The 57,671-nt window shown below is 47.0% G+C and carries 53 protein-coding genes and 1 riboswitch (1 of these 54 running past the window's edge); of the genes, 14 read left to right on the forward strand and 39 right to left on the reverse strand.

The features are described from left to right. Positions 1–524: 524 nt before the first annotated feature. The 8 genes from AC1DE7_RS24335 to AC1DE7_RS24370 form a co-directional block, all read right to left on the reverse strand. Positions 525–1,745: a TraB/GumN family protein gene (locus AC1DE7_RS24335; protein WP_477535340.1), complete on the reverse strand. Its 1,221-nt coding sequence runs from the start codon at positions 1,743–1,745 to the stop codon at positions 525–527. Between the two features lie 1,106 nt (positions 1,746–2,851). Then, positions 2,852–3,277 (reverse strand): MarR family winged helix-turn-helix transcriptional regulator, encoded by a 426-nt coding sequence (locus AC1DE7_RS24340; protein ID WP_076254702.1) that lies wholly within the window; start codon positions 3,275–3,277, stop codon positions 2,852–2,854. A 92-nt stretch (positions 3,278–3,369) separates the two neighbouring features. After that, positions 3,370–3,714 (reverse strand): DoxX family protein, encoded by a 345-nt coding sequence (locus tag AC1DE7_RS24345; RefSeq protein ID WP_477535341.1) that lies wholly within the window; start codon positions 3,712–3,714, stop codon positions 3,370–3,372. A 574-nt stretch (positions 3,715–4,288) separates the two neighbouring features. Continuing rightward, a complete protein-coding gene (locus tag AC1DE7_RS24350) occupies positions 4,289–5,584 on the reverse strand; it encodes an ABC transporter permease (RefSeq protein WP_477535342.1) in 1,296 nt (431 codons plus the stop codon). Next, positions 5,577–6,479: an ABC transporter ATP-binding protein gene (locus AC1DE7_RS24355; RefSeq protein WP_036613228.1), complete on the reverse strand. Its 903-nt coding sequence runs from the start codon at positions 6,477–6,479 to the stop codon at positions 5,577–5,579. The genes AC1DE7_RS24350 and AC1DE7_RS24355 overlap by 8 nt, the downstream gene beginning before the upstream one ends. Before the next feature lie 20 nt (positions 6,480–6,499). Then, positions 6,500–7,396, reverse strand: a complete 897-nt coding sequence (locus tag AC1DE7_RS24360; protein WP_211084178.1) for an ATP-binding cassette domain-containing protein — start codon at positions 7,394–7,396, stop codon at positions 6,500–6,502. A gap of 15 nt (positions 7,397–7,411) precedes the next feature. After that, positions 7,412–7,801 carry a GntR family transcriptional regulator gene (locus tag AC1DE7_RS24365; RefSeq protein ID WP_036613231.1) on the reverse strand — a complete coding sequence of 130 codons (390 nt, stop codon included), beginning with the start codon at positions 7,799–7,801 and terminating at the stop codon, positions 7,412–7,414. Between the two features lie 89 nt (positions 7,802–7,890). Then, positions 7,891–8,604, reverse strand: a complete 714-nt coding sequence (locus AC1DE7_RS24370; RefSeq protein WP_477535343.1) for a hypothetical protein — start codon at positions 8,602–8,604, stop codon at positions 7,891–7,893. 200 nt (positions 8,605–8,804) lie between these two features. Here AC1DE7_RS24370 and AC1DE7_RS24375 point away from each other — a divergent pair, with 200 nt between their 5' ends. Next, positions 8,805–9,134: a hypothetical protein gene (locus tag AC1DE7_RS24375; RefSeq protein ID WP_477535344.1), complete on the forward strand. Its 330-nt coding sequence runs from the start codon at positions 8,805–8,807 to the stop codon at positions 9,132–9,134. A gap of 110 nt (positions 9,135–9,244) precedes the next feature. On the opposite strand, the gene AC1DE7_RS24380 is transcribed toward AC1DE7_RS24375, so the two are convergent. From AC1DE7_RS24380 to AC1DE7_RS24420, 9 genes are all read right to left on the reverse strand, one after another. Beyond that, a complete protein-coding gene (locus tag AC1DE7_RS24380) occupies positions 9,245–9,616 on the reverse strand; it encodes a hypothetical protein (RefSeq protein ID WP_036613171.1) in 372 nt (123 codons plus the stop codon). A gap of 141 nt (positions 9,617–9,757) precedes the next feature. Continuing rightward, a complete protein-coding gene (locus AC1DE7_RS24385; RefSeq protein WP_074093349.1) occupies positions 9,758–10,222 on the reverse strand; it encodes a DUF420 domain-containing protein in 465 nt (154 codons plus the stop codon). A gap of 34 nt (positions 10,223–10,256) precedes the next feature. Then, entirely contained in the window at positions 10,257–11,180 is a 924-nt protein-coding gene (gene ctaG, locus AC1DE7_RS24390) for a cytochrome c oxidase assembly factor CtaG (protein WP_477535372.1), read from the reverse strand. Positions 11,181–11,288: 108 nt separating this feature from the next. Further along, the gene (locus AC1DE7_RS24395; RefSeq protein ID WP_036613178.1) at positions 11,289–11,609 is read right to left on the reverse strand and encodes a cytochrome C oxidase subunit IV family protein; all 321 of its coding nucleotides are present in this window, start codon (positions 11,607–11,609) and stop codon (positions 11,289–11,291) included. 3 nt (positions 11,610–11,612) lie between these two features. Further along, positions 11,613–12,239, reverse strand: coding sequence for a cytochrome c oxidase subunit 3 (locus AC1DE7_RS24400; RefSeq protein ID WP_047840264.1), 627 nt, complete (start codon positions 12,237–12,239; stop codon positions 11,613–11,615). Further along, positions 12,236–14,086 (reverse strand): cytochrome c oxidase subunit I, encoded by a 1,851-nt coding sequence (gene ctaD / locus AC1DE7_RS24405; protein ID WP_370511460.1) that lies wholly within the window; start codon positions 14,084–14,086, stop codon positions 12,236–12,238. Before ctaD ends, AC1DE7_RS24400 begins: the two co-directional genes overlap by 4 nt. A 71-nt stretch (positions 14,087–14,157) precedes the next feature. Next, positions 14,158–15,210 (reverse strand): cytochrome c oxidase subunit II, encoded by a 1,053-nt coding sequence (coxB, locus tag AC1DE7_RS24410; RefSeq protein WP_047840266.1) that lies wholly within the window; start codon positions 15,208–15,210, stop codon positions 14,158–14,160. 565 nt (positions 15,211–15,775) lie between these two features. Next, on the reverse strand, positions 15,776–16,537 hold the full coding sequence (gene map, locus AC1DE7_RS24415; protein ID WP_076319471.1) for a type I methionyl aminopeptidase: 762 nt from the start codon (positions 16,535–16,537) through the stop codon (positions 15,776–15,778). A 133-nt stretch (positions 16,538–16,670) separates the two neighbouring features. Continuing rightward, a complete protein-coding gene (locus AC1DE7_RS24420) occupies positions 16,671–16,859 on the reverse strand; it encodes a hypothetical protein (RefSeq protein ID WP_017690840.1) in 189 nt (62 codons plus the stop codon). Positions 16,860–17,258: 399 nt separating this feature from the next. Here AC1DE7_RS24420 and AC1DE7_RS24425 point away from each other — a divergent pair, with 399 nt between their 5' ends. Then, positions 17,259–17,534 carry a transposase gene (locus AC1DE7_RS24425; RefSeq protein WP_405158432.1) on the forward strand — a complete coding sequence of 92 codons (276 nt, stop codon included), beginning with the start codon at positions 17,259–17,261 and terminating at the stop codon, positions 17,532–17,534. A 108-nt stretch (positions 17,535–17,642) separates the two neighbouring features. Here AC1DE7_RS24425 and AC1DE7_RS24430 read toward each other — a convergent pair whose 3' ends face one another. Continuing rightward, a complete protein-coding gene (locus tag AC1DE7_RS24430) occupies positions 17,643–18,944 on the reverse strand; it encodes a M48 family metallopeptidase (protein ID WP_405158431.1) in 1,302 nt (433 codons plus the stop codon). Between the two features lie 242 nt (positions 18,945–19,186). Between AC1DE7_RS24430 and AC1DE7_RS24435 the strand changes: the two genes are divergently transcribed. Next, the gene (locus AC1DE7_RS24435; protein ID WP_047840268.1) at positions 19,187–19,525 is read left to right on the forward strand and encodes a DUF4870 domain-containing protein; all 339 of its coding nucleotides are present in this window, start codon (positions 19,187–19,189) and stop codon (positions 19,523–19,525) included. A 96-nt stretch (positions 19,526–19,621) separates the two neighbouring features. Here AC1DE7_RS24435 and AC1DE7_RS24440 read toward each other — a convergent pair whose 3' ends face one another. The 3 genes from AC1DE7_RS24440 to AC1DE7_RS24450 all read right to left on the reverse strand — a co-directional run bounded on the left by AC1DE7_RS24440 (position 19,622) and on the right by AC1DE7_RS24450 (position 23,123). Then, positions 19,622–20,434 (reverse strand): DUF418 domain-containing protein, encoded by an 813-nt coding sequence (locus AC1DE7_RS24440; protein WP_282319523.1) that lies wholly within the window; start codon positions 20,432–20,434, stop codon positions 19,622–19,624. A 738-nt stretch (positions 20,435–21,172) separates the two neighbouring features. Next, entirely contained in the window at positions 21,173–22,534 is a 1,362-nt protein-coding gene (locus AC1DE7_RS24445; protein WP_405158430.1) for a nucleobase:cation symporter-2 family protein, read from the reverse strand. Between the two features lies 1 nt (position 22,535). Then, a complete protein-coding gene (locus tag AC1DE7_RS24450) occupies positions 22,536–23,123 on the reverse strand; it encodes a xanthine phosphoribosyltransferase (RefSeq protein WP_036613196.1) in 588 nt (195 codons plus the stop codon). A gap of 57 nt (positions 23,124–23,180) precedes the next feature. Here AC1DE7_RS24450 and AC1DE7_RS24455 point away from each other — a divergent pair, with 57 nt between their 5' ends. Further along, positions 23,181–23,327, forward strand: a complete 147-nt coding sequence (locus tag AC1DE7_RS24455; RefSeq protein ID WP_157116037.1) for a hypothetical protein — start codon at positions 23,181–23,183, stop codon at positions 23,325–23,327. A gap of 96 nt (positions 23,328–23,423) precedes the next feature. Beyond that, positions 23,424–23,523: riboswitch (purine riboswitch) on the reverse strand. 271 nt (positions 23,524–23,794) lie between these two features. Next, a complete protein-coding gene (gene mscL, locus AC1DE7_RS24460) occupies positions 23,795–24,289 on the forward strand; it encodes a large conductance mechanosensitive channel protein MscL (RefSeq protein ID WP_036613199.1) in 495 nt (164 codons plus the stop codon). A gap of 239 nt (positions 24,290–24,528) precedes the next feature. On the opposite strand, the gene AC1DE7_RS24465 is transcribed toward mscL, so the two are convergent. After that, positions 24,529–24,831 (reverse strand): hypothetical protein, encoded by a 303-nt coding sequence (locus tag AC1DE7_RS24465; RefSeq protein ID WP_017690846.1) that lies wholly within the window; start codon positions 24,829–24,831, stop codon positions 24,529–24,531. A 79-nt stretch (positions 24,832–24,910) separates the two neighbouring features. Between AC1DE7_RS24465 and AC1DE7_RS24470 the strand changes: the two genes are divergently transcribed. Beyond that, on the forward strand, positions 24,911–25,603 hold the full coding sequence (locus AC1DE7_RS24470) for an NUDIX hydrolase (RefSeq protein WP_282319527.1): 693 nt from the start codon (positions 24,911–24,913) through the stop codon (positions 25,601–25,603). Between the two features lie 269 nt (positions 25,604–25,872). Here AC1DE7_RS24470 and AC1DE7_RS24475 read toward each other — a convergent pair whose 3' ends face one another. Together AC1DE7_RS24475 and AC1DE7_RS24480 are read right to left on the reverse strand one after the other, a co-directional pair. Then, entirely contained in the window at positions 25,873–26,679 is an 807-nt protein-coding gene (locus AC1DE7_RS24475) for a TrmB family transcriptional regulator (RefSeq protein ID WP_340937105.1), read from the reverse strand. 73 nt (positions 26,680–26,752) lie between these two features. Beyond that, on the reverse strand, positions 26,753–27,565 hold the full coding sequence (locus tag AC1DE7_RS24480; RefSeq protein ID WP_405158429.1) for a zinc ribbon domain-containing protein: 813 nt from the start codon (positions 27,563–27,565) through the stop codon (positions 26,753–26,755). Between the two features lie 349 nt (positions 27,566–27,914). Here AC1DE7_RS24480 and AC1DE7_RS24485 point away from each other — a divergent pair, with 349 nt between their 5' ends. The 3 genes from AC1DE7_RS24485 to AC1DE7_RS24495 all read left to right on the forward strand — a co-directional run bounded on the left by AC1DE7_RS24485 (position 27,915) and on the right by AC1DE7_RS24495 (position 31,299). Then, complete coding sequence (locus AC1DE7_RS24485) at positions 27,915–30,497, forward strand: UvrD-helicase domain-containing protein (RefSeq protein WP_405158428.1); 2,583 nt, start codon at positions 27,915–27,917, stop codon at positions 30,495–30,497. A gap of 32 nt (positions 30,498–30,529) precedes the next feature. Next, positions 30,530–30,835 (forward strand): hypothetical protein, encoded by a 306-nt coding sequence (locus AC1DE7_RS24490; RefSeq protein WP_036668596.1) that lies wholly within the window; start codon positions 30,530–30,532, stop codon positions 30,833–30,835. Between the two features lie 95 nt (positions 30,836–30,930). Further along, positions 30,931–31,299 carry a hypothetical protein gene (locus AC1DE7_RS24495; RefSeq protein WP_339189982.1) on the forward strand — a complete coding sequence of 123 codons (369 nt, stop codon included), beginning with the start codon at positions 30,931–30,933 and terminating at the stop codon, positions 31,297–31,299. A 141-nt stretch (positions 31,300–31,440) separates the two neighbouring features. On the opposite strand, the gene AC1DE7_RS24500 is transcribed toward AC1DE7_RS24495, so the two are convergent. The 3 genes from AC1DE7_RS24500 to AC1DE7_RS24510 form a co-directional block, all read right to left on the reverse strand. Continuing rightward, complete coding sequence (locus AC1DE7_RS24500; RefSeq protein WP_405158427.1) at positions 31,441–32,160, reverse strand: hypothetical protein; 720 nt, start codon at positions 32,158–32,160, stop codon at positions 31,441–31,443. A gap of 450 nt (positions 32,161–32,610) precedes the next feature. Continuing rightward, entirely contained in the window at positions 32,611–33,681 is a 1,071-nt protein-coding gene (locus tag AC1DE7_RS24505; RefSeq protein ID WP_405159350.1) for a Gfo/Idh/MocA family protein, read from the reverse strand. Positions 33,682–33,728: 47 nt separating this feature from the next. Continuing rightward, complete coding sequence (locus AC1DE7_RS24510) at positions 33,729–34,205, reverse strand: GNAT family N-acetyltransferase (protein WP_405158426.1); 477 nt, start codon at positions 34,203–34,205, stop codon at positions 33,729–33,731. 261 nt (positions 34,206–34,466) lie between these two features. On the opposite strand from AC1DE7_RS24510, the gene AC1DE7_RS24515 reads away from it, so the two are divergent. Together AC1DE7_RS24515 and AC1DE7_RS24520 are read left to right on the forward strand one after the other, a co-directional pair. Further along, positions 34,467–35,525: a copper amine oxidase N-terminal domain-containing protein gene (locus AC1DE7_RS24515; protein WP_405158425.1), complete on the forward strand. Its 1,059-nt coding sequence runs from the start codon at positions 34,467–34,469 to the stop codon at positions 35,523–35,525. A 235-nt stretch (positions 35,526–35,760) separates the two neighbouring features. Beyond that, entirely contained in the window at positions 35,761–36,036 is a 276-nt protein-coding gene (locus AC1DE7_RS24520) for a hypothetical protein (RefSeq protein WP_477535345.1), read from the forward strand. A gap of 340 nt (positions 36,037–36,376) precedes the next feature. On the opposite strand, the gene AC1DE7_RS24525 is transcribed toward AC1DE7_RS24520, so the two are convergent. The 11 genes from AC1DE7_RS24525 to AC1DE7_RS24575 all read right to left on the reverse strand — a co-directional run bounded on the left by AC1DE7_RS24525 (position 36,377) and on the right by AC1DE7_RS24575 (position 51,827). Beyond that, the gene (locus AC1DE7_RS24525) at positions 36,377–36,778 is read right to left on the reverse strand and encodes a RidA family protein (RefSeq protein WP_074093334.1); all 402 of its coding nucleotides are present in this window, start codon (positions 36,776–36,778) and stop codon (positions 36,377–36,379) included. 258 nt (positions 36,779–37,036) lie between these two features. Then, positions 37,037–38,011 carry a M15 family metallopeptidase gene (locus AC1DE7_RS24530; protein WP_036668590.1) on the reverse strand — a complete coding sequence of 325 codons (975 nt, stop codon included), beginning with the start codon at positions 38,009–38,011 and terminating at the stop codon, positions 37,037–37,039. Positions 38,012–38,418: 407 nt separating this feature from the next. Beyond that, positions 38,419–39,231, reverse strand: coding sequence for a hypothetical protein (locus AC1DE7_RS24535; RefSeq protein ID WP_477535346.1), 813 nt, complete (start codon positions 39,229–39,231; stop codon positions 38,419–38,421). A gap of 46 nt (positions 39,232–39,277) precedes the next feature. Further along, positions 39,278–42,481, reverse strand: coding sequence for a DEAD/DEAH box helicase (locus AC1DE7_RS24540; protein ID WP_477535347.1), 3,204 nt, complete (start codon positions 42,479–42,481; stop codon positions 39,278–39,280). A gap of 227 nt (positions 42,482–42,708) precedes the next feature. Then, positions 42,709–43,128, reverse strand: coding sequence for a chemotaxis protein CheW (locus AC1DE7_RS24545; RefSeq protein ID WP_164783412.1), 420 nt, complete (start codon positions 43,126–43,128; stop codon positions 42,709–42,711). Between the two features lie 625 nt (positions 43,129–43,753). After that, complete coding sequence (locus AC1DE7_RS24550; protein WP_477535348.1) at positions 43,754–44,701, reverse strand: aminopeptidase; 948 nt, start codon at positions 44,699–44,701, stop codon at positions 43,754–43,756. A 93-nt stretch (positions 44,702–44,794) separates the two neighbouring features. Then, complete coding sequence (locus tag AC1DE7_RS24555; protein WP_477535349.1) at positions 44,795–46,786, reverse strand: alpha/beta fold hydrolase; 1,992 nt, start codon at positions 46,784–46,786, stop codon at positions 44,795–44,797. Between the two features lie 60 nt (positions 46,787–46,846). Continuing rightward, positions 46,847–47,413, reverse strand: a complete 567-nt coding sequence (locus AC1DE7_RS24560; RefSeq protein WP_036607516.1) for a TetR/AcrR family transcriptional regulator — start codon at positions 47,411–47,413, stop codon at positions 46,847–46,849. A gap of 472 nt (positions 47,414–47,885) precedes the next feature. Beyond that, complete coding sequence (locus AC1DE7_RS24565) at positions 47,886–49,184, reverse strand: ABC transporter substrate-binding protein (RefSeq protein ID WP_477535350.1); 1,299 nt, start codon at positions 49,182–49,184, stop codon at positions 47,886–47,888. Between the two features lie 925 nt (positions 49,185–50,109). Next, positions 50,110–50,946, reverse strand: a complete 837-nt coding sequence (locus AC1DE7_RS24570; protein WP_340031783.1) for a carbohydrate ABC transporter permease — start codon at positions 50,944–50,946, stop codon at positions 50,110–50,112. Further along, positions 50,946–51,827 (reverse strand): carbohydrate ABC transporter permease, encoded by an 882-nt coding sequence (locus AC1DE7_RS24575; protein WP_036607341.1) that lies wholly within the window; start codon positions 51,825–51,827, stop codon positions 50,946–50,948. The genes AC1DE7_RS24570 and AC1DE7_RS24575 overlap by 1 nt, the downstream gene beginning before the upstream one ends. 143 nt (positions 51,828–51,970) lie before the next feature. Between AC1DE7_RS24575 and AC1DE7_RS24580 the strand changes: the two genes are divergently transcribed. Together AC1DE7_RS24580 and AC1DE7_RS24585 are read left to right on the forward strand one after the other, a co-directional pair. Then, positions 51,971–53,800, forward strand: a complete 1,830-nt coding sequence (locus AC1DE7_RS24580) for a cache domain-containing sensor histidine kinase (RefSeq protein WP_477535351.1) — start codon at positions 51,971–51,973, stop codon at positions 53,798–53,800. Positions 53,801–53,805: 5 nt separating this feature from the next. Continuing rightward, positions 53,806–55,428: a response regulator gene (locus AC1DE7_RS24585; RefSeq protein WP_477535352.1), complete on the forward strand. Its 1,623-nt coding sequence runs from the start codon at positions 53,806–53,808 to the stop codon at positions 55,426–55,428. A 350-nt stretch (positions 55,429–55,778) separates the two neighbouring features. Here AC1DE7_RS24585 and AC1DE7_RS24590 read toward each other — a convergent pair whose 3' ends face one another. Continuing rightward, positions 55,779–56,744, reverse strand: coding sequence for an arsenic resistance protein (locus AC1DE7_RS24590; protein ID WP_477535353.1), 966 nt, complete (start codon positions 56,742–56,744; stop codon positions 55,779–55,781). Between the two features lie 227 nt (positions 56,745–56,971). Here AC1DE7_RS24590 and AC1DE7_RS24595 point away from each other — a divergent pair, with 227 nt between their 5' ends. Further along, positions 56,972–57,671 carry the 5' portion of a tryptophan-rich sensory protein gene (locus AC1DE7_RS24595; protein WP_017690869.1) on the forward strand. The gene runs 59 nt beyond the window's last position, so the window shows 700 of its 759 coding nt (coding positions 1–700); its start codon is at positions 56,972–56,974; its stop codon lies off the right edge, out of view.

Raw genomic sequence — 57,671 nt, forward strand, 5'->3', positions numbered from 1 at the left:
CGATAAGCTCATTTTGAATCTGACGAGATTAAAAATCTCATTTGTGCTCCAGCCGATTCAAGCCAAGGCTTGTCTCAAACTTTTGCGTTCATTCTGCAAGCAGAATGTTTACTCACTCGTTGTTCAGTTTTCAAAGATCAAACTTATTTCGTTACCGAATGTTGTTCTCTTCAGCAACTCTTATATAATATCATGTCCGAACCAACTTTGCAAGCTCTTTTTTTAAGTTTCTTTCGAAGCTTATTTCAATCGCTTGCCGCACCGTGTATCTCGTGTTTTTTTGGCCGGAAATAGAATATACCATGTAGAACACACACTTGTAAAGAGTTAATTTCAAAACTTATCAAATCCACGATCTAACCATATTAAGGACCTTCAATCTACCATGAACTCTCAGGTTCAATTTTATTATCCTGCAGCTTAATCTTCTTTATTTAAATCTGTCTTTCTTCTATATATAAGAAGGCAACCCTCTCAACTCTCATATTCGAGACGAAAGGGTTACCTTCTATAGTAATCTATATTTATTTCCGTTCTACTTTATATCCTTTATCCTCAAGCAGTTTCACGATGCCATGATCGCCCAAGTAGTGTGCCGCACCAACAACAATGAAATACTCCTCACCTTTGCCGTTTTTCAAGTAACCATCGATTTTGTCCGCCATACCAATGTTACGATCAACCAGCATTGCTTTGTTATATTCCTCGTTAGTGGAGAAGCTGTTTGTCAGTTCAAGCAGTTGCTCGTCATTACCCGTTTTCCACATCTCAGCCATTTCTTTCACACTGTTATCCAACACGTCGAAGTTTTCGATTGTCGCTTTCAGTGTTTCCTCCTGTGTTTCTTTGGAAAAGTCGTTAAACATGCCAAGTTGAGATTGATAACTCTCCAACTCAATAACTGGAAGTTTGCGCTCGATCGCTTTCTGGATGAAATACAGATCCACTCCTGCTGACGTTTCGTATCCTGCCGTTGTGGACTTCAAACTTGCAAGTGTGCTCTCTACTACCCAAGGCTTAAATGCATCCAAGGCGTTAGACTCCAGACCATTTTTCTTCAATACATCACCCAGCCTAGTATACGTTTCACTGGAAATGTGGTCTTTCAGTGTTGTTCCATCTTGATACGAACCCAGACTTAGAACCAGCTTTTGCTGCTCTTCATCAGCGGCTTTGCTAATATCAATCTCTACCCCGAGATAGTCAGCTTCCGCAAAGGCTTCTTCAAACTCCGGACGCAGTGGATAGAAGCTCTCATCCGCAATATGCATGGACCCTACCAGATAGATCGTGTTGCCATTGCTTTCAACTTCCCACATGAAGCCACGTCCACCGGTTTGAGCAGTTTCATTTGCTCCATCTTTGGATACCAACAGCACGGTGCGCGTTGCAGCATCCCAGCGAACTTCATAACCCGCTGCATCACCGACGATGCGGATTGGCGCATACGTTACACCGTTGATGCGCGTAAGCTTGCTTTTAAGTGTAATCGTTTTGCCATCTACCACTGCTGTGATCGTATCATCTGTCGCAGTTGTTAGCTTCACATCCATAGCATCCAGCGTAGTCCGCAGTGGAACCAATGTTGTACCTTTCTCCAGGATTGGTGCTCCTGTAGCATATTTCACAGCTTGATCATTAACCTTTACGGAAGTTCCTTGTGGAGCAGCCATAGCTGGCACTGCAGATGCAAGCAAACCTACTGAGATGGTTAGAGATAAGAGCATGCGTTTCCAATTCTTCATATTATGTAATCTCCTTTATTGAATATAGTTGCCAATCCAATTTTTAATAGAATAGACATACTTAGATACTACGGTTAAAGATGGGAATTGGTGCCACTCCAAAACGGAGCGCACTTTCTCCCTTCATTGCTCTCATTAGATAAGAAACAATAAAAACGAAACCAACATACAGGTTCAATGCAACATATTCGCAAAGCCAAAGCTATTCCTTGATAAATAGATACTTATCAGCGCTAGGAAAAAAAAGGCTATAGAAACCTTCGGATTGCCCCACAGCTTCACTCCATATGCGACGAAGAAAATAGCGATAGCTAATTTGGAGATGCTTTGGTAGTTGCCCTGCTCTGAAAAGGCTGAACTGCTAAATACAATTGAAAGTAGTAGTGTAGTCAGGATCGATCAATGCTTTAAACCACAGAGGTTCCCTCAAAAACTTTATATAGAACCCTTTTAACTGTTGCATGATCATCGACCCTCTCCTGAACTCGATTTAATATGACCACCGACACAGCACACCACTTGTCATAATTAGTGAGAGAAAGTCATCAATAAAGCTTATCTATCAGGACATATTTTCATGATAAGTAGGAAAAAGCGCAAAACTCATTTTGCATCTTCATGCATGCTAATATATACGGATTTTTGCGATATTTTATCTTAATTATACATAGCAAAAAGACCACTATCTAGTATTAGATAACAGTCTCATTTTAGAATACTTTATTCATTTAAATTAAAATCATTCCGTCTTCTATTCTTCTACAGAAACATAAATACTTAATCGTATGCGAATTGCCGCTATCTCAAAACCAGTTAGAATCATAATCCAGTGATCTTTCCTTCCCTTCTTTCTCTAGTAATATGTTCAGGAAAACATCAAGCAGCTCCTATCAGCTTGAGTACAACTAAAAATATTGCTGGGATAATCGAATTGATGGAATTAAATATTCAGTGAACGATGATATTCGACCATATATTTCTGATAGCTCCTTCTAAAGTAAGTAGAAGCTGGATCCTTATTCTTGCTGCTTCATTCGGAAAGAATCTCACAATTTTTGTGCTTCGGCATGTAGTTGTCATGATTCATCCTCTGGTATAGAGTCTAACTAATCTTCTTGCACATTTCGGTACAGTTTATCTAATATCATTTTTAACTGATTTAATTCATCGTGTTCCAAACCTCGTGTAACATAGTCATGCGCGTTTTTAACTGTTAACAACAGCTTTCCTTTAACTTCTTGACCTTTAGAGGACAAATATAGATAATGTGAGCGCTTATCTTGATCATGAACAATACGTCGAACCATGCCCTTGCGTTCTAAAGAATGTATCATTCTCACTACCGTTGTTTGATCCCGATCGATGGCCTCCGCCAGCTCTTTTTGAGTCATAGCTTTATCTATATCAAGACAAGAGATAATGCTCCACTGCTCCGGTGTCACCTTGTAGGGCTTTAATTGTTTCGTAAAATAGTTTGTAAGCTTGACATCTGTACGATGGATCAAGAAGCCGGTAATATTATATAAGTCCATTGCAGTACCCTCATTTATCATTTTCTTAAATCAAATATAGTCGATCTCTCAAAGGTTACACATGAAATCCGTCAAAAATTCGTTAATTTCGTTTAGAAAAAATGATATATGGATACAATCAAGCTAAGTATGAACAAAATGAGTGCTGGAATGGCCTTCTGAATCGGATCTTTAGCTAAGACTATTAAAGTAAACGCTCCAGCAAGCATTGTTCCGGCTAGAAGCAAACCAGCTAAAATTGCTGCGACAGGCATCCAGATGCCAACGATCATACCAGCTGCCCCCACAATTTCGAACGAACCAGTCAAAACATTAAAGAACGATGGCAGTCCAAAACGTTTAAACTCATTGGCCATTTTACCGGAAATAATTTTGCTTCCTGTAAAAAGGAAAAAACCACCTAATAGAACCTGTAAAACTGTGATAAAAATGAACATATCTACCCCTCTTTCATAAAGTTATGCATATGAATTTTATATATGCTATAGCATGTATTTTGTTTGAAATTTTATATATTGTCAACCCTAAAATAAAGCTTTATAAATTATAGCCCTCTTATATCCTTTTAATTTTTCTTAGATTATCGTTCCAAAGGAAGGTTTCTTTTTCACATATCGTTAATATTTTCTAGCATGGATAATTCAATTTCTGTTCTTTGTTGAACTGTGGTAAATTTCTCTGTAATCAGCCAATTAAAAGCCTATGCTTCTTACTTTCAATAAATTTAGTAACAAACAAAGGTAATTTACTTAACTTATTGTCAATTCGACTTACGGAATGTAATTTAGCTTGTTTATACAAAAATCAACCATCCCAAATTAAATATAACTTCTAAGTAATTATTCGTTCTTGACTGTTTGTATCGAACACCATTATACAACATGTAGCGCGTTCAACATTAAATTGGCCACCAATGGCTACAAGCTAATTTCAAAAAGAGATATGCATATTTATGGATAAATATGCATATCTCGCTAATTATGACAACACACACACCTTCAAACACTCAACCTAGATCTTATATGCCTTCATGGCTTTAAACAATTCCTTAAAGGTTGGACGTTTACCGTACATCAACACACCTGTGCGATAGATTTTGGCTGCAAGCCATCCGAAGATGATAATGGATACGATGAGAATCGCTAAGGACGTTAGAATCTCCCAAGTTGGCGCAACTCCTGCGCCGATTCGTACCAGAATCGCGGTCGGCGACGTGAATGGAATGAAGCTTGCGATTTTCAACAACAGAATGTTCGGCGTAGAAATACTGAAGATCGCAATATAGAAGGAAACAAGCGACAACATCGTAATCGGCAGAACAGCCTGACCGAGTTCTTCAGTACGGCTTACCATTGAACCAATGGCAGCAAACAACACGGCATACAGGAAGTAACCCAGAATGTAGAATATGAGTCCGTACACAATAACAGCAATATTCACATCACTTACACTCATATTGAGATCACCTAATACTGCACGGTTATGCGGCAACAAGATATTTCCGGCAACCACCGCTCCGAAGATCCCGATTTGCAGCATCCCCACCATGAAAATCCCGATGATTTTACCAAACATCTGACTGAGCGGTGATACACTCGTAATCAGAATCTCCATAATACGTGAGCTCTTCTCAGCTGTGATCTCGGAGGCAATCATGTTACCTGTCATCATCGTTGAGGTAAACAGCAGGATGATCAGCAAGTACACCACAATATAGTTAATCGGGCTCATTTTACCTTCAGACTCAGTACCTGCTCCGCTCTCATCTGTACTCAAACTTTGCTCGGTGAGCTTCACAGGTGTTGTAATCAGTTCCTTCTGCTCCGCTGTGAGTACATCCTTCACAACCACATCCAGCTTCACACTCTGCAACGCTGCTTCAATGGATGCAATGATCTGAGGTGATACGTCTTCTGCTGAATATAGAATGGGCTGCGGGAACTCTTGCCCGGAAACAGCTTCAAACTTCAGATAACCATCGGTAAGCCCTGCTTCCACATCCGCCGCAAGAGCAGCCTCATCTTTGTCACCACTGGCAATGAATCGATAGGCCTGATCTCCTTGAGCCGCAGAGAAGCTCTCCAGTTTCTCGGAAACTTCAGGCTGCCCTGTACTCAGAAGACCGATATTTACAGGATTACTGCTTGAAGCTCCACCAATCGAACCCCCATTAAATAAGGTAATGAAATACGGGACATTGAGTCCGATTGAAATTAAAAGTGCAAGTACAATGGTCGTTACCATGAATGATTTCGTTTTAACTTTGTTTTTGAATGTAAAACCCGTAATCGTTCCCATTTTATTCATTCGACTCACCTACCTCACGAATAAAGATTTGGTTAAGCGTTGGTTCCTTCAGTTCAAAGTGTTCCACTGTCGTCTGAGTCATAGCTGTTCTCAGAATCTCTTGAGCCGCTTCCACCTGACTAATATGTATCAGGTAACCACGCTCATTTCGCTCGACTTTCTTCACACCAGGCAACTGTTCGAGTCCTTCCACACTACCAATCGTGCCCAGGAATACCTGTTCACGCGGATACCGGCTCTTGATCTCCTTGATCTCTCCTTGTACCACCGTGTTGGAACGATGCAGAATGGTGATCTGACGACACAACTCTTCAACGTGCTCCATACGGTGTGTTGAGAACAGAATGGCCGTGCCTTCGTCTCGCAATTCTTTGACGGTGGACTTGAGTAATTCCACATTCACAGGATCCAGTCCACTGAACGCTTCATCCAGAATGAGAATCTGCGGTCTATGCACTACAGCCGCGATAAAGCCCATTTTCTGCTGATTACCCTTGGATAACTCCTCGATCTTCTTATCGTAATACTCAGGTACCTCAAACCGATTCAGCCAGTACTTGAGGCTCTGATCTGCGTCCTTACCATTCATGCCACGAAGTCGTGCCAGGTAATTAATCTGTTCGCTGACTTTCACCTTCGGGTACAATCCGCGCTCTTCCGGAAGATAACCCATAATCTGTTGCAGCTCCGTATTATAGGGCTTGCCGTTGTACAGGATATTCCCTCCGTCCGGGTGAATCAGTCCAAGCACCATACGCATTGTTGTTGTTTTACCTGCACCATTGGCTCCGAGCAGTCCGTAAATCTCCCCCTCTTTTACATTGAGCGTGACTCCATTAACGGCTGTTTTGTCTGCATATTGCTTGACGACTTGCTTCAATTCCAATCGGTTCATTATTTATCGTCTCCCTTCGGTTATTTCCACTGTACGGGTGCATACCCGGCAATCCAGAATGCCAGCACTTCATCCAATTCCAAGTTACGGATTTTCAATACCCGGTTATTGGACAGCTCCAGCCTCTCCTGCGCCTCGCTGACCCGGGTTGTAATTACGCGAACCAGACCTCCCTCTTCTATAGAAGATTCCACAACACCGGGGATACTCTCTGGTCTTAAGTCTCCTTCATACCAGACTTCCTTCCACTGATCGAGCACCATATCTTTCTCGGCCATCCCCAGTGACTGACCACGGTGCATCAATACGATGTAATCCGCAAGCCTTTTGACTTCGTCTGCAATATGTGTGGCAATCAGAATCGTGGTGTCTCCCCCCGCCATGAAGGTACGGAACTGCTCAACCATCACTTTCCAGGCAAAGGGGTCCAATCCTGATGAAGGCTCATCCAAAAGCAATAGTCTTGGGCGAGCTGCAATTGCAGCTGCAATCTCAAATTTTCGCCTTTCTCCCTTGGACATCTTGTTCAGCTTCACATCAACAGGTACTTCCATATCCTGAATCAGTTGGTCGAACAACTTCATATCCCAACGTGGGTACCAGTACGCCCGGAAATGGGCCGCTTCTTGTGCTGTTATCCGGTTCTCTTCTGAACCAGCATTATCTGCCACAAAACCAATCTGTTGTCTCAGTTCAATGGGAAGTGGCCCATCATGTTCCTGACCAAACCATATAATCTGCCCAGCATCTGGCAGCACCACTTGCTGTAACATGTTAAGAAGGGTGCTTTTGCCTGAACCGTTGTGACCGAGAATAGCCACTATATACCCTTCCGGGATGGTCAGATCAATTGGGCCAATAACTCTGCGTTTTCGCATTTTGGATACGCCGTTCAACTGGATTGCTATGGGTTCCACGTATGAATCACTCCCTTACTTCACGTAAATAGCCTTCAGGACTTCCCGGAATAGGCTCTCCATCTCTTCTTCCGTACAGCCTACCGATTTCCCGGACTGCACCGCTGCTTGCATCGCTTCCTGTGCGGCCTTTAATCTATAATTTTCTCTGTCACCGGCTTCTACCTGGGCCACAAATGTACCTGTCCCCTGCTTCGTACGAAGCAAGCCTTCATTCTCCAGATCCTGATAGACCCGTCTAACCGTAATAACACTGCAATTCAGTGCTCCGGCGAACTCACGAATGGACGGCAAATGTGTTCCCTCCCCCAACTGACCCGTAATAATTAACGATCTTAACTGATTTTCAATTTGGTGGTATAAGGGTTCAGCGCTATTTTCATTAATTTGAATGGGTATTTTCACATCTTGCACCTCGCCCTCCGGTACACTCCAGTCTGTTACCTGACCGTGCCGGTTTCATCCTGTATTCGTACATAAGCTCAATTCTCATTTTAATTCAAATCCCGATGAACCAGCTTCTTCAGCGTAAAACGACTAGACAGCCATAATCCCGCTACGCCAGCCACCAGAGAAATCCACATGATCGGGGAAAGCAGCCCCCATGATTTACTTCCATCCATTACAGTCCGCAATCCGTAACTGCCTGATATTCGAATCAGTATGGATATGCCAATGGCGAATGGTATAAAAAGCATACTGAGAAGCAAGTATTTCTTGCCACTGTTCAGAAACTCTCCGTAAATATAGAACCCTGTTACCAAAAGGCCATAACCTGTACAGGTAAGGCTAAAGGCCAGATACTGATCCCATCGGAATCCTTCGGTATGAAGGTTAACCACGTATAACGATCCGTAGAAAAAGATTCCATTGTACGTAAACGCCATCAGAGACTGCTGTAGCCTGGACCACATCACCACTTGTTCAGGAATGGGAATTCTACGATAGTAGGCCAGCATCTGCGTATAAGAATCTTCCTGTATGTAACGGAAGGAGCGCCTGCAGAACATAAACCCTTGAAATGGCAACATGATTAAAAAGAAGGAATCCACTACTGGATTAATAATATCTGTCTGTTGTTGTCCTAAAAACATCACACCGCTCATACCGCCAGTGTATATCATGAATAATGCAGACCATAGCCATTGGAGCCTATCCTTACTCATCTGGCTGCGGGTCAACCACCACGCCTGCTTCCATTCGTTCATATGCATGCCTGCCTTTCACCTGTCATTCACTCATGTTGCTTACTGTGATTACTGTATATATCAATATACACAGTATACAGACCTATTTCTCATCCCGTCAACCCCTAATTTTCCTGAATCAGGAAGACGGGATGGGACACAGTACGAATTTACGTTAAAATAAATTATAGTAACGAATCATAGAAAGGAAGGTTACAGCTATGGATTGGCTGATAGAGATCGGATTTGTCCTCCTTTTCCTTATCGTCGTAATCTGGTTGGTCCTCCGGGATGAGCCTCATCGTCATTCTGCCAAAAAAGGCAGACACCGCATCCGCCGTAACAACGGTTATACCGACTCTGCTTCGGGATATCTGGTCATTATGGGAGATGACTCCTACGATCGACATGCTAGACACACACCGGATCACAAACATCATGATTCAGATTCTTCAGGAGGCACACATTCTCATCACAACAGCGATAGTGGTAGCAGCAATGACAGCAGTGGGGATAGTGGCGGCGGAGACAGTGGGGGTGGCGGGGATTAAACATCATTTCCCAATCACAAAAGAAGGGCTGTACCTGTTATTGTGTAAACACAATTCGGGTACAGCCCTTTGCCGCTCTCTAGCACCTGTTAGAAGAAGAGGCCTTACGATTAAACGAGGTTATAGCCACTAGGCAGACTGCGATCCCTGCGGATTGCGCGAATCTGAGCCAGCGTTAACCGTTGATTGGTGGAGATCAGGGATTCCACGTCATTGCCACGGATCAGATCATCCAAATCTCTCAAGTTGGTGTTGCCTCGGAAGACTCGGAATCCACCTTGGAAGTTAGGACGTGTAAACACAACCAGTGTTGCATTGGAACTTGTTGAGAAAAAGCGCAGGCTCTCCACCCCATCCAAAATATTGTCCAGGTTACGAAGACCCGTGTTGCCACGATAGATGCGGCTTCTCCCTCTGTAGTTCTCTTCTGAATACACGGTAAGACGTGGATACGTTTGACTGACGTTGACTGTTTTTTTCATTTTGTTTCCCCCTCTCGAACTCATTCTATGAATGAATGAGAGAGGAAGCGTGGACGAATGATCTGCTAGATTCGTCCATTTTCATATTTTCAGAAGAGAGTAGTGACGCCGCCCAAGTAACAGGAGGTTATATCTCAACTTTTATACGCCGAGGATAACTTCCCATACCGGACGTGTATGACCACCAGGATATAAGAGATATAGAAGAACATACACGACAACACCTGTTAGCGCTGACCCGAACCAGATCATGGACGTGAACTTACCCCAGCGGCGATGTTTTCCGAACTTCTTTTTGAACCCCAGCACCAGTGTGGAGATGCCAAATATCGCTGCCACGGTAGCCAGGATAATATGAAAGATCAGAAATATCCGATAAAAGATCTCCAGATCCGGGTCCCCGCCCCAAGCCGTATTGCCCACGAACACTGTACGAGACATATAGATCACAAAGAAGATTAGAGCTGCAATCGCACCTGCTACCATGGCGGACTGATGAGCCTCACGTTTCCCCCGAATAATCAGTACCCATCCAATCCCCACCAGTACTGCACTAATCACAATGAAAGAAGTACTGATCGTTGGTAGCCAAAAATACATATCCATCGTGTGTTCCCCCTCTTGTCAGAACATTACTTCATTATTTGGCAGCCCGATTGAGCGGCCCTCCTGCGCCCCCTGCAGGATACGAATCATCATCATCTTCCTGCTTCTCTTTCCGATACCATTGGAAAAAGACATAAGCCAGCATCGAGGCAAAGATTCCTTCCTGAATAAACTTCATGACAATGCCACCGACCTGCTGATCTTCTTTCGCAGAAGACAGGAAGTTGAAGAACGCAGGCCCACCGAAGGAGCGAAGTAACGCCGTAGAATCTCCAGACACACAATACCGCATTGCTTCAGCCCATACGGCCGGGTTGCTGTACGTCTGATACAACGGCTCGGCCGCAAAAATAATCAGTCCACACGCAGGCGTAAGCAGTACCATATTCAGAAAAATAAAACCGATCTTGGATAACCCCGATGCTTGTCTGCCTTCTGGCAACGGATTCAGCAATGTCCACCACATGAGCATCGAGGTGATGAACAGTGCAATATAATACAACCGGTGAACGGTAAAATTCAGCATGACGTAATCATGTACAATCGGTAGGTGATACAGCGAGAACAGCCCGTTAAAGAGCACTGCCGCAACGATCGGATGAGCCAGGAACGATAGCTGGCGTGTAGGCAACCAGCGTACGATTCTGCGCCATACCCAGATCGGCAAACCTTTCATCATCAGCGGCGGAGCTACCAGATATGAGAACGCCATACTTACCATGTGGAAGCTAAACATCACGTGACCAAGCAGATTAAAGGGTCCAGCTTGAGCCAGATATAGGACAAATAGCCCTGTAATAAACATGATTTTCTGTGCAGCAGTCGCAGGTTCTGCATCCTTTATTTGTTCGCTTAACGGTCCCACAAGCACCAGATAAGTCGCAGCAATGATCAGAAATAAAGCCAATATAAGCGGACTCCATAAGTCGTTAAAGCTAAAATATTGCAACCCGAGCATACGGGAAACCTCCCCGTGACCTGATTTGATTGTTGCCTTCATTACTTTGTGAAGATTCATTCGGCAAAAAGGGGAAAAGACGGCGGCAATGCGCCGCCGCCATCTCTTTTACCACCAGACCCAATAGAGTGCCATAATGATGCACGTAAAGGCTACGAAAAAGCCAAAGGCCATGAACAGAATCGGCATCAAGTGCCCTTTGTCCTTCAAGTGCATCCAATAACCCAATTGAACGAATACTTGAAGAATAGCCATGACGAGCAAAATAATAATGATAAAGGTTGTGTTGACCCCTCCGGCAGAAGCAGCCGCAAACGCAATCAGCGTAAGAATAATGGAGAAGATAAACACCACGACGTGTTTCTGTGGCCCTTCCGTCCGGTGACGGTGTTTCACAGGCTGTTGATCTGTCTTATCCTGTGCCGACATGTGCTACCCCACCTTTCCGAGCAGGTACACGACCGTAAAGATGAACACCCATACCACGTCAATAAAGTGCCAGTACATTGCGGAGACGTATACTTTAGGTGCGGTTACGACCGTCAATCCTTTTTTGAACAGCTGACCGATAATGATTCCGATCCACACAATACCAAAAGCAACGTGGGCTCCGTGGAACCCGACCAGTGTATAGAATGCTGAACTGAATGCACTCGTGGTCATGCCAAACTCTTTATGTTTCACATACTCGTAGAACTCGTAAATTTCCAGTGCGAGAAATCCCATACCCAGTACTACCGTGATGCCAAGCCACAACGCTAGTGCATCTCGCTTGCCCTTATGCATGGCCTGAATCGCAAATACACTCGTCAAACTACTGACCAGGAGAATGAACGTTGCAGCGGCCACAAGTGGCAGGTGGAACAGTTCATTCGCCGTAGGTCCATCATTGGTTTGGCCACGAAGAGCCAGGAAGGTAGCAAAGAGTGTACCGAACAGTACCGTTTCGCCGCCAAGGAACAACCAGAAGGCGATAAGCTTGTTACGGCCTTCCAGCGTTGCTTTCTCCGGTTCATGCGGCAATTTGTCGTTCACCGGTTCGGCATGTGAGGTTGTCATGTTCTAGCCCCCTTCTCATCCTGATCCTCCGGTTCAATATGCCAGCCATGATCATCATAAAGTGAACGAAGTGCCATTGCTCCAAATGTGATTACGAGACCAATAATAACTACAATATAATTGTTGAAAATGACATTCATAAATGCATTACCAAATTCATCATTGCTGAACATCAAGCCAAGTCCGGCGATAAAGATACCTACTGACATTACAAACGGCAACGGCGTTGCTGAAGGCATATGAATCGAACCTACAGGTTCTGCCGGTGTCATCTCCGTATGTCCTGCCATTTTTTCCTTCCAATATGCATCAATTCCGCGTACCAGCGGCGTCTGCTTGAAATTATATTCCGGCGGCGGAGATGGAATAGACCATTCCAGTGTACGGCCGTCTTCCCACGGATCGTTTGGCGCGCCAGCCGGTTTTTTCATTGTGATCACGATGTTCACGAGGAACATGATAACCCCAACACCCATTAGAAACGCACCGACGGAGCTGACCAGATTGAGCAGGTCAAAGTCCTGATTCGGCAAGTATGTAACGATCCGGCGCTGCATCCCCATCAGACCGAGGAAATGCTGTACAAAGAACGTTAATTGGAAACCGATCATAAATGTCCAGAACGTCCATTTGCCCAGTGTTTCGCTGAGAATACGTCCGAACATCTTCGGCCACCAGTAATGTAGTCCCGAGAACAATCCAAGTACGAGTCCCCCTACAATAACGTAGTGGAAGTGGGCTACAACAAAGTACGTATCATGGAACTGGAAGTCTGCCGGAGCAGATGCCAGCATAACGCCTGTAACACCACCCATAACGAAGGTTGGGACGAATCCAACAGCAAACAGGTTTGCCGCGGTAAAGCGGATCTGTCCACCCCACATCGTAAAGAGCCAGTTAAAGATTTTGATCCCGGTAGGTACGGCAATCAACATCGTGGAGATGGAGAAAAGCGCGTTGGCTACATTACCCAGACCTGTTGTAAACATGTGATGCGCCCATACCATGAAGCCCAGAAAGGCAATCAGGATGGTAGCAAATACCATGGAGCTGTATCCGAACAACCGTTTACGCGAGAAGGTCGGAATAACCTCCGAGATAATACCAAATGCCGGCAGAATCAGAATGTATACTTCCGGGTGCCCGAAGATCCAGAAGATGTGCTGCCAGAGTACCGGGTTACCGCCACCTGCGACATCGAAGAAATTCGCTCCCAGTATACGGTCAAACGTCAAAAGTACAAGCCCTACCGTGATGGCAGGAAAAGCAAAAAGGATAATGGCAGATGTAATAAATGTCGTCCATGTAAACATCGGCATCCGCATGTAGGACATGCCTGGAGCACGCATTGTAATAATCGTTGCGAGAAAGTTAATGCCCCCGATGAGCGTTCCCAGACCCGCGATCTGAAGGCCGATGGTGTAGAAATCGACACCATGCGTTCCACTGTACTCACTGCCCGAAAGCGGCGTATATGAGGTCCAGCCCGCATCCGGTGCTCCGCCCATAACCCAGCTCAGGTTCAGCAACAATCCACCAAACAGGAATGTCCAGAAACCCAGCGCGTTAAGAAACGGGAAAGCAACGTCCCGTGCCCCGATCTGCAAAGGCACGACAGCATTCATTATGGCAAAAATAAGTGGCATGACACCAAGGAAAATCATCGTTGTTCCATGCATTGTAATCAATTCGTTGAAGACCTGTGCCGATACAAAATCATTCATAGGCTTCATCAGTTGAATCCGAATCAAAATGGCTTCAATGCCGCCGATTCCAAAGAAAAATCCACCCGCAACCAAATAGAGAATGGCAATTTTTTTGTGATCGACGGTGGTGATCCAATCCATCAAGCCCCTGTACCTCTTGACGCTATGCGCATGAGCCAAGGTTGTGTACCCCCTTCTTCGTCCTTGCTGTTCTATTCATAGTCCAATTTGTAGTTGGCCAGATATTCGGCAATTCCGTCGATTTCTTCATCCGTCAACCCAAGATCTTTGGGATTCGGCATGGTATTGCCCGGCTTCACGGATTGTGGATCATGGAGCCATTCTTTCATGTTATCCAGTACCGGACTACCTTCTTCCTGTCCCTCGCGAGAATTCAGCAAAATGCCTGCGACAGATTCCTTGCCGCCGATTCCCGTCAGGTTAGGTGCAACCGGTCCACCTTGATCACCAACAGCGTGGCAAGAAAGGCAGTTTGTTTTGAACTTTTCAGCCAATTGAGTGTCTTCAGGAAGGACTGCGGGTGCTTTCATCTGGTTCACCCATCTGTCAAAGGATTCCTGACTCACTGCTTTTACCTTAAACTCCATGAAAGCATGCGATCTGCCACATAATTCGGCACATTTACCACGGTAAACGCCTTCATTCGGTGCAGAGAAACTGAACTTGTTAAGTGTTCCATCCGGGTTTGTGTCCATTTTGCCCGCAAGTGACGGCACCCAGAAGGAGTGAAGCACGTCAGCGGTTTTTAATTCGAATGCAATTTTTGTTCCGGTCGGGATGATGAGATCTTGAGCGGTGGTTACGTCATATTGAGGATAAGTGAATTCCCACCAGTACTGATGCGAGGTGACTTGGACCTTAAGTGCATTTTTGTCATTGGACAGATCTTCGCCTTGGGCAAAAATCGTTTGGACCGTCGGTACTGCCAGAACAATAACCAGCAATAACGGAATGGCTGTCCAGATTACTTCCAGCTTGAAATTACCTTCAACCTGTTCGGGCATCTCAGTCTGCCCGGCTCGTCTACGAAACCGGATCAGAACATAGGCCGCTATGGCAAATACAATGATGAGCACCACGATCATAATCGCGATGGATAACTTCATCAGATCATATTGGCCTTGCGCTACAGGACCCTGAGGTTTCATTACCGACAAGTCTTCCCGCCCGCATGCGGATAGCAGCAAAGAGAACACCGCCAGCAAGGGGAGAATTCGCTTTGCAACCTGCCACTGTTTCATCATTGATCTACCCCACTTTTTTACGTTTTCGTAGATTACCGTTGTCGTTCGGTAGAAAGGCAACAAAAGGTACGTTTCAGCACGATACGCATAATCCTCTTCATCATACAGAACGCTTAGAAAAATAACGCTTCCAGTACTCCCGTGATTTCCTGCTCAGGGCATGTCTGCTCATTCTTCCAATTCATTCTATATGCTTCAATCACTTATTAAATATAAGTTGAGGGTATGATTTTGTCAATCTTTGGACACATGTTCACAAATTGTTCACTTTATGTAAAAAACCGCTCTACAACTTGATTTGCAAACGATTTCAGTTAAAAGTATTACACTCTACATTTGAAAATTTTTGCCAAATTTCGGTGATAAAACTCGATTTATTGGTGATTTTTCTCACATTGAAAACATGTGCTATTATGCAAAAGAAAGATCAGAATATATGGAAAACCTCTTCCATATCCATTCAGAAGACATGCCTACCGCTCCATACCGCTATCTTTAAGCTCAAAACAGCATGGAGCATTTGGGAGAAAGTTCAACTCAAGTCCTCTTATTCACTGACTTCATCTCACGTGCCATCGGTCAGAATCAAGGGGCCATTCCCAGTAATCGCAACCGTATGCTCATACTGGACCCCCCAGCTGCCATCTACCGTCCTTACCGTCCATCCATCTTCATCCCAGACAACGGCCCCAGAACTGCCTTTTGTAAAGATTGGTTCAATCGTAATAACCATGCCCTCGGTGAGCATCGTGCCCGTTCTACGTTTGCCATAAGGCAGAACATTTGGGGGTTCATGAATATATTGACCAATCCCATGACCGATGAGAGGCTTCACAATCCCGTACCGATACAGTCTGGCTGTTCGTTCAATGGCACTTCCAATATCTCCGAGTGTATTCCCTGGAACTGCCTGGGCAATCGCCCGCTCAAGTGCCTTCTCCGTGCGTCTCATCAGCTTGCGAATAGATCTGCTTGTTTCACCAATTCCATATGTCCAGGCCGAGTCAGCAAGCCAGCCGTCTTTGTTTACCACCATATCGATGGTCACTACATCCCCACTCGCCAGCTCCTCTTCCCCAGGAAATCCGTGGCAGACCACTTCATTGACAGAGGCACACGTCGCGTACGGATATCCTTTGTACCCTTTTTGCTCCGGTGTGGCTCCTCGTGCTGCCAGAAACTCTTCCACCCGCTCATTAATCGCTGCTGTCGTGATACCGGGGATCATCCACTGCTCAATATGCTGGTGACAGCTCCACAAAATTCTTCCTGCTTCCCGCATGTAGCCAATCTCTTCTTTGGTTTTCAAAATAGGGTCCACATGCATTCATCCTTCCCGCTGTAGGTGTACTCCCATATATATGCAGCAGGAACGCAAAAAAAACCGCCTTCCGGAGCTTAACGCCCGAGAGACGGTTCTATTCATTATCGGAACAGTATAATCAGAGTTGTGTGTTGTTTCAGGACACGGAAGAATCCATCTTGACAAGCTCATGCTCAACCACAGAAGTCAATTCTTCCTCATATCCACCCGTAATCCGGTATTTTCTCACGTACTCCTTCACGAATTTTTTTGGATCCTTAGGACGGAAAATCCGAGTCATTTCCCTCAAACTTTCTTTGACCTCATTGTGACCTTTCGTTGCCATTGTAATTCCCTCCCAAAACGTTGAAAGTGAATGCTCCGTTTAGAGAATGCCGAATAAGTCTTAAATGCCATCCATGAAGTTGTGTGCGCGGCTTAAAGCAAGCTTTAGGTCGGGAACCTCGCTAGAAAGCAAGTACCTGACACTATAAATACCCGATATGATTCGGAATGAATCATAATCTTATTGTAGCATATTCGGAAGTATCTTACGACTTGACGATTTCCTCTAATAAATATAACGGTTTTCATGCCCAAAAAGTTTAATTCCGAATCATATGTTAAGATTGCCACCATTCTATACGGAATTAATATATCCAGCATAACACTGAACTATTCGGGGGATATTATCACGGACAACCCATACAGTTAAATTACTGGTATCCAAAGGAGGCGTCGTCTCATGGACCGCAAAGAACAAGATATGCTGCCCCTTTCGCATGAAAAGGTGGAAGTAGACGGAGTTTACATCAACGAAGCCGGACGTGAGGAACATCTGCACCGGGGGCAACATTTCCCGGCTGATCCCGTTCTTGGCAAGTCGGAATGGAAACTGACGGAATATGCATATGATAATCATCACGAAGGAAGAACCGATGAGCGGTTGGTTCCCAAAGAAAACGACACCGATAAAAACGGCAAGATCAACAGCCCACGCAGACAGTTTCAGGGCGGGTAGTCTTGTTTGTTAAACGTATGTAGTGCTAGAAAAAAACAAGTGCAGTACAAGCCATATATCGGCTTGTACTGCACTTGTTCCATTTTAAGATAAATTTCAATTTTTTTGTTAGTTTCCCCTTAAATCACTCAGTAGAATTTTCTGGGAGCTCTGTTCCAATAGACGAAATTCCTCGTTGATTTTCCGTTCTCTGGCTGCATCAGGCCGATAACCCGGAATCATTGCCCAATGCTCTCTTATCAATTCAATGCGATACATTGTTGGAGGATGATACGCATGATCCTGGGTATCACGTGTTACCTGCAAACGTTGAAGTCGAAGAATCTCTTGGCTTGGAACGGCAGAAATACGACTTCTGAATTCCTCATACAATTCCTTGTTGTACTGATATTCTGCCACTTGCTCAGCTGTAAGTGCAAAAAGGCCTGCCATCTCAGACTTTAAGAACAAAGACTCTACGGCTTTACTTCCAGCTGTCTCCGAAGCTTCATGATCTGCGATGTAGAAAACTCGCTGCATCTCAGGCCTCATGCTCCAAAGCAATAAGACATATATCCCACCAACAATGGCAAGCAACAATAGACGAAATATGATGATTGGGAATACTACCCAAGTTAATAAACCGCTTCCCTCCGGATTAATCGTGTCGAGCCAGGAATGAAGCACGTGTTTGGCACGTTCAACGAAAGAGCTATTAGATATGTTGGGGTGTGCCAACTGACTCATTTGATGACTAATTGCGGCTACCTTCTCCTCTAGTGTCAAGGCTGCAAACAAAGGGATTCCCAAGACGATAGCTCTCTTTTTTCTTTTGAGATGTAGTACGTACCCGTTATATTCCTCATTGATGAGAATCATATCCACAGGCGGAACATTCATACGCTCCCCAATCTCATCAATCATCCCATACAATTCGGGAAACTCATCTCTTCTGATGATTCTACCTGGAAGACGTTTCCGATACGGCAAGATAATCGTAATCCATAGAAGTACCAGGGCAATACCTAATACAAAGAGCCAAGAAGAAGTGGTTGAAAAGAAATAAATTGCCAATCCTAAAATAGCTAATGTTGAGCTATGGACTAGAAGGGCAATCAAATAGGTAAATATACTCTTTTTAGTAAAGGGAATCTCTCTATTGATACTGTACTTGAATTCCTTAAGCAATGGATCAGAAGATTGTTCCCTTGTTTCGTTGTTCAATTTCTCAGATATGAATTCTCTACCTTGATCCCCTTCCCCATAAATGTTCCAATTACACTTCTCACACCAGGTCATGTACCCTGGGTTTACCTCCATTTGATGTCCGCATTCAGGACAATGCTCTTGCTCTGTGTGATACAAAATTTCTTCCACTCCTTGGTTAAACTTATGTACTAGGAAAATATTATATAAAAAGTAATCTTTCACTTAAAAAGATATTATATATCACTATATATAAATCGGGGTTTAATGGAATATTTTGAATATGCAGAAAGTCTCAAATTGTATGTGTGTTTACGCACTTGAATTTCTAAATGAATCTATAGTCTCACATGTTTACCTATATATTATTTTCTTTTGTTCATCTGGAACATTCCTTAACCAAACCGGTTCAGTTCTGTCCATCTCCTTCATAGCTTAGTTAAAAAGGACAAAGGAGGCTAGACCGGATGTCCCCCATGAAATCGTCTAGCGGTCTGGATGAAAATATTGCCGGTATGCTTTGTTATCTGTTTACCTTTGTAGGTGGGATTGTCTTTCTCGCTGTGGAGAAGCGGAGCCGGTTCGTGTTATTTCATGCGCTGCAATCTGTAACGGTCTTTGGCATCATTATGGTCGGGCATGTATTATCGGCTTTCCTTCCGTTGTTCGGACCACTGGTGGCATCGCTGTTATCCCTGCTTGGTGTAGTGGTCTGGCTTATTATGGTCGTTACCAGCTTACAGGGGAAATGGCTAAAACTGCCGTGGGTTGGCGATTTTGCAGAAAAACAGCTGCGTCATCTGTAACTTCAGGCAGAAGGTAGACGTGTTCCAAAAAGAAAAGACGATCCATTTCCGTTCAATCGGATGTGGATCGTCTTTGATTATAACGAGGAAAAAGAGTCAACCTCTCACCCTTTTGTCATGAACACGTGGCTTAGAATGCTTTTTCCGGATCGGAATGAAACTTAGATAAGTACCACATCTCCATACCCATTCCAGCGGCCCATACTGGAACCAGCGCATCCACAGATTACTCGCGATGACTTGTACAATAACCATGCCAATGCACACAAGGGTAGACACCGTATACGATACAGCAGCATCTGCAAATATGAGTTGGTATACCACCAACAAAATGATGGTCTGTGCAATATAATTGGTCAGGGCCATTCGTCCGAATGCATGCAGGGGACTTAACATTTTGGCAAAGGTCATGTTCTGGTTCAATCTCAGTAATGTACTTAGATAAAAGATGGATACCACCGGACCAATTGCCACACCGATATGTTCTAATCGAAAAGCAGCATCCATATTGGCTTGCTCAGCAACAGGCAGGCTCGCACCAATCACTTCGTATAGAAACGGACTCATCGCATCCGGAGGAGCAACCCACCACATGATACCGATCCCCACCGTAGAAGCGATGAATGAAATGAACCAGATTCTGCCCAGATACGGGAGTCCTTTCTGGATCTTCTCCATCAGTTGATATTGGCCTGCTGACAATCCCAGTATAATTAAAAAAGGAATCGTTAGCATTTTGACACCTATCGCGGCGGCCGCACTGAATCCCACCACACCGAGCACCAAATTCACAGTTCGAGGTGCCCAATATAACGGAATGACAACCAACCCTATGATGGCATAAAGAAATAAAGCTTCTCCAGACTGATACTGTTGATGAATATATCCCAGCGCTAATAAAATAAGCATCCTGCGGATATAGAGAAACAGCTTGGTTTGACCTTTGGGAGCTGACCGGCTTAGAAAAAGATAAAATCCAAGGCCAAATAAAAAACAGAAGATATCGTAAAAACGTGCCTCCACCAAAAAATATAATGCTCGTTGGATCCAAAAATCTACACGAGTATCCGGCTTCAACATAACCCACAATGCCAATATATTTACGAATGGTAGGCCTATCAAGGAAAACCCTCGAAACAAATCCAGAAACTTCATTCGATCTTGTTTTGATACAGGTTGATAATTCATCGTTCCTCCCAGTGAAATTATTATTATGTAATCAAAAAGCGATTGGATCGCTTATCTCTTTGGTGTATATCCCCATGCATGATAACAGTCTATCCTTCATACAACATGGCTTGCCATCGAATTAGGTGAATAACTTCTTACATCCGGCATAAGGTCTTGTTCCTGTATTGTTCCTGTACAGCAGCACATTGGACTCTATGCTGATGATAAACAAAATAAAAAAAACACCGAAAACACGACTCTGCTGAGTCTGTATCTTCGGTGTTTCGCATCTAAAAGTGTCTCTTTCATTTGTTCATGGGATTGAATATTCATAGCATAAACGATGTATGTCATAAACCATTCATGCTGTATATCACCATGATTAACCTGATTCATTATTCATCTTGTGTATCGTCTATTCATAACAGTTAACATAACAATCCTGCTGGATGATAACCCTAGCCTACTTCAGCTAATTTAAGCTGACTTGCCCGTCTCTCCAAGGATGGCATCTGCCTGTTGTTCAGCCATCTTGGCAGCCGTTTCCTTGGTACCCAGACCATTAAACAGCAGGTTCATGAAGATCGCCGTGAAGCTGCCTGCGATGATACCATTACCGAGCATAATCTGAGCCCAGGCCGGTGCTCCTGCGAACAACTCAGGTACAACGGTAACCCCAAGCCCCATACCTACAGAACAAGCGATGACAAACAGATTCTCATGTCGGTTCAGATCAACCTGACTGCCGATAATTCGAATGCCTGATGATACCACCATGCCAAACAAGGCCACCATGGCTCCGCCAAGTACTGCCCCTGGAACGAGCTGTGCGAGGGCTGCAATTTTTGGTACAAATCCAATGATCACCAGGATTACACCAGCCACCACAATGACATCACGTGTCTTCACACGTGTCATCTGTACCAGCCCTACATTTTGCGAATACGTTGTATACGGGAACGAGTTGAAAATCCCGCCTAACACAATGGCTAGGCCCTCTGCGCGATAACCGCGCGCCAGATCCTTGGACGACAGGTCCTTGTCCAGGATTTTGCCCAGAGCCATAAATACACCTGTGGACTCGGCCACGCTGACAATCGCCACCAGAATCATCGTCAGAATAGGTACAATCTCAAATGTCGGTCTGCCGAAGTAAAACGGCTGAACAACGTGGAACCAACTTGCATCGCGAATAGGGGCAAAATTAACCTCGCCCATAAACCCTGCCGCAATCGTACCTACAAGCAGACCAATCAGTACCGAGATGGAACGGATAAAACCTGTAGTGAATCGAGTCATTAAAATGATAAAGAGCAGCACGCCGAAACCGAGCATGAGATTAACTCCGCTGCCGAAATCTTCTGATCCCTGACCGCCGCCCAGATCGTGGAAAGCAACGGGAATCAAGGTTAAACCGATTATCGTAACCACCGACCCCGTAACCACTGGTGGAAAGAGCCGAATAAGCTTCCCAAAGATTCCGGAGAAGATCAATACGAACAGCCCTGAGGCAATAATCGCTCCGTAAATGGCAGATACCCCACTGTTCATCCCGATTAGGATCATCGGGGACACAGCCTGGAATGCACAACCGAGCATGACAGGCAGCCCTACGCCGAAATATTTATTTCCCCATACCTGGAGCAGTGTAGCCACACCACATGCGAGCAGGTCAATGGCAATGAGATAGGTTAGTTGTTCCTGTGTAAAACCCAATGCATTACTGACGATCAATGGGACAACGACGGCTCCTGCATACATCGCAAGCACATGCTGTAGTCCGAGGGAGAACGTTTTGATTGGATGCCGATGCCGCTGAAAAATACGTTCGCGTGCCATATTAGTTCGTGCCCTCCTCGTCCGCAAATGTAACCTGTCCATCCGACAGTGCCCCGATGCGAACCAGCGATTCCACACGGTATCCTGCTTCTTTCAGCAAGCGACCTCCCGGCTGGAATGCTTTTTCAATAACAATACCGATACCCACCACTTCTGCTCCAACCTGCTCCACAATGCGAGCCAGACCAAATGCTGCTTCACCATTCGCCAGAAAATCATCAATGATCAGTACGCGATCACCAGGCTTCATGAACTTCTTGGCAACGGTAATTTCATTGGTCTCCTGCTTCGTGAAGGAGTAGACCTTCTCTACCAGAATATCTTCTGTCAGTGTGAGCGACTTCTGCTTCCGTGCAAAGATCAGCGGCACGTTCAGCTCCAACGCAGTCATGATGCCCGGAGCGATCCCTGACGACTCAATCGTCAGCACACGTGTGATATTCTCACCTTCAAAGCGGCGAATGAACTCTTTACCTACTTCCTTCATCAGAACCGGGTCCATCTGGTGGTTCAGGAATGAATCCACTTTGAGTACTTGCTCGGACAGGACAATGCCTTCCTGTCTTACCTTGTCTTTTAACAATTGCATTGTAATTCTTCCCCCTGAATGCCCTCCGCACAGAAGCTCACATGCTCTTCCAATCGCATGGTAAAAAAGCAAAAAGCCCGCCTTTTCACACGCTGCGGAATAACCGGAGACGGGAAAGACGGACTTGTACGTATATGGACAAGCCGTATGGATGCTGCAAGTGTACTGGATGGACAGAATGACAGGAGTTCAATCCTGCTGTGAGAAACCTCAAACAGTGTAGTCAGAAACAGATAAAAGCCACTTGAACCTGCTCTTCAGTCAAACTGTCTGAGAATGATCTCATGCCAACCATACAAAACATTGCAACATCTTTCCCGTAGTCCGATCATTCCGGTGATCAGGTAGAGACATGCAGGCCTATTCCTGCACATATACGAGTAACGGCATATTTAATTTTTTGGCTCCATGATTCGTTACAATGTATGATCGCGAACCTGAATGTAAAAGGTTAAACATAACTGACAATGTTAGAAGTATACCGAATCGACGCCGTGAAATAAAGAAGTATTTTCATGGAAGTTGCGGAAACTTGTCTTAATTTGCAAACAGGGGGTGATAGGAATCTATTTTTTATGTACAATATGAGAACGGAAGCGCGGATCTGAACGGAGAATGGATGGAAACGCGGCCTATATTTTGAATTGAATGATCAAAGGAGATATGCAAACATGAAAGGCGTACTTAACGAATTCAAGGAATTTGCCGTCCGCGGCAACGTCATCGATCTGGCGGTCGGTGTCATTATTGGGGCTGCTTTTGGTAAAATTGTCACATCCCTTGTGAATGATATCATCATGCCCCCGGTTGGAAAACTGATGGGTGGAATCGACTTCAGTCAGAAAATCATCAACCTGGACCGGGATATCAAAACAGCAAACGGACAGGACATCACCACCCTCGCTCAAGCCAACGAAGCTGGGGCTACCGTGATTGCTTATGGACAGTTCATCAACGTCATGATTGATTTTCTTATCGTTGCGTTCTGTATCTTCATGCTTGTGAAGGGCATCAACTATCTGAAAAGCAAAGAACACAAAAAGCCCGAGCCGCAAAAAACGACCAAGGCTTGCAAGTATTGCCTATCGGAAATTCCAGCCGCAGCTACCCGCTGCTCGCACTGTACTTCAGAGCTCGAAGCTGAAGGCACCGGCGCTCTAGCATAATTACAATGAACGTTTAAAGACGCACCGAGTTGAATTACGGATAAATCCTGATGCGGGGGACAACCTCTTACTTGCTAGGGTTTATGTATGAAAAGCTAGCCATATGGGCTTCATTAACTATGGGTTGCGTAGCTTAAAGGTTTGAAGGTTCCACCGTAAAGGTGGGGCCTTTTTTGTGCCTATCATACATGTATTACATATACTCCCCCATGAATTTCATTCGCGGCCATGCTCATGAATTAGAAGCGGCGTGGCAGCAAATGCTCCAGGATCGACTTCAGATCTTTATCTTCTTTGTAAACTTCTTCTCCAGTATCAAGCTCTGTCACACGAATATATTCAAAGTTTGCCGAAGCATCCACTGGCTTGAATAACAACTGGGCCTCATCTTCCAAACGTACATTAAATCCCATATCCTTAAACATGCTGCTTAACTGACTGTTAGCCGGTTCCTGACCTTGCCCTACAAATATAAGTCCTCTAAGACTTTTACGTTCCTGAGGTTGCGGATAAATCACCTGAAAGTGTACAATGCATTCCATACGATCGTTCCCCTTTCGTTTAATACATACTTTGTGAAATTTTGAACTTTAAAATCTGCTATATAAGGAGATACGTTTCATGACCCCAGAACGTTTCGACATTTATGACGATCAGCAAAATTGGATCGGCACTTCACTACGCAGCGAGGTCCATGCCAAGGGATATTGGCACCGTTCATTCCACTGCTGGATTGTGCGTGACGAAGGCGAGCAGCGACAGGTTCTTTTTCAGCGGCGGCGTGATATTAAGGATACCTTTCCCGGATGTTACGACATTACAGCAGCAGGCCATCTTACCGCAGGTGAACAACTGCAAGACGCCAGTCGTGAGCTGGAGGAAGAACTGGGTGTTTATACTCCATTCGAGGCACTAACCTATCTACTCACGGCTACACAGCAGCTCCAAGGAGAGGTGCGTGGTGTCCCATTCATAGATCGGGAATTCAGCGCCGTCTATGGATTATGTCTGAACCAGCCGCTCGAAGCCTACGTTCTGCAGCCCAGCGAGGTGGATAGTCTGTATGAAGTGCCGCTGGATGATCTACTCGCTTTGTTTCGTAATGAGATCGACGTCATTCAAGCTACCGGAGTTCAGACTCAGCCGTTGACATCACCGCCACATTCCATCGGTCATAAGGACCCATTAAGTGATCATGCAGCTGATGAGCCGGAACGTATCGTTCGCGAGATTCGGGCAACGGAATTTGTACCCCATGGTACAGCTTATTATACGGACGTGCTGGAAGCTCTGTATCACGTGCCCAAAGAGTGATCGTGTACAATCCTGTTCAACCCGATCTAGTTCAATCGAATGTTCATAGCTTCATTTTCTCAAAAATAGCATAACTTCATACCTTTACTATCGACTTGACTGGGAACAGATGCTGTGACGAACATCACTGTCATCTCTCAAACCAGCACAAACAGGCGTCTGCCTTTGGGCAGCGCCTGCTTTATGTACACACGTATTCGTTTCGTCAGGATAGGTACCTATGTGCTGGCATGTTCACTCCATCAGAGGTGAATTAGTCGCCGATCTGTCTAGCTCTGGTCACCCTCTCCTGAAGGAGAAGACCAATAACGCGCAGAGAGTTCTTCGTACCGGTGCCCATAGCGTGACTCCAGTTCCTCCCCCATATCCTGTTCCAATTCGTACAAGACCAGCTCTTGAGCAAAATGATTCAGCAGCAGTCCGGTCATTACCGGATGCTCCGTAACTAGTGCCTGTGTGGCGCATGATTCACCGCGCATGCCTAACATGCACCAGCGGCGATCCACCACCAGGGAAAATTTCCGACCATTACCTGTACCATACATAGGCAAACCCGGCCAAGGAACAGGCTGATCAAGCATGCCTTCGCCACCATCACACGACCATAACAGCCGCACACCCCGAGCTTCAGCCTGCTGTAAGTCATTACGCAGTAGCTCTGCCTCTTCACGCCAAACGTCTACAACAATCTCATGCTGAGCCTCGGCCAATTCACGGCTCAGATTCTCAAACACATTTTTGTCACCTTCGACGTTATAGAAGACAGGCTTCTCCGGTTCACTCTTCGGCATGCTGCTCTGGACATAATCCAGCGAGGTACGCATTTGATCGGAGATCATACGTGTCATCTCCTCCGGCTTCAGCACACTATACTTCGCCGGTTCCCCTGGACTACACCGCAAGAACCCACGCTGTTCCAGCCGTTGCAGGGTCGCATATACATTGGAACGGGACACGCCCAGCCGCTTCGCAACCTCATATCCTGAGGCTGATCCCTGACGGGCGAGTTCCACCATAATTTTAGATTCCATCTCGGTAAACCCGAGATGACGCAAATGATGCAGCAGTTGGTCCATATTCCCGTCCCCCCATGCTGTCAGCAACCCGCACTGCCTCAAAATGATGCGGCAGTGCTTCTACTGCATCAGATCAGATCTGTTCGGCACCACAGCGCGGGCACCACTTCGACCCTTTGGGTAGCTCGGCTGCACAAATCTGACAATTCACCATTTCACGTGATACTTCGGTCTGTACGTCCACCGTGTTCACGATCGGATTGTTTTCTTTCCAGTAGCGGATGCGTTCGTCCAGTTCCTGCTGGCGCTCACGTTCCCGTTGCATCTCTTCATCTCTGCGACGTTCCCACTCGGCATCAAACGCTTCCTTTTCTTCCTGGGTAAATTCCGTACTGTTATATTCCGATTCCGTTTCCAGATCCGCTATGGACGGAATGACCGTATGATACGGCTCATCTTCCTCCAGTTCCAACTCAGGTGGCGCATCGTAGAAGTCCGGCTCTGGAGCTGGGGTCTGAGCTACAGCTGCCTCCTGTCTTGCGGCTGTGGTGGCTCCTGCAACTCCTGCTGCTACTTTAGGCGCTGCTGTCTTGAGTTCACCCAACTTACGTCCGCATTTAGGGCAGAAGTTGGCATCCAGGGAAGCGACGTGTCCACACTCGCACAACCGTTCGTTCTTAAGTTGTGCAATCTTGTTGCGCAGACCATCAATCTCGTCCTGCAATTCGTCGCAGAGCTGCGACAGATCCACCATCTCTTTTTCTGCACGCGTCATATCCTGTGCCCGATAACCCTCATAGAAGATGCGACCCATATCTGTAAAATGGACTTCCTGTTCCTGTTGCAAGCCCACAATCTGGTTGTTCAGTTTCCCAATCTCAACGGCGTGTTGGGCACGCTCTGTTGCTTTGTTCGCTCCGTCTTTGATGCGCTGAAGCAGTTTCATGACCATTCCTCCTCTGTCCCGTCAAAACCAATATTATCATTTCTATTTAGTAGTAAATTAGCATATTACATCCTTCATGCAAAATGCTCAGGCATATAACTTATACGATATCATGCCAAAAAGTTGCGTAATCTCGTGCAGGTGCCCGTTTTATACCGATACTGGATGAAATCGGGGGCTTTCGTCAAGACCATATGTTCGGGTATAATGAAGCTTTGACCATACTTAACCGCCTGATTAGGCGACTAACTCTATCATACCAATTTACAATGCGATTGTGAAAAGGGCAAATGGTTTACTTTTAGCCGGGATAGTCCTATCCCTGAATGCATACAGAGGTGGATGAAACATGTTAAGTCCGAACTCAACGTTCTACCCCCGTCCGCTCGGGGTTACCCCGGCGGCGTCCCTACCCCAGTCCCCGTCTGCTCCGCTGGAGACCAGTCGGCAACTCGTGGGCAATGATCAACAGGATGCCTTTTATTTTCGTTCTTTGGAAGAGGCAGGCATCAAGTTAAACGCACCACAAATCTCGGCAGTCCGTCACGGCAGAGGACCGATTCTGACTCTCGCCGGAGCCGGTTGTGGCAAAACAACTGTACTGGCTGCAAGAGCCGGTTACCTCATAGAGGTCAGTGGCGTACATGCAGGCAGTATCCTGCTGGTGACGTTCACGAACAAAGCCGCCACCGAGATGAAAGACCGGATCGCCGCATTGCCAGGCATACGCCCGGCAGCCGCGAGAGCCGTACAGGCTCGCACCTTCCACTCTTTTGCGCTGACATTATTGCGTCATTACGGTGTGCAGGAAGAGATCTTTGGCGAGTCGCGAGCCCAGCATACGGTGCTGAAGATGCTTCTTCGCCAAAATGGCATGAGTGAAGCCTTCCAGCCTGAAAGTCTGCTGGCTATGCTGTCCGCATGGAAGATGCAAGGATCGGAAACAACCGATCTGCCTGAAAAATCACAGGAAGAACGCGATGCCAAGCGTGTTCTGCTTGGTTACGAAGCCTGGAAGCAGGATCGCGGCAAAATGGATTTTGATGATATTTTACTACGGGCAGCCGCGCTGCTTCGTGATCCTGCTGTTCTGGGGCCGCTTCAGAAGCGTTTCCAGTACATTATGGTGGATGAGTTCCAGGATACCAACCATCTGCAGTATGAAATTGTGCAAAAACTGGCTTCCGCTCACCGCAATCTGATGGTTGTGGGAGACGATGACCAGACGATCTATACCTTTAATGGCGCACGCCAGGAATCAATTTTGGAATTCGATAAAGTATACCCCGGCGCACGCATTGTGACGCTGGATATCAATTATCGTAGTGATGCACGCATTCTGGGACTCGGAAGTGAACTGGTCGCCCGCAATAAACGCAGACGTGACAAACGGCTACGTGCCGCTGGAAACCGCGGAGATGCGCCTCGCTTCGCTACACCTTCCAATGCAGAGGAAGAAGCGGCGTGGGTTGTAAACCAGCTGTGCCAGCAGGTTGAAGAAGGACTACACACCTATCGCGATATTGCGATTCTTCACCGGACAGCCAGCAGCAGCCGGGCTGTATTTGAGCAGCTTGTGTTGAAAGATGTGCCTTTTGTACAGCATGGTGCTTCTCCGGTGTTCTATGACCAGTCTCTCATCAGACCCCTGATGGATCATCTGCGTCTGTCCCTTGACCCACGAGCCATGGATGCTCTTCCAAGTGCACTGGGTCCGCTCTATGTATCACGGGATGCAGGGCTGGAGTGGATTCAGCGTTGTGAACAACAACAGGCGAAGAAATATCCGCTCATCCATCTGGTGAAATGGGACAAGCTGAAACCGTTCCAGCAGGAACAGGTCAAGGAACGCATCAAGCTGATCAAATCACTGCACAAACTAAAACCCATCATCGCCATTCAGGAGATGCGCAGGCAGTTCTACGACAAGTATATGGAAAGTGGTGATCCCAGCATCTTCACCCACTATAAGGAAACGATGCTGGAAACTCTGGATGAATTCGAAGCTGCTGTCAAAAAATTCGAAACGGTAGAAGAGTTCATCCAATTCGCGGATGAGCTGTCCCGCAGACACCGTGAGATGGAATCTTTGCGTCGTGCGCAGGATAGTGACGCGGTACAGCTGATGACGATCCACCGGGCCAAAGGATTGGAGTTCCCTTGTGTGTACTGGATTGGAGCCAGTGAAGGCATTGTGCCTCACAGTACAGCACTTCGCCAGGATATTCCCGAGGATCAGAAAGCTGCGCTTGCTATGCAGCAGACAGATGCCGAACTGGACATGGCGCTGGAGGAAGAACGCAGGCTCGCCTACGTTGCCATCACACGGGCCAAGCAGTACTTGTATGTCACCTCACCGGCGAGCCATCACGGAAAACCAGCGGATGTGTCCCGTTTCCTGCTTGAAGCCTTCGGCATGGAAGTACCGGACAAACGCAAACCTCGTGAGGAGAGCCGGACGAGCAGTCAGGCTTCATATGGTAAAGGCAACGGACAGTATGCCCGCTCGTCCGGCTCAGGTGCCCGTTCAGAAGGTCGGGATGCGGCACAGCGTCGTGCCATCAGCCACAGTGACCGTCGTGACTACGAGGTCCACAACGAACGTGATGAGGATCGCCTCAGTGAACGGCGTGGTATTGGGGAGATTCGCAACCATAAGGCATTCAGCACCACAGGTCTGAGTCCAACAGTTGCAAGTTCCTCCAGTTCACATTCGCACACTTCAGGTTCAGGTAATGCTGAGCGTACGGAGACCGTTGCGGTCTGGAAGTGTAGTTCATCCACCTGTAAAGCGTGGCTAAGACAGAAGCCGGCTGTGCCTTCAAAAGCAACCAAGAAGGCATCCTCGGGCCCTCCCGCCTGTCCCCTGTGTTCAGGATCGATGGAGGCCGGCACCCGCCAGGTGCCCGTAACGGGGAGATTTGGGAAATAACTCAAAGGAAGAGGTCCCTTATGGAGTTAGAGATGATTATTAAAGAGCGGATTCAAGAAAGATTCGACACCCTACAGGAATTGTACGATATGTGGTTTACCGAAAATCCGGCTTATATCGCTCCCAAAGAAAAACTTTTTCCACAATCACATATTGAGAGACTTAGAACCATTACTTATCTATTGGATAAAGGGTTCATCGTCGTTAATCCCGTTAAAGATGAACCATCACTCGTGTCAGTCAGTATTACAGTAGATGGAATTGACTTTTTTGAACAAAGTCGATTAGAAGGTAAAGGTAATGGCTGGTCATATGTGACTGAACATGTGGATGAGTAAATAACACACGAGCATAGTAGCTCGTTTCAGGGCGCTTTTTGCTGTTTATTAACAGTAGAAGCGTCTTTTTTCCATTTCAGAATGGGGGTTGGATTATGCAGGACGGCAAACAACATCTGTATGTATCGGTAACTCATAACCTGATTGAACGAACAAAGAACGAATCTACACCCTTTGAGGTGTTGGTGGATGACGAACAGTTGGGCCGATTGAAAGATCTGATGAAGGTGCTGGAGGATGACGATGCCTATACATTGCAACGGGCGCCAGTACCCTACAAATCGGCAGACCATGATGAGGCAACGGAGCAGTTTTCGGATGGCATGACCTTGCTGTACACCTTTCTGTATGACCACGGCACGCCGGATACCCGGCAGGCAATTGAAACCATGAACGTGCTTCCAAGGCTGCAGGATACGGATTATGATGACCCTGGATACGAGAATTCACCACTGAATAAATGACCTGATGCCAAAAATATGCGCATCTGCTTTGGACGTAAGCTCCCTCTTTATAAAGACAGATACAACAACATATTTAATGATAAATAACCTCTTTCCTGAACATGCTCCTTGTTAGGAAAGAGGTTATTTCTTTGAGTATTTTTACTTGATGGCTTGAGTCCATTCTACAAATTTATATGGTTCCTGCCAGGATCCAGAGTATGGTCCGTGAGGGTCTCCCGACAAATTCCCCTTACCAGTTGCACTCCATGTTCCACGGTTTACAAAAGGGGTTATCCAGAAAACATAGGAGGAAATACCACTTCCGACTTTAGGCCCTGAATATGTTGTATTTATGCTTTGGTTTATTTCACTGGCCAGCCCTGCTTCTATCGAAGTTTTTAAACTAGCTGGAATCGTGACACTAGCCGAGACATTTGCACTTAGTTTAAATGTAGTGTTAATCGTTCTTTCTTGGGACTGCCCAACACTTGTTACCTGCTGAGCTGCTAATGGGGTATCTCTCTGGGTGACTTGCTTAGTGATATCCCAGATAATATACAGGTCATACCAAGCATTGGGCGTTATAATATTTTGTTGAGATGATGTGGTTTGATTGCTACCTTCAATGACATTAGAAATAATAATATCTCCATTACCGCCTGCTTGTTGTGAGATCGCTTTCAGTTCTTCATCGGTTATTTTACCAGCTGCTTCAGGTGAAATTATAAAGCTTTGTCCATCAATTACTTTTTCTGAATTATTAGTAGACGGAACGATTACATCATGATTTTGTTGAGCCATAGCAACTGAAGAAAACGTTCCTCCCACGAGCATAGAAGCCACAACAGCGGGGACTAAAATTTTTTTTGTAATATTCAACACAAATTACCTCTTTTCCTGTATAATTTGGTACATAATCCATAATAAAGAAAAATAATAAAATGTCAAATATTGAATAAAAAGGAGATAATGATGAATTTACGAACAACAGGTATAATTCTTCTAACCATGGCAGGATTCCTCTATACTTTGGAGCGTACTGTTGCCTATTTCTCTACTTACGTCAAAACCATTGGAAAAATTGGGATATCCGTCGATTTAACAGTGCTCTATCCTGGATTTTTTGATAATCTCTTCGTTCCAATTTTCGCTTTTTTAGGATCAGTTCTATTCATTGTCGATCTCATAATTAAAAACAAATAATAGCCACTAAAAAAGAGTTCTGAGGGAACGCGCACCCACCAGAGCTCTTTTGTTAATAACATTTTCTTAATTGAATTAGAATATATCGAATTTAACTATTTTTCAATTGCTTTTTAACATGTCTAATTAATCAAGTCTGATCTCCTGCCCTTTCTCAGCGGATTCGTAGATTCCGCACAACATGCGCGTGGAAGCCACACCATCCGCAATTGGGCTGATCGGCTCTGTACCGTTCAGGCAGCAATCCACAAAGTGGTCAATCTGGTTCTGGAATGCACTATGAATATGGAGACCCGTATTGTCCGTCTGGGGTTCAATATTCAAGATGGTATTATTTTTCTCCGAGACGATCAGTGTCTCCGGCTCCAGTTCGAACCCCCCACGCTCTCCGTATAATTTCACCGAAGATTCATCTCCGCGTGCATGCAGGGTAAAGCTCACATCCACCGCCAGCGAAGCCCCGTTTTCAAACCGAATGAGCGCATTCGCCATATCTTCTACGTCATTCACAGCTGCGCTGTAGTCGGCTGCTTTGTAAAAAGAAAGATGTTCAATATGGGCACGATTGCCCAACTTCCGATACGTATTACCACTGACCGTAACAGGTTTCGGCCTGCCCATGAGGTACCAACATTGGTCGATAATATGTACGCCCAGGTCAATCAGAGGGCCGCCGCCGGAACGGCTTTTGTCAGCAAACCAACCGCCCGGATTGCCGTGTCGCCGTAGAATGGAAGCTTTGGCATAATACAGTTCACCAAACTCCCCGGCATCAATGAATCTGCGCATCATCTGCATATTGTTATCATAACGCCGCACAAAACCAACGATAAACGTACGTCCACTCTTCTTCACCGCTTCTTCAATCCGCAGTGCATCTTCCACATTGGTTGCGACCGGTTTCTCCAGCAACACATGCTTGCCTGCCTCCAATGCAGCAATGGCAAATTCCGCATGTGTATTATTCCAGGTACAGATACTGACAGCATCCACATGCGGGTCCTCCAGCATCTCCCGATAATCGGTGTACACGGATTGAGCATCATACTTCTGTGCCGCAGCTTTAGCCCGTTCTTCGTTCAGATCGCAGATCGCATAGATGACGGCATCCTCGTTTTTGGCATAACACCTCATATGAAGATCCGAGATTGATCCTGTACCGATCATTCCGATGTGCAACATTTGTTTCGTGCTCATCATCGTCCTCCCTTCCTTTTCCACAGCTTCCACAACATCATTATTGTCTAGTCTGCCCGCAGCATACCTTCGTAAATACCCGGCGTTGAATTTTCAATCTTCACTGCACCCAGCGTCTGGGCATAGAAATCCACAGGTCCCGCTGATCCAATAATCGCATACCCGTAACCGTCCGCCTTCATCGCATGCATACAGGCCAGTAACAAGGCTGTGCCTACACCTTTGCCTCGTGCATCCTGGCTCACACCGGTCGGTCCGAAGAAGTTGCGACATGTCGCTTCGTAACAGGCAAATCCAATCATTTTCCCATGCTCAACCGCAATATAACAGGACACCGGCTGACGCGCAAAAGCGACATCAGATTCATCTACCCAAGCCTGACTAAAATGTGACCTCACCCAATCCAGTACAAGCTGTTTCTCTGGGGCAATGGCTCTTCGAATCACAATGGAGGATTCCTCCAGCATTCTCAGTCCACTCTCTTGCTCCGGCAAACGATAGAGCGCTACCAACATATCACTCATCTAATCCGTTCCTCCTCGTACTTGAATGTGAAATAGAACAAAGGTTTGGCCACTTACCTGAAATTAACCTGATCCTACTGCGGATAACCTGAAATACAAGCGATATTTCTAATTTAAACTAACCTACCGCTTACATTCATTGCATTTCAACTGCAACACTTAGACGATTTGTCCCGTCTATTAACTTGAAGCGCGGCCCTAAGGAAGATTTTACCGCGTCAGTACACAGATTAGAAGGGATGAATATTGATGAACAACAACATGAAAAAAGTAAGTGCACTGATGGCCCTATCCATGGCATTGGGTGGTGGAGCCGCTTATGCAGCAACACTGGACAACACAAAACCAGTCCATCAAACATCCGTTTCAGCAGATAGTAACGCAGCGAGTGTAGTAAACGTATCCGTGAATGGTGCAACCATCTCTGATGGTTATTGGAACAAAGATGGCAAAGTAGCCATGATCCCGCTGCGTGATCTTACCGACGCACTGGGTATTGAACTGGAATGGAATAAAGAAACTAAAACTGCAGAGCTGACTCGTGGTGCTCTCTGGACACAGGTAATCACAGGCAAGGATCAATATTCCGTGAATAAAATGCTGCTCACGCTGGGTACAGCGCCCGAAATCACAGGCGGCAAATTGTATGTACCGGTTTCTTTTGCTGAGAAAGCACTGCATGGACAAGTGAACACAACAGGAAATCAGGTGACTATCTCGAGTGAAGAGGACGTGAAGACGGTTACTGAACGTGGTGTCATTACCAGAATCTCGAACCAAGATAAATATCAGTCCATCCAGATTGGCGGTGCAGGTACGGATGGTATTGTGCTCAATCTGAGCGATGAGACAAAATTCATCTCAGTTGAGGGAAAAGAGATTGCACTGACTGATCTGGCCATTGGCATGAACGTGGAAGCTGAGCATTCCCTGATCACCACCCGCAGTCTGCCACCACAAACGCCGACCTATACAGTCACTGTGTTGGATGCGGCTACAGCATCTGAGGCACAACCTAAAGAGCTTCTGGGTACAGCGGGTACAATTGAAAATGTAACATCAGCTGAAGGCAGCATCTCACAGATTGAGATTACAGGTACACGGTTAACAGAAACCGCTCCTGACCATGTCGTGCTGAACATTGCTAAAGACACGTTGCTCGTGAACCACGAAGGTGAGACGGTGAAAGCTGAAGAACTGACCAAAGGCGCTAAAGTCATTGGGTTCTACAGCCCTGTGTTGACGCGTAGCCTGCCTCCAATCGGAACAGCTTGGAAAGTGGTTGTTGAAACACCTGCAGCAGAACTGGAAGCGAAATAATACGATTGGAAAAACGTCTGGCTGAAACACATGTTATATGTTGTTGCAGACGACCGTGTACATCGCTTAGCGCGGGGTCATGAGTGTGGAGCATCATAATGACCAGCCATCCGCATGTAGCTCCTGACGCGCGGTGTAATGAGTTTGGCGCATCAAGAACTCAGCCGTGCGGCCAGGCGGCGAAGTCAATTCAAAATAACCTTATCCGCTTGTCTTTTGACAGGCATGGATAAGGTTGTTTTTTTGTTTTGGTTTTGGTTTTGGTTTTGGTTTTGGTTTTGGTTTTGGTTTTGTTCTGGTTCTGGTTCTGGTTCCGGTTCCGGTTCCGGTTCCGGTTCTGGTTCTGGTTCTGGTTCTGGTTCTGGTTCTGGTTCCGGTTCTGGTTCTGGTTCTGGTTCTGGTTCCGGTTCCGGTTCCGGTTCTGGTTCCGGTTCCGGTTCCGGTTCCGGTTCTGGTTCTGGTTCTGGTTCTGGTTCTGGTTCTGGTTCTGGTTCCGGTTCTGGTTTTTTAGAGTGTGTCTACAAACTGCTTCAAACTGAAGCGTACCTGAAACTTGTCCGGAGCAGACACGTGCGATGTGCACTGCATACGAAATACATTGCTTACCGAATGTAAGAGCAAGCGGAGTTAACGCTAACGAATCTGAGGCATCTTATTCAAGGATTTGAAGTACCCGCAGAAATCTAAGGAATCTCAGGCACGCTAATTTGAATTAATAGCTGTTTATAGCATTTTTATCAGAGTAATTTGGGAAATAACGTGTCTGATGTTCCTTACATTTTAGAAAGAGGACCTTATCGCCAAATAAGACGTCCTGGGTTCCTTAGAAATCATCCGGATAACCGTCAGAATCAATCGGCTGTGACTTCATCTTCAACAATCGCTTCTACTTCAATCTCAACCATCAACAAGGGATCAATGAGTGCGCTAACTTCAACCATGGTGGCTACAGGCTGGATCTGTCCAAAAAATTCACCGTGCGCCTTGCCAACTTCCTCCCATCTGGAGATATCGGTCACAAACATCCGGGTTCTCACCACATGCGACATGTCAGCCCCCAGTTCTTTCAGTGCATTTTCAATCGTCTGCAAAACGAACCTTGTCTGTGCATACGGATCACCTGCCCCAACAACTACACCATCTTGCATCGCGGTTGTACCCGCCACTTCGATTCGGTTCCCTACACGGATGGCACGGCAATATCCCACCAACGGTTCCCATGGGGAGCCGGTAAAAACCTGCTGTCTGCTCATTCTCTCGTCCCTCGCTTTGGTTGTATTTATCTATAATGCATACCTTAATTATATCAGCCCATTCGAATCCCGAACAAAAAATTAAAACTTAAAGCTGGCTGGAACTTCTTCTTCGCACATATTTGATATACCAAAATTCGATGTACAAAAAAAAGTCCCAGGAAGGGCACCATCTGTTCAACAAATGATGCGCTTCCTGGGACCTGTTCATAACGAGATAGTATTAACTAATCAAATGGAAACTATAGGTTGGCCTGATTACAACTTGATATTAGCCTCATCGAAGTATTCTTCTAGAGTTAACCCACTCTTCGCCACATCCGGTGCCAAATCTGTACCGATGTACCGGATATGCCAAGGCTCATAGACGTAACCTGTGGTATCTTCTTCACCTTGCAGATAACGGATGACATATCCGTATTCTGCAGCATGTTCAGCCAACCACTGGCCTTCCTTCGATGTGCCAAATACCTCTTCCAGCACATTGCCCACACTCGGGCTGGATACATCAATGGCAAGACCCGTCTGATGTTCGCTTCGGCCTGGCACAGAGCTCACGCGATCCGTGTATTCTTGACCTTTGGTTTTGACATTATTGTTATAGATGGATACCTGACGCTGATATGAACGATAACCGGATACCGCACGAAGCTCAATGCCATCCGCTTTTGCACCTGCAAACAACTTCTCCAGTGCCTCCGCAGCTTCCTTGCGCATATGCCGCTTCTCGTGTGGTTCGTCGAAGGAGAACGGTACATTCGGCTCTACCAGATCGTCCGGCTCGTAACCGTCAGGCAGACTCCGTTGTTTGTTCACAATGACGGTCATAGACTCGGCATTGGTCACCACAGATTGTGCATCAATCGTCGTTTGCAGTGCGCTGATACTGCGTTTCTCCAGCAATGGATCTTCCCCTGTCGCGCCATTACCATTGTCCGAAGAGCCCTGCCCTTCGCCCGCTGAAGCATTCCCAGACTCGCTATCCGTGCCTTCACCGCTGTTGCCAGAAGATGATGTGTCATCCCCGCCAGCATTGTCGCCATCCGTTCCTTTATCCTCCGTAAAATGAACCGTTGTGCCGTCCGTCTCCTGTTGAGTGTTACCTGTTCCATTCGGATTCTGGCTTTCCTCTGTGCCTGAACCGTTCTGGCACGCGGCAAGCAATGCTCCGCATATCATCAATGAGGACAGCATAACCACCATGCGGCGCTGTCTTCCTGTAGTTGATTTCATGTAAAAACTCCTATCGCAATAATATAAATGTTATATAGTTCTCAGCGTGCAATGTTCCCTGCGACAGTATACCTTAATTGGGAGCGAAGCTCCACCGGTAAAGACCTCCTTTAGAAGAGATCCGAATGAACTTATACGGGCTGTACAGCCTGTATGATCGTTTTTTGGACTTTTAGAGCAACATCCCCGTGCTGTACACAATAGAAGTGAAATGGGAATATACCTTCATATATCCAATATGCAAAAAATTGATTATACCGAGATGCACTTTATTAATGAGCATTAGCATTGTTGGATAAAGACAAAATTCATCTTGTACCGGGAAATGAATTAAATCAAATAATGCAACATGCTGCAATAAAAACAAGCAGGGGTGATCTGAGATCTCCCCCGCTCTAATGGGTGCATCATTTGGTTGCTGGGCTGTCCGTCTTCTTCTGGACAGCCTGCCACATCCGCGCGGCTACACGCTCGCGGATCAAATCCAGCCCTGCGGTGGCCGGCACGCCCGGCAGCAGCGCCGTCAGCTCCGACAAGGCCGGCGGCTTGCCCGGCTGCGCGAGGCGCACCTCAACGGCGCCAAAGCCCGGCCCCGGCTGGTGCATGGCGCCGTCCGCGGCGGCCTCGGCGATCCACTCGCCGACGGCAGCGCCGCCTTCGCCGCCGCGCACTTGCGGGCGGCCAGCCGTTTCCGCTGCGCGGCCGGGGCCGCTGGGATCATGGGCGAGTTCCTCCGCCCATGCCCCCAGCACGCCGGCGAGCAGCGCTTCGCGCGGCAGGCCGGCGTGCGCCAGCTGCAGCAGCGGCTCGGCCGCGAGGCGCGCGGCTACGGCGCGCTCAGCGGCCGCGGCATGCGCGCAGCCCGGGCGGCCGCAGGTGCATGCCACGGCCGCACTGGCCGTTGCTGCACCTGGCGAGCCCTCGGGCGCTTGCGTAGCCGGCAGCAGCCCGGCGAGCTCCTCGGACGCCGGGCCGCCGCGCAGCAGGGCGTACAGCGTCAGCGGGCGCTTGCGCAGCTGAGCCAGTACAGCCTCGCGCTGGGCTTCGCTCAGTCGGGCGGGCGTTCCCGTGACCGTGAACATGCCTGCGGCCGATCCGGTCTTGCCCTCAACAGCGGAAGCGGAAACGGAAACTTCCTGGTCCGCTTCCGCTGCTGTATTTACTTCTGCTGTCCATCCACCGGGGGACATATGCAGCTCGATCTTCCATTTTTCGCTCACAATAATCCCCCTTTCTCAACATCTATATTCCCCTGAATGTTCAAGGTCACAGCCACGTCTCACCCTGAAGAGAAATCAGGCCACGCAGCTCATCATCCGACATCTCGGTCAGCCAGTTCTCACCCGAACCAACGACCTGCTCGGAGAGTGCCTTCTTGCTCTCAATCAGCTCATCAATCCGTTCTTCCAGTGTTCCCTGACAGATCAACTTATGCACCTGCACGTTGCGATTCTGCCCGATTCGGAATACACGGTCCGTCGCCTGGTTCTCAACCGCAGGATTCCACCACCGATCATAGTGAACAACATGACTCGCCCGTGTCAGATTCAGACCCACACCTCCGGCACGAAGAGATAGAACAAACATGGACGGCCCCTCTCCTTTTTGGAAAGTCTCCACCATATCATCTCTTTGCGCCTTCGACACACCACCATGCAGGAAATAAGGTTCTTCCTCATATCGCTGTTTCAACCTCGATACCAGCAGATCTCCCATAGCAACATACTGCGTGAAAATCAAGGCAGATTCCCCGTTATCACGGATGGCGTCCAGCAGTTCAAGCAAACGTTCCATCTTACCAGATGCCTCAGCCTTGCCGTGGTCTTTCCGATTGCTGTCCGCCAGCACCGGATGATCACAGATCTGCTTGAGCTTGGTCAGGGAGGACAGCACAATCCCCTTACGGGCAATGCCATTTCTGCCGTCCAGCCCCCCCATCAGATCATCCACCACACGCTGGTACAACACCGTCTGTTCCGGCGTCAGGGAACAATAGGATTTCAGTTCAAGCTTCTCTGGCAGATCCTTGCGAATATCCGGATCGCTTTTCAGCCTGCGCAGCATGAATGGAGATACCAGTCGATGAAGCTCACGCAAGGATGCTGCATTTTCCTCGGATGGCCCCAGTCCTGTATACCGCTGGCGGAACGATGAAGCTGTGCCCAGATACCCCGGATTGAGAAACTGGAAAATCGACCAAAGTTCGCTCAGCCGGTTCTCTACAGGCGTTCCCGTCATCGCAATACGATGAAGTGTAGACAGGCGCATTACGCTTTGCGCTTGTTTGGTACGGTAGTTCTTAATATATTGTGCCTCATCCAGCACAATGGTGGACCAGTGCAACGAAGCCAGATCCGGGCCATCTCTGCCTGCCAGATGATAGGTCGTCAGTACAATGTCATGCGTCTGCGCTTCTGCCTGGAATTCGTTCCCGTGCAGCCGTTGTCCGCCATGATGAATATATAGCGACAGATCCGGGGCAAACCGCTTCAGCTCACGCTGCCAGTTTCCAAGCAGCGAGGTAGGACACACAATAAGTGCAGGCAGATGAACAGGCTGCTCATGCGTGTGCTGATCCGCCGGGAAAGAATGATCTGATCCATTCAACAGCTCATTCTCACGGGCTTCCTCTTCAGCTACCTGGCGTTCCTCGTGTTTGCGGTCTAGCAGACAGGTAATTACTTGAATCGTCTTCCCAAGTCCCATATCGTCCGCGAGACATACGCCAAAGCCCAGCTCACGCATCGCGGATAACCATTGGTAACCTCGTTCCTGATAAGGTCTGAGTTCACCATGCAATTCTGCCGGAACCTGACGAGGCTCAATACTGCGAAGCACCTGTCCATCGAGCAGGAAAGCAAGCATCCCATCAGATTCGGCACCAAAGACGGAGAGGCCCTTCCATGCGGAATCCTCCCCTTCATCCGCTGCCAGATGCAGCCATTCGGAGAGAGGCATATATTGTTCTTCTTCTTTTTTCATATAACGCAGAACTTGGCGAATCTCTTTTGTATCCACTTCAATCCATTCACCACGGAACATGACATACGGAACTGTGGATTCAGCCAATGCTGCCAGTTCCTCCGCTGTGACCGGTTTACCATCTAGCATAGGCTCCGCTTTGAAAGCAACCAATTGTTCCATGCCCAGTGCCGATGTGGCTCCAGGCAACCGCTCTGTTCCCCGATTCAACATCTGCAGACGCAGTCCCGCACGACGTTTCCCGGCTCGACTCCACCTTGAAGGCATGAGAACGGTTATCCCGGCCTTCTGCAAACGTGGAACCGCATGCGTGAGAAACTCAAAGAAACCCTGCTGCTCCAGCTTAATTTCCTCCGGACGAGCGGTAAGCAGCGCCGTCTCCAGTTCAGGTGCCATTTCTGCTGCTTGCCCGAGTGCCATCAATAATTGCTCTGCCGCCGAGGTATATAACACCTTCCCCCGGTCCAGATCTCGCTCTGGATGTGCCCAGATAGTCCGTGCAGGCAACCTCAAGCTTGGTTCCTGCTCACTGTCCGCCCAAAAGCTGATCCCCCAGATCGTTTCATGTTCGCCCAGCGGTGGCTCCAAGCGGAGCACCAGCTTCAATTGGCCTTCAGCAGGTGCCATCTCTTCTGCTCCCACGATTGGCATTGACGTTCCACCAACTTCTTGCAACGTATGAATAAACGCTGTCATATCGTCCGTCGGCCCTTGCACCGTCACAGGACGGAACATCGAGATCAGACTGTTCCACCAGAGTTCGGCTACTGGCGAAGATCCGCGTCGATATGGGGTGCGGTAACGGGACAGTTCACTGTCCATGCCCTCCAGTTCACTTGTCACCACAGCATGAATCATGCCACTCATGAATGAAAATAATACCGCAGCCCCTGCTTCTTCACGCGTTTCCGGTTCCAATGAAGCATAAGCTCCAGGAGCAGAAAGTCCAATCGGAGGCATCGCTTCAGCAAGATCGCGGAAGCGTTCGATGTCCTCCTCCTGCTGCAAGCGTGGCCGCCATACACCTGTTAATGTCTCTTGTCCGGTCCGTCGCCGTGCTCCGGTCTTTGCTGCGAATTCAGCCGATGGAGCAATTGCTCCCCGCAACAGCAGCTCCTGTGTGAACTGCGCCGCCTTGATCCAGTAACGCATCTCTTCTCCAACCTGAATTCCGGCTGCATTTAACAAACGGTCATCCCATTGCAGCAGCAGCCTGAAGGCATCCTTAGGCGAGACTGCCAATCCTTCCAATGTGCGTCCCAGCAGTTGACGCCGCTTCGTGTTCTTCGCTTCAGCCGTGTTCCTTAGCGGATTCGGCCAGCGCAGCTCCGCAAGACGCAGAGCGGCAGGCTGAAACAGACGACCCCCGTCGCCAAAATTCAACCTTCTTACCACGTGGCTCCATGCATCCACACGTGGTTCCGATGTTTCACCGGAAAAACAAAAAAATACGTCACCAAGCCATACTCCATACAGCGATTGCATCATTAAAGTCTCCCGTCATCCCTTCGCATTGTTACTCTCCATCATATACGAAAATGACCGGATTTAAAAACCTTTGCCCATAAAAAGTGGTTATTTCGATGGTTAGGGCGTGTCTGAAAACGCCCTAGCGGCACAAAAAAATGTCCCTTCTCCCGAAAAGCGGATGAGGAACATTTGGGTAAACCGAAGGATAATACTGAATATTGAAAGAATTACGGATCGTTATACTCCTATGATCTGATCAAGCTGCCCAGTAATACATCGAGGTTCAAAATACCTGCACGATGATCTTCACAGAACCCGATTTTGTCAAAAACGCCAAGCATGAAACGACGGTGTTCCTCAGCTGGTTCCTCGAAACGATCGTAACTTACGACAGAATCGACCATATCTACGATCAGCGGTACAAATCCACCTTTGTAAGGCACCACAATAATACGTGTAGAAGAGGTATCCTCCTGGTCTGGCATGCCTAACAATACACGAAGACTCACCACCGAAACGACCTTACCGTACAGCGAAGCAAAACCTCGGATCTCCGGGCTTCCAAATGGAACTGTTGTCACCTGCACCATTCTGATGATCTCATGAACTTCATCAATTCGTAGTGCAAAGATCTGGTCTCCTACCGAAAAATTAATATATTGCATTCCCTCGTCCATAGTTATCCCCATATCCTCTCATTCCGTATAATCAGACTACTTTCGTCCCATTAGATGTTACTTTGGTGTATCGGTTATTTTTGATCAAATGTTTAGGCTTCAGATCAATTTTGCCAACTTCAACAGACGATGCATTACGGTTGCTGTCTCCGCTCTGTTCATTTGCCCTGTTGTGGAGGGTGGTGGAAGTCAGTCGTTTTAGAATTGAGCGTAAGTAACCTGACATCGGATTGAAAAATTATATTCATAAAAAAGACCCAAGATCAGCTTTATGCCGATTTCGGGTCTTTTTTATCCCCATATATTATGGATCTGTTTCTATGTTTTCAAATACTTGGAACAAAAAAGCGATATTCCTGTGGATAACTTGTTTCATTACTCCAAAACGACTGTTTTATCGGATGAAAACACGAGTTATACCTGATTTGTGGATAAGTTGTGCACATATTGCACACATGCTGTGGATATCTTTGGCGTTTCATGTGGATATTCATTAATTTAATGTGGACATGTTGTGTATTTGTTTGTAAATCTGACGTAAAATCTGAATTTCCGCTTCAGTTATCCATTACTGTGGACACGTTGTGGACATGCCCAATTTCCTTCGCTGTAGTTATTCGACCAATTCACCCTGACGCATGATCAGCCTGTCATCGATGTACACGTCCGGCTTTTGTACAACTGCATCAATATGAACACCTGCGGCAATCGTTCCACCAAATGTGTTATTGCTGCCAAAGGCCACATGAATTGTGCCGTATACCTTCTCATCTTCCAGCACCACACCCGTGATTCGCGCCTTATTATTGGTACCGATCCCGAATTCGCCGAGAAAACGACCATCGCCCTCACCAAGCGTTTCCAGTAATTGAGCCCCATCTGGTCCTTCAGCTGACACCAACCGTCCTTCACTAACGGTCAATAACATAGGTTCACGGAGTGCCCCAATTCCAGCAACGGAACCATCTACAACAATACTGCCCTCACCCTTGCCCTCAACGGGAGCAATATAAGCTTCTCCTGACGGCAAGTTGCCCGATTCACCAGGGTTCAAATACATACCTGTGCTTGGTACACCGTTACGATCTTCAATGGAAAAGGAAAGACTATGGCCCTGCTTCTCTATTCGCACATGGCGACCTGCGGTTAATAGAGCCGTTACCTTCTCGGTCAACGCCTTTACTTGCGAATATTCAGCTGTAATGGCTCCGTTCACAAACATATCCTCTGTCATGCCGGGCATGGTTGCCACTCGGGTCCCTGAAGCAGCGGCTTTTTTGCGTGCCTGGGTATGTGTTAATGAATATTTCGTTACACACACGGCTACATCTGCTCGAATCATGGCCTCTGCAATTGGCGCAGGAGGCTCTTCGCCGGATCTGCTGCGTTCCTCCATGATTAACAGGACTGATTCTGCTCCAAGTGCTTTGCCTGCCTCATAGATGGATTCAGCCAGATCCCGTTTCATATCGTCTGCGATAACTACCAGATTCTCTCCGTTGCGCAGTCCGAGACATTCCGTTAGCACATTTTTACTGATTTCCACACGTTGCTTGCTCATACATTCATCTCTCCTGTCTTTGGTTCAGCTCTCAAAAGTCGACTTGACCCTTTCGACAATTGGCACGGGATTCCTGCATGTCCAAACCTGAACTCACCTTAAGGTATCGGCCCATTCGGCGAGAATTGCAGCTGTTTCCTTATACTGAAACGTCGGAAAGTAATGTCCATAGGGTACATCTATCCGTTTGACCTGTGAGTTCATATCCTGGGGATAGTGATATTCCTGATCTTGATTGGCCCACACAACTAATACATTCTTGGCATAATGCTGACTTTCCATTTTCGCCCACAACGTTGATCTGGCGCCTTTCCTCTGACCCGAGTGGATCCAGCGCAACAAGTCTGCATGTGCTCCTGCAATGCGAGGGGACTGGAGGCTGGAGCGTATTCTCTTGCCCATGGTATCAGCCATAACACTGCTGTCGCCTACGCCACTATGTGAACTGAACATTTGATTCCAACTTTTCTCCGATCTGCCACGCAGCAGGGAGCGCATCACCCCTCTTGGCAAACGGGAAATCCATCTCAGCACATTCGGATTCGAATTGTTAGCTACTGGCTGAAGCAACCCCAGTCGAATGTCTGTCCGCCCGCTACGCATCTGTGCCGCAGCTGCAATAGCAGCCCCGATCGAATGACCAACCAGCTTCACCGGACCTTCAAACTCACCAAGAGCCGTAAGCAGTGCATCCACCTGACCTTCAAACGCTTCATCCCCCTGATGCACCGGAGACCGTCCGAATCCAGCGAGATCGATTAACCATACCGGGTTCCCGGTCCGGTCCCTAAGCTGTTTTCCTAAAGGTAACATCTCATCCGCAGATTGAAGCAAACCATGTACAATAATCCAAGGCTCTCCCTCACCCTCCCAACCAAGCATAGCCATATTTCCACTTCGAGACCGAATATAATCTGTCGGAAAACCCTCAGGTAAAGGCGTATACCGAAGACGATAGTCTAGATCGGCTGTAACCAGCGGAAGCTGTTCCCGGATGTCGGGCCAGGATTGCCCCATACGTGTGAACAGAGCCTCCGTCTCTTCAACCGGGAATGACCTGTTGGTAATAAAAGCAACCGACTCCGCTGGAACACCACTGATGCGTGAACCACCTGATTTCATGATCCATTGAATCCATGGTAGTGGCACAGCCCCTTTCGGCTTGGGTACATCCAATTGCTGCGCCAAGAGTTGCAGCAGTTCCTTCATATTTGGACTGTCTTCCTTCCGCGCCAACAGTGGATAAGTTCCTCCGACTGGAGTAGCTTCCCTGGATAGAAAAACAAGCGTCTGTGCAACAATGTCATTCTCCACAAGCGGTAACCAATAGGATGAACCTCCCGGCACTACCGGCATAAGTCCTTTCTGAATCGCCTGAATGAGCAGCCCAATCCCACCCGTTTGCTCGGTTTCACCGGTGGGGCGTGGTCCAACCACTGTACTCGGATTTACAACGGATAAGGGATAGTGATGCTGTTCTGCATGCTCGCGAATATGTAGATCCGCATGAAACTTCATCTCTTCATACGCACTTTCATTGTTGTCCACATGCTCAACCTGTAGATAATTCCCCTGTTCATTCCGCTCTCCATAAGGACTCATATAACCAACAACGTGGATAAAGTGTCTCAATCCATGAGTACCGTGGATTTCCTGCGCTAGCTGTGCCACTTCTCTGGCCCCGTTCATGAATATCTGCTCGGCTACTTTTCGTTCCAAAGTGACGTCCATCGTTCCACCCGCGTGAATGATCACATTTGCTTCAAGAGCACGCTCCCGATCTACTGCGGTAAGGCCAAGACCCGACATGGATAAATCACCTGTAATAAAGGTAATCCTTTCGAAGTCCTTCACTCCGTAAGCCTTCAGCACAGTTCTGGCTCGCTGTTCCGAACGAACCAGCAAGAGCAATTGTGCGTCTCCCTGCGTGAGTTGTTTGACCGTTTCTTTGCCGATAAAACCTGTACTTCCTGTCATAAAAATGGTCGTACTTGCCATATCAGACTTACTTATTACCTGATTCATGTTTGTTGAATGTGCTGCAGTGTTTTCTTCATTGGATACACGGTTAGTATGTACATTCATTCTGTTACGGCTCCTTTTAGTACTATACAGTACTAGTTATATTCAAAAAAAGAGCTTCGATTAACGAAGCATCTGACAAAACGTACGTGCCGATTGTTCAATAATCCCAACATCACGGGCAGTTCCCGCTAGGATTAGTGAACCTTCCAATGCGGCAATAAACAACAACGCAGCCGGTCCCGGTTCGATTTCTTTGCGAAATTCACCGCGATCCAAACCTTGCTGAAACAACTTCTCCACCATCGGTCTAAGTTCACGAAAGAATCTGGATATGCTTTCCTTCACTTGGGGTGCACTGTCCGGTGTCTGCATATATAACGTAACAAAGGGACAGCTCCCTTCGTAATTTCGGCCCTCAATACCTGCCGACAGCAATGCCATGAATGAGTAGATACGCTCCTCCACTCCTCGTTCACGCTGACTGAGCAGCAGGTACAGCTCCGACTCATACTGGGCAATCCAGTATTGTACCACGGCCTGGAGTAGCTCCTCCTTGTTTTTAAAATGATAATAAATATTCGACTTGGATACCCCACTCACTCGCACGACTTCGTCCATGCTGACGTAGCTGTACCCCTGACGTAGAAATAATTGTGCCGCCACTTCAACTGCCTTGGTCCGGTTCACCGGATTGGTACTTTTGGATTTGGCGGGTCCCGTGTTCATTTTTGGATTTGTCATATTTAGAACTATACAGTACTAATTAGTTGAAAACAAGTATTTCTGTTAACAAAAGAGGACCTCCCACTCCAGCTACTCCATACTTGTCCACATTTAGAGTGTTATACACACAGGATATCCACATATAGTATTAACTCTGTGTTAAATACGTCATTAGATCGTTAAACTGCTTTGGAGTTATCCACATTTCAGGAATATAGCTGACTTTGAACTTTTCAGAGAGCGTCATTGGTTCCTCGGAAAAACAAAAACAGGCCAACCAGAATAAGATTTCTGGCTAACCTGTTTCAATTGGCTAACTTTTTCTTTGGTAACCTGTGGATACTAGTTAATTTGGATAACTACCCTAAATTGAAGCTTCGGTCGGATCATCCTTTTTAATCAATATGACCAGATAGTATACCGTCCATGATCCGGATTATTTTTTCAGACTATCCCAGTTCTGTTGCAATGCGTCGAGCAATCCGGCTTTATCCGATTTGCCTGCAACGTAAGCCTGAATTGTGCTGCCATACTCTTGTGGAACCCCTTCAGGGAAACGGTTGAAGTTCCAGCTGAGTGTTTTATTTTCCTGGCTATACTTCATGATCTCTGTGGCGAGGTCACCCAGATCCTCTTCGGATGCCGTGATGGAACTGAACGCCGGAATGAATTTGAATTCTTTTGTCATGTATTGTTTCCCGATATCCGAAGTTACGAGCCATTCCAAAAACTCTTTTGCTTCCGGTTTCACTTGGGAATTCTTGTTCACAACCCAATAGTTCGGCACGCCGACAAACAATTTGTCATTGGGTTCATTGTTAATTGGCATTGGGAGGATACCCAGATTCAGATCTGGATCGATTCCATCGATCTGTACTTGAGTCCAGTTTCCTTGTTGCATCATCGCCGCTTCTCCACTCGCAAACAACGTAACTTGCGTATTGTAGTCGGTTGTCAGCGGGTTTTTGTTGCTGTATTTCAGCGTTAAGTCGAGCAAGTTGATCCAGTCGGTGAACACTTGGTTGCCAGGAATTTTCTCCGTACTTTCGTTGAGTCCCTGGATGAATTTCACCGGATCTGCCTGATTTGCAAATGCGACGTTTACGTTATGATTGCCCAGCACCCACCACTCCTGATATCCGTTCGAGAAAGGCGTAATGCCCGCGGCTTGAAGTTTCTGTGCAGCTTGATCCAATTGTTCCAGTGTCGTTGGAATTTCGGTAATACCTGCTTTTTGGAAGAGGTCTTTGTTATAAATGAAACCATAACCCTCCAGCGCGAGCGGCTGTCCGTAGAGCTTACCGTCTTTGGTCATTGGCTCTTTGGCTACTTCGAGTGCATCCTTGGCCCATGATTCTCCAGACAGATCTTCCAGATATTCAAGCCATGTATCCAATTCACGATAACCACCTACGTTGAAAATGTCCGGTTGTTCGCCAGCGGCAAACTTGGCTTTTAATGCAGCACCGTAGTCACTACCGCCACCCACGGTTTGAATGTCCAGTTTGACGCCTGGATGGGAGGATTCATATTCCGCTTTGAGACGGTTGAGCGCTTCCGCGATTTCGACTTTGAATTGGAAGATCTTAATTGTTTTATCTCCAGCAGCGGCCTCGCCACCACCCTGAGCATCCGTGTTGACCGGACTGCCGCTCTTATCTCCATTGCCACAACCCGCCAGCATTACCGAAAAAGCAATCAGCATAAGCAACGTCAACTTTGTCATTCTTTTCATACATACACTCTCCCTATAGTAGTTTCAGTATAACCGTTCCACTAATGAATATTTACACTGGCACTCCGATGACAGAATAACCTTCCCTTGAAGCGTGTTTTCATTCTAACGAACCGAGCGCACGTTATTCGCACCTATTTGCACAGGTTCCCATTCTAACGAATCACAGCGACGTTATTTCGTCGATTTAATCAATTTTTAGGGCCCTGACGCCGTTTTACACCAGAATAACGTTACTGAGGTTCGTTACAATTTGTATTCCTTGATTATCCACCTATTAAGATGCGGTGGATTCGTTAGCGCTTTGAAAAAGGAGCATACCCTCACTCTGCAGAAGAAGTTCCTGGCTATACAAGCGTCTTTATTGATCTTTTCTCTTTATCGATGCTTTCTCTTCAGGAGTCATGCCCAAGCTATACGGGCATGCTCCCTTTGCACACCTCCATGCGAGGTGGGAGCAAAGGGATCAGGATGCGATGGAGGAGCGGAGCGTTCGCCTTTGATACTCGGTGGCTTCCTTGCCCTAATACATTCAGGCCACCGAGGAGCAACAGCGACTGAAAGCGCAACTTGAGCCCGCAGCGACCTTGTACTCGCACTCCACGCTTGAGACCGTCAGCGACCCTGCCCTTATACACTCACCTTCTGCCTTATCGAACCTAGTCTTTAAATCATTTCATTCTTGGTCATTTCTCTTTATCGACGCTATCCCTTCCCTAGGAGTCATGCCCAAGCTATGCGGGCATGACTCCCTTTGCACACCTCCGTGCGAGGTGGGAGCAAAGGGATCAGGATGCGATGGAGGAGCGGAGCGTTCGCCTTTGATACTCGGTGGCTTCCTTGCCCTAATACATTCAGGCCACCGAGGAGCAACAGCGACCGAAAGCGCAACTTGATCCCGGCAGCGACCCTATACTCGCACCCCTTACCCTTTAACTGATCCAGCCGTAATCCCCTGAATGATGTACTTCTGCATCAGCAGGAAGAAGATAATGATCGGCATGATGCCGAGCACAAGTGCTGGCAAGGCCAGATCCCATTGCTTCGTATATTGTCCGAAGAGTGCAAAGGTCGCAATTGGGATCGTACGCAGGTTGGAGCTTTGCAGGATCAGCGATGGGAGCAGATAATCATTCCAGATCCAGAGTGTGTTCAGAATGATGACGGTTACATACATCGGTTTCATGAGTGGAAATACGATCCGGAAGAACACCCCGTAGACCGAGCTTCCATCCACCCGGGCCGCTTCCTCAATCTCCAGTGGGACGGATTTTACGAATCCGTGGAACAGGAAGACAGACATCGGTGCCCCGAAACCAAGATAACAGATAATGAGGCCGCCAAGGCTGTCGATCAATCCCAGATTACTGGTTACAGTAACAAGTGGAATCATGATAGACTGGAACGGAATCACCATGGCGGCAATGAACATGCCGAACAAAATACGGTTGAACCGGGTATCGCTGCGGACCATTCGGTACGCGGCCATGGAACTGATCAGCACAAGCAACAGATTGCTGACCACAGTAACGATAAGCGAGTTCATCAGCGCGGACGGGAAGTTAATTTTCTCCCAGGCGTTCGCATAGTTGCCCCATTGAAATACTTCCGGCCATGCAGCCGAATTGGTGAGTAGATCACCGAAGGTTTTGACCGAATTCACGAACAGGAAGTAAAACGGAACCAGGAATAAAAGTCCAAGGAGTACCATGACAATCTCGGTTAAAATGGTACTGAAGCGGTAATTTTTCGTCGTCTCCATTAGGCTTCTACCTCCTTGCTCTTCGTCAGACGTACCTGAATCATGGTGATGATGGCAACGATTACGAAGAACACGAGAGCTTTGGCGGTTCCGATGCCATATCTGTTATTTACAAAGGCTTCATTGTAAATATTAAGTGCAACCGACTCTGTCGATCCGAACGGTCCACCTTTGGTCAGTGACAGATTGAGATCGAACATTTTGAACGACCAGGAGATCGCCAGGAACAGACAGATCGTTACACCTGGCATAATGAGCGGAAGAATGATGCTCCGCAGTACCTGCCAGCGACTTGCGCCATCAATCTCGGCGGCTTCCAGCAGATCAGGGGATACATTTGTCAGAGATGAGATGTAGATGACCATCAGATATCCTGCGGTCTGCCATACAAACACAATCACGATTCCCCAGAAGGCGGTTGGTTCGTCTCCCAGCCAAGGAAGGTTGAAGAATGACCAGCCGGTTACATCGCCTACTGCTGAAAACCCTTTCACAAATATGAACTGCCAGATAAAGCCGAGCAACAACCCACCGATCACGTTAGGCATAAAAAAGATCGTACGCAGAATGTTTCTCGTCTTGAGCGGTTTGGTCAGAAAATACGCCAGGAAAAAGCCAATCACATTGGTCAGTACCACACCAACCACGGTGAAGCGCACCGTAAACCAAAACGCCGTTTGGAACTTGGGATCATTCGCAAACACATGCACGAAGTTATCAAACCCTACCCAATTAATGTTCTCGGATACCCCGTTCCAATCCGTGAAGGAATACACCATGCCAAGCAGGAAAGGGACCACGATGATGAGAATAAAAAACACGATGGAGGGACCCACGAACACAAGCTGCTGTAACAGCTGTGAAGATTTGCGATGCTTCATATCGTTCTCCCCTTCTATAGATGGATGAAATTGGTCTCTTTTTCTATTAAACCCCATTATCACCGAGGGAAACACCGACCCTTGTGAACAGTTGGGGGTAAAATATTGTCCTCTCTTAACCTGCAACCAGAAGGGGTGTTCCGATGTCCAAATACTACAGTATACGCACCAAATTGATTGCTTTTATGCTCATTGCTACCACCCTTCCGCTGCTCGCATCGATCAGCATGACGTTTATCCAGACCAAGACAGCCCTGCGGGAACAAGCTGTGGAAGAAAACAAACGCCTGATCTACCAAGCGTCCACCAATCTCAATAACTATGTGGATAACGTGGCCAGAGCGTCGCTCGCTGTGTATAACGACCCGAACTTTCTGCGTAACTTGGCAAAAATTCCTGGTGATTATCGTGCGGTTGCCGAAGTGTATACCACTTTGCAGACAATACGCGCGGCTGTGCCGGATGTATTCCAGCTGTATTTGCACTCTTTTGCCGCCAATCAATCCACCTTAATTACAAATCCCTTTCCGAAGCGGGAGGAACGCAAACAGGCCTATTCCGGCTCGCTTCATGGAAAAACAAGCGGTGACAGCCCGGATATCTGGGTGGAATCGGCCCATATGAGTCACACGTACGGATTCAAGGCTGCCTCCCCCGATGACCCTGCCAGAACGGTCATTACCCTGCATCGGGTGATCAAGGATATTCCGTCCACTGAGCGTCTGGGTGTACTCGCCATTGATCTGAATATGAATACCATTGCAGCAATCTGTAGCAGGCTGTATGATCCGGCTAAGGAACAGATCTATGTGGTGGATGGTCAGAATCAGATCATTTACCAAGGACGTTCCGAGGTCAATCATACGGATGCACTACGAGAGGAAACGGCTAGTGAACTGAATATCGCGCGATCTAGCTTAGGTACAGCCCAGAATGTTGCAGGGCATTTTGAACAGGATCGTTCCATGTATGTATACCAGCAACTTGGCAGCACTTACGCCGATTGGACCATCGTCAAACAGATCCCGAATGAGACGTTATATGCCAGAGCCACCACACTTACGTGGAATAACGCGATGATTGCCATTGCGGCACTTGTATTGGTCATTGTTGCAACCTTGTTCATCTCCATCCGAATCACCGGTCCGCTCAAGCAACTCATGCGGTATATGAACCAGATTCAAGCCGGGCGTCTGCATGTGGATATCCATCTATCCAGTCGCGATGAATTCGGGGTGCTCGCTCGTCATTTCCGAGATATGATGGATACGGTAAATAATCTTATTTTGCGGGAATATCGACTCGAAATCGCCAATAAAACAAATCAACTCAAAGCGTTGCAAGCGCAGATTCATCCGCATTTTCTATATAACACACTGCAATCGATCGGTACACTTGCCCTTCAACAGCAGGGACAACGGGCGTATATACTACTCTCTAGCCTGTCCAAAATGCTGCGCTACAGCATGCGGGATCAGACCTGCGTGACCTTACGCGAAGAGGCGGAGCATGCCCGATTATATCTGGAACTACAGCAGGAGCGGTTTGGTGACCGCCTTGAGGTGGATTTGGATTTTGCCGAAGATACTCTATCTGTCGAAATGCCAAGAATGACGTTACAACCTTTAATTGAAAACTATTTCAAACATGGAGCAGATATTCAGCCTGGCAAAGGTCACATATCCCTATCCAGCCGCCGGATCAACGATCATTGGATTGAAATAGAACTGAATAATAACGGCCCCTCCATACCTGAAGATAAATTACTGGAGATCCGCGGATGGCTGCATCAAAGTCATACAACAACCGGGTTATCCACACAAGAATCCGACGTGTCTGAATCCATCGGTCTACGAAATGTAATACGCCGACTTCAATTGAACTCACATCCCGGTCACTCAGCCAGGCTTGAGATCAACAATCAGGAACCCAATGGTGTGAAGATTACGGTTAAACTATACGCGGGAGAGTGAACAACATGAAGGCACTGCTTGTAGATGATGAAAAACATGTCCGCGATGCCATAAGGTTGCTTGGTCATTGGGAAGAGTTTGGCATTGATACATTACTTGAAGCAGCAGACGGGGATGAAGCCATCGCCGCCATCACGGCACATCAACCTCAAATCATACTCAGTGACATGCGGATGCCGGGCAAGGACGGTATGGCATTGCTTGAATGGATATCGGCTCATACCCCGCACAGCAAGGTGCTGGTTATCAGTGGATATGATGATTTTGAACTCGTGAGGCATGCAATCAGACATGGTGGCATGGACTACCTCCTGAAACCTGTGGAAGCAGATGAGCTGAATGCATCTCTATTAAAGGCCGTTACAGCTTGGGAAGAGGAAGACGCCATTCGGATACAATCCACCAGGCAATCCATTGTTGTTAATCGAATGCGCCCCCACTACCAGGATCGTCTGCTCACCGAACTTGCCGTCGGAAGAGGCAGCAGCCCATCACACATGCAGCGATTGCAGGATGAGTTAAATCTCCCCCGTCTAATCTCTGTCTGTAGTGTCGCTGTCACCAGCCTGTCCCATCTGGATGCAGATTGTCTGGCAAAATACCGCAGTCAACCGGACCTGCTTGTGTTCTCGGTGCTCAATATCTGTGCCGAGATGTTATCCACACCAGACGAAGGCGTAATGTTTCGTCAGTTGGATCAACCGGACGAGATTGTTCTGCTGCATTGGGGTCCATCCACTTCATTGGAACATATTCTGGACAAGGTCAATCATGGATTGGAACAGACGATTCAGCGCCGGCTTCATTTTGGGATCTCCACCTGCGAGTCTTATCCTGGCGGAATCTCAGCGGCCTATCTGGAAGCAAGTTCAAGGCTGTGGCGACGTAATGCTGTGCAAATTAAACAGCGAATCCATGCCTCAGTGGAATCATCAAATGGAAATAAAACCAGGCGTTTAACCGCCCATGAAGAACCCCTGCGTATGGCAGCCATGAGTTGCCGGGCTTCCAGTGTATCTGCTGCGGTCGCCGAGTGGCTTGACCCGATTACTGATCTTGCGGTTGTCAGTGCTGAGCAGATCCAGCAATGGATCGATGAGCTGGAATGGATGCTGAGCCGCTGGCTTGATGATACGGCAGGTTCGTCATTCCATGAGGAAGAATTGACGGAAGAACAGTCTATTCCCTTTGCCGAGTTACCTTTGGACGCTGAAGGACTGTTATCCTTCTCCCTGCTTCGTTCATTATTGGAACAACGACTGCTTGCCGCAGGAAAGGCGCTCACCGCTCATCACCATGCCAATCCTGATCCCATGAGTGAGATTGCACGTTATATGGACGCCCATTATCAGGAGGACCTGTCCTTACAGCAGATTGCCGCGCGTTTTTATCTGAGCCGGGAGTATATCTCACGCAAATTCAAACAGCAATTTGGTCTGAACTGGTCGGAATATCTGGGCAAACTGCGGATCAACAACGGCAAGCTGTTACTACAAAATCCTTCTCTGCGTGTCGCCAAAATCTCCGAGATGGTTGGATTCCAGGACGAAAAGTATTTCAGCAAAGTGTTCAAAAAGATGGAAGGCATCACGCCAGCAGAATATCGTAAAACATTATTGGAGGCTTGAATGTAATACCTTGAACTAAACTAAAAGGACTCCTCACGGGAGTCCTTATTTCTACTTACTAAACCTGAATAGAAGCATCGCTCAAGATGATTTTTTAGCTCTTTCTTTTCTAAGATAAGATACAATCCGAAAGATTATTCCAAGTAAGAATATAGTCATAATTACGTAAGGGAAGTTGCTCTCCGTCTTCTGAGCTTGTATAGGGAAAATAATGAGGATGAACAGTAATAAAGCAATATCCAAGTAGAACATCACTTTCCTATAAATAGCGATATCCACACCCCCTTTGATTTACCAAAAATGGTTTTATTATTTATATTAGATCATAACATAGATACGTCCTAGTCCGCTCACCGATCCCGCAAAATCACCGCAGGTACAAGTCGAATGTAGATTAATTCCCCTGCAAGCTCCACCATCGTCTGTGTAACGATGACTGCCGCAGCTATGGTTGCCCATTCTGGCGGGAGTGCCAGCGCCAGCGGCAGAACAACCAGTGAATTCCGTGTGGCTGAACTGAAAATCAACGCCCGCCCTGCGCCTGTATTCAATCGAAACCAATTAGCAATGATCCGAGATATCCAAGGCATAATGATCAGAAAAGCAACGTAGATCGGGATCACGTTCACGATGATCGCCATATCATTGTAGACTTTGCCAATCTGGGAAGCGACAACCACGATCAGCGCAAGTGCCATCATCGGAACCGGGAGCCATGCCGTCGTATTCATGACCCGCTCCCCGCTCACTGTACCTCTGGAGAAAACTTGTGTAACAACAGCGAGCAGCAGTGGAATTACGATCAGGAACAGAAAAGCCTCTACAAACGGCCCCAACTGCATGATCTGCGCTACCTCGGTACCCATCAATAACCATAAATAAAACGGCAACAGGATCATTTGTATAACAAATAAAAGAGGTGTTGCGGCGAGCATCAGTTTCTCATTGCCCCGGCCGAGCTGTGTGACCACAATGACGTAATCAATACAGGGAGTTAACAGTACCAGATAGACTCCGATCAGAACGCCTGGTGATTGCGGAAAGACAAGTGTGAGCAACCATACAACTACAGGTACTACGATAAAATTAGCCACCAGTAGCGCCACCATAAATCGAAGATTCGACCAGGACTCTTTTAACTGTAAAAAGGGAATCTGTACAAACATGCTGTATAACAGAACGGCAAGAACCGGGGACACAGTGTAGTGTAAAACATTCCCCCATACCGGATTACTCAGCCCTATCGCTGCCCCTACGAACAGTGCAACTACATAGAACCAGGTTTGCTGTTGCTCCATCGTTTCTCTTGTGAGCATTTCTCTTCCTCCTCTTCTAGTGGGACATCGTGGGCATGGACATATTTCTGCTTCGTTTCGCGTACATTGGGACAGAGTGCCGTTCCAACATAAGCGGCAGAGCACAAGGATCTGAAGGATCAACTTGTGAATTTTTTGCGGCTGTTATTAGAATGTGCAAGAACTGGGTATATTCATTGTAGACTGACCCGTGGTTCATTCATTCGTTAAACCAAGGAGGAAACACAATGTCACGTAACAATCCGTACAAGTGGTTAAACGCCATTGGTTTTATCGCTGTAATTATCGTGAACTACCTCTCCAACGCTCTGCCGATCGGAGGCAAGACCAATAAAGAAGTATCGGATATGTACCCTGTGCTGCTCACACCTTCTGGCTATGCCTTCTCTATATGGGGTCTGATCTACTTGCTGTTGGCAGGGTTTGTGATCTATCAGTTCGTGCCCGCTTCTTGGAAAAGGGATTCGATTACCCGTCTCGGGTATTGGTTCCTGGCAAGCTGCGCTTTCAACGTAGCCTGGATTTTTGCTTTTCAAAACTTGCAGACCGGTCTCGCTTTACTGATTATTGTACTGCTTCTGTTGTGCCTGATCATGCTGTATGTAAAAACACGTACCATTACGGTTCCAACCACTGCTGAGATCTGGCTTGTGAAGCTGCCATTCAGCATCTATCTTGGATGGATTAGCGTGGCAACCATTGTTAATGCAGCGGTACTATTATATAAAATTGGCTGGGATGGTTTTGGTATCAGCGAACCAACCTGGACGATCATTATGCTGATTGTCGGTATGGTGCTGGCTGTTCTCGTTAGCTTCCGTTATCGCGATAGCATATACCCACTTGTATTCACATGGGCATATATCGCCATTGCACTTAAACAGAAGGATGTCACTTCCGTATATTATACGGCAATCATCATTGCGA

Source organism: Paenibacillus sp. 10L310 (genome assembly GCF_056395745.1).

Excerpts from the sequence above, each read along its gene's own strand:
- AC1DE7_RS24555 (WP_477535349.1), bottom strand. The coding sequence starts at position 46,786 with ATGAATGTACATACTAACCGTGTATCCAATGAAGAAAACACTGCAGCA.
- coxB (WP_047840266.1), bottom strand. The coding sequence starts at position 15,210 with ATGATGAAACAGTGGCAGGTTGCAAAGCGAATTCTCCCCTTGCTGGCG.
- AC1DE7_RS24575 (WP_036607341.1), bottom strand. The coding sequence starts at position 51,827 with ATGAAGCATCGCAAATCTTCACAGCTGTTACAGCAGCTTGTGTTCGTG.
- AC1DE7_RS24340 (WP_076254702.1), bottom strand. The coding sequence starts at position 3,277 with ATGGACTTATATAATATTACCGGCTTCTTGATCCATCGTACAGATGTC.
- ctaG (WP_477535372.1), bottom strand. The coding sequence starts at position 11,180 with ATGCTCGGGTTGCAATATTTTAGCTTTAACGACTTATGGAGTCCGCTT.
- AC1DE7_RS24480 (WP_405158429.1), bottom strand. The coding sequence starts at position 27,565 with ATGAAACTGCTTCAGCGCATCAAAGACGGAGCGAACAAAGCAACAGAG.
- map (WP_076319471.1), bottom strand. The coding sequence starts at position 16,537 with ATGCATGTGGACCCTATTTTGAAAACCAAAGAAGAGATTGGCTACATG.
- AC1DE7_RS24585 (WP_477535352.1), top strand. The coding sequence starts at position 53,806 with ATGAAGGCACTGCTTGTAGATGATGAAAAACATGTCCGCGATGCCATA.
- AC1DE7_RS24495 (WP_339189982.1), top strand. The coding sequence starts at position 30,931 with ATGCAGGACGGCAAACAACATCTGTATGTATCGGTAACTCATAACCTG.
- AC1DE7_RS24375 (WP_477535344.1), top strand. The coding sequence starts at position 8,805 with ATGGATTGGCTGATAGAGATCGGATTTGTCCTCCTTTTCCTTATCGTC.
- AC1DE7_RS24445 (WP_405158430.1), bottom strand. The coding sequence starts at position 22,534 with ATGGCACGCGAACGTATTTTTCAGCGGCATCGGCATCCAATCAAAACG.
- AC1DE7_RS24380 (WP_036613171.1), bottom strand. The coding sequence starts at position 9,616 with ATGAAAAAAACAGTCAACGTCAGTCAAACGTATCCACGTCTTACCGTG.
- AC1DE7_RS24470 (WP_282319527.1), top strand. The coding sequence starts at position 24,911 with ATGACCCCAGAACGTTTCGACATTTATGACGATCAGCAAAATTGGATC.
- AC1DE7_RS24425 (WP_405158432.1), top strand. The coding sequence starts at position 17,259 with ATGGACCGCAAAGAACAAGATATGCTGCCCCTTTCGCATGAAAAGGTG.
- AC1DE7_RS24350 (WP_477535342.1), bottom strand. The coding sequence starts at position 5,584 with ATGAATAAAATGGGAACGATTACGGGTTTTACATTCAAAAACAAAGTT.
- AC1DE7_RS24525 (WP_074093334.1), bottom strand. The coding sequence starts at position 36,778 with ATGAGCAGACAGCAGGTTTTTACCGGCTCCCCATGGGAACCGTTGGTG.
- AC1DE7_RS24490 (WP_036668596.1), top strand. The coding sequence starts at position 30,530 with ATGATTATTAAAGAGCGGATTCAAGAAAGATTCGACACCCTACAGGAA.
- AC1DE7_RS24580 (WP_477535351.1), top strand. The coding sequence starts at position 51,971 with ATGTCCAAATACTACAGTATACGCACCAAATTGATTGCTTTTATGCTC.
- AC1DE7_RS24400 (WP_047840264.1), bottom strand. The coding sequence starts at position 12,239 with ATGACAACCTCACATGCCGAACCGGTGAACGACAAATTGCCGCATGAA.
- AC1DE7_RS24590 (WP_477535353.1), bottom strand. The coding sequence starts at position 56,744 with ATGCTCACAAGAGAAACGATGGAGCAACAGCAAACCTGGTTCTATGTA.
- AC1DE7_RS24505 (WP_405159350.1), bottom strand. The coding sequence starts at position 33,681 with ATGAGCACGAAACAAATGTTGCACATCGGAATGATCGGTACAGGATCA.
- AC1DE7_RS24455 (WP_157116037.1), top strand. The coding sequence starts at position 23,181 with ATGGTAAAAAAGCAAAAAGCCCGCCTTTTCACACGCTGCGGAATAACC.
- AC1DE7_RS24355 (WP_036613228.1), bottom strand. The coding sequence starts at position 6,479 with ATGAACCGATTGGAATTGAAGCAAGTCGTCAAGCAATATGCAGACAAA.
- AC1DE7_RS24530 (WP_036668590.1), bottom strand. The coding sequence starts at position 38,011 with ATGAAATCAACTACAGGAAGACAGCGCCGCATGGTGGTTATGCTGTCC.
- AC1DE7_RS24510 (WP_405158426.1), bottom strand. The coding sequence starts at position 34,205 with ATGAGTGATATGTTGGTAGCGCTCTATCGTTTGCCGGAGCAAGAGAGT.
- AC1DE7_RS24485 (WP_405158428.1), top strand. The coding sequence starts at position 27,915 with ATGTTAAGTCCGAACTCAACGTTCTACCCCCGTCCGCTCGGGGTTACC.
- AC1DE7_RS24545 (WP_164783412.1), bottom strand. The coding sequence starts at position 43,128 with ATGCAATATATTAATTTTTCGGTAGGAGACCAGATCTTTGCACTACGA.
- AC1DE7_RS24570 (WP_340031783.1), bottom strand. The coding sequence starts at position 50,946 with ATGGAGACGACGAAAAATTACCGCTTCAGTACCATTTTAACCGAGATT.
- AC1DE7_RS24370 (WP_477535343.1), bottom strand. The coding sequence starts at position 8,604 with ATGAACGAATGGAAGCAGGCGTGGTGGTTGACCCGCAGCCAGATGAGT.
- AC1DE7_RS24550 (WP_477535348.1), bottom strand. The coding sequence starts at position 44,701 with ATGAGCAAGCAACGTGTGGAAATCAGTAAAAATGTGCTAACGGAATGT.
- AC1DE7_RS24395 (WP_036613178.1), bottom strand. The coding sequence starts at position 11,609 with ATGTCGGCACAGGATAAGACAGATCAACAGCCTGTGAAACACCGTCAC.
- AC1DE7_RS24540 (WP_477535347.1), bottom strand. The coding sequence starts at position 42,481 with ATGATGCAATCGCTGTATGGAGTATGGCTTGGTGACGTATTTTTTTGT.
- AC1DE7_RS24440 (WP_282319523.1), bottom strand. The coding sequence starts at position 20,434 with ATGCTTATTTTATTAGCGCTGGGATATATTCATCAACAGTATCAGTCT.
- AC1DE7_RS24450 (WP_036613196.1), bottom strand. The coding sequence starts at position 23,123 with ATGCAATTGTTAAAAGACAAGGTAAGACAGGAAGGCATTGTCCTGTCC.
- AC1DE7_RS24565 (WP_477535350.1), bottom strand. The coding sequence starts at position 49,184 with ATGAAAAGAATGACAAAGTTGACGTTGCTTATGCTGATTGCTTTTTCG.
- AC1DE7_RS24465 (WP_017690846.1), bottom strand. The coding sequence starts at position 24,831 with ATGGAATGCATTGTACACTTTCAGGTGATTTATCCGCAACCTCAGGAA.
- AC1DE7_RS24475 (WP_340937105.1), bottom strand. The coding sequence starts at position 26,679 with ATGGACCAACTGCTGCATCATTTGCGTCATCTCGGGTTTACCGAGATG.
- mscL (WP_036613199.1), top strand. The coding sequence starts at position 23,795 with ATGAAAGGCGTACTTAACGAATTCAAGGAATTTGCCGTCCGCGGCAAC.
- AC1DE7_RS24515 (WP_405158425.1), top strand. The coding sequence starts at position 34,467 with ATGAAAAAAGTAAGTGCACTGATGGCCCTATCCATGGCATTGGGTGGT.
- AC1DE7_RS24335 (WP_477535340.1), bottom strand. The coding sequence starts at position 1,745 with ATGAAGAATTGGAAACGCATGCTCTTATCTCTAACCATCTCAGTAGGT.
- AC1DE7_RS24435 (WP_047840268.1), top strand. The coding sequence starts at position 19,187 with ATGTCCCCCATGAAATCGTCTAGCGGTCTGGATGAAAATATTGCCGGT.
- AC1DE7_RS24385 (WP_074093349.1), bottom strand. The coding sequence starts at position 10,222 with ATGGATATGTATTTTTGGCTACCAACGATCAGTACTTCTTTCATTGTG.
- AC1DE7_RS24420 (WP_017690840.1), bottom strand. The coding sequence starts at position 16,859 with ATGGCAACGAAAGGTCACAATGAGGTCAAAGAAAGTTTGAGGGAAATG.
- AC1DE7_RS24345 (WP_477535341.1), bottom strand. The coding sequence starts at position 3,714 with ATGTTCATTTTTATCACAGTTTTACAGGTTCTATTAGGTGGTTTTTTC.
- ctaD (WP_370511460.1), bottom strand. The coding sequence starts at position 14,086 with ATGGATTGGATCACCACCGTCGATCACAAAAAAATTGCCATTCTCTAT.